General features: G+C 61.5%; 47 protein-coding genes, 2 tRNA genes and 2 pseudogenes (1 of these 51 running past the window's edge). 38 read left to right on the plus strand and 13 right to left on the minus strand.

Going from position 1 to position 57,671, the window contains the following annotated elements; translation table 11 throughout:
- Positions 1-34: 34 nt before the first annotated feature.
- The 3 genes from asd to HU749_RS03695 are packed head-to-tail and all read right to left on the minus strand — an operon-like array spanning position 35 to position 3,311.
- Positions 35-895, minus strand: coding sequence for an archaetidylserine decarboxylase (asd, locus tag HU749_RS03685; protein WP_014336289.1), 861 nt, complete (start codon positions 893-895; stop codon positions 35-37).
- A 19-nt stretch (positions 896-914) separates the two neighbouring features.
- Entirely contained in the window at positions 915-1,730 is an 816-nt protein-coding gene (locus HU749_RS03690) for a rhodanese-like domain-containing protein (protein ID WP_095963048.1), read from the minus strand.
- A gap of 42 nt (positions 1,731-1,772) precedes the next feature.
- Positions 1,773-3,311, minus strand: a complete 1,539-nt coding sequence (locus HU749_RS03695; protein WP_095963049.1) for an HDOD domain-containing protein — start codon at positions 3,309-3,311, stop codon at positions 1,773-1,775.
- 166 nt (positions 3,312-3,477) lie between these two features.
- Between HU749_RS03695 and motA the strand changes: the two genes are divergently transcribed.
- Both motA and motB read left to right on the plus strand, forming a co-directional pair.
- Positions 3,478-4,329, plus strand: coding sequence for a flagellar motor stator protein MotA (motA, locus tag HU749_RS03700; RefSeq protein WP_079301638.1), 852 nt, complete (start codon positions 3,478-3,480; stop codon positions 4,327-4,329).
- Positions 4,330-4,332: 3 nt separating this feature from the next.
- The gene (gene motB, locus HU749_RS03705; RefSeq protein WP_186651104.1) at positions 4,333-5,379 is read left to right on the plus strand and encodes a flagellar motor protein MotB; all 1,047 of its coding nucleotides are present in this window, start codon (positions 4,333-4,335) and stop codon (positions 5,377-5,379) included.
- A gap of 136 nt (positions 5,380-5,515) precedes the next feature.
- Here motB and rsgA read toward each other — a convergent pair whose 3' ends face one another.
- Positions 5,516-6,547 (minus strand): small ribosomal subunit biogenesis GTPase RsgA, encoded by a 1,032-nt coding sequence (rsgA, locus tag HU749_RS03710; RefSeq protein WP_014336294.1) that lies wholly within the window; start codon positions 6,545-6,547, stop codon positions 5,516-5,518.
- Positions 6,548-6,656: 109 nt separating this feature from the next.
- On the opposite strand from rsgA, the gene orn reads away from it, so the two are divergent.
- Positions 6,657-7,199, plus strand: coding sequence for an oligoribonuclease (gene orn / locus HU749_RS03715; RefSeq protein ID WP_024618862.1), 543 nt, complete (start codon positions 6,657-6,659; stop codon positions 7,197-7,199).
- A 236-nt stretch (positions 7,200-7,435) separates the two neighbouring features.
- Positions 7,436-8,050, plus strand: coding sequence for a trimeric intracellular cation channel family protein (locus HU749_RS03720; protein ID WP_172436093.1), 615 nt, complete (start codon positions 7,436-7,438; stop codon positions 8,048-8,050).
- Here the strand turns inward: HU749_RS03720 and queG are convergent.
- Complete coding sequence (gene queG, locus HU749_RS03725; protein WP_186651106.1) at positions 8,032-9,111, minus strand: tRNA epoxyqueuosine(34) reductase QueG; 1,080 nt, start codon at positions 9,109-9,111, stop codon at positions 8,032-8,034. The two genes, HU749_RS03720 and queG, sit on opposite strands and share 19 nt — an antisense overlap.
- Before the next feature lie 63 nt (positions 9,112-9,174).
- On the opposite strand from queG, the gene HU749_RS03730 reads away from it, so the two are divergent.
- The 13 genes and pseudogenes from HU749_RS03730 to HU749_RS29535 all read left to right on the plus strand — a co-directional run bounded on the left by HU749_RS03730 (position 9,175) and on the right by HU749_RS29535 (position 24,181).
- The gene (locus tag HU749_RS03730; protein ID WP_186651108.1) at positions 9,175-10,674 is read left to right on the plus strand and encodes an NAD(P)H-hydrate dehydratase; all 1,500 of its coding nucleotides are present in this window, start codon (positions 9,175-9,177) and stop codon (positions 10,672-10,674) included.
- Positions 10,662-11,129, plus strand: a complete 468-nt coding sequence (tsaE, locus tag HU749_RS03735) for a tRNA (adenosine(37)-N6)-threonylcarbamoyltransferase complex ATPase subunit type 1 TsaE (RefSeq protein ID WP_014336299.1) — start codon at positions 10,662-10,664, stop codon at positions 11,127-11,129. Before HU749_RS03730 ends, tsaE begins: the two co-directional genes overlap by 13 nt.
- Positions 11,130-11,132: 3 nt before the next feature.
- A complete protein-coding gene (locus HU749_RS03740) occupies positions 11,133-12,563 on the plus strand; it encodes an N-acetylmuramoyl-L-alanine amidase (protein ID WP_186651111.1) in 1,431 nt (476 codons plus the stop codon).
- Positions 12,560-14,473 carry a DNA mismatch repair endonuclease MutL gene (gene mutL, locus HU749_RS03745; RefSeq protein ID WP_046065552.1) on the plus strand — a complete coding sequence of 638 codons (1,914 nt, stop codon included), beginning with the start codon at positions 12,560-12,562 and terminating at the stop codon, positions 14,471-14,473. Before HU749_RS03740 ends, mutL begins: the two co-directional genes overlap by 4 nt.
- Complete coding sequence (gene miaA / locus HU749_RS03750; RefSeq protein WP_046065551.1) at positions 14,473-15,444, plus strand: tRNA (adenosine(37)-N6)-dimethylallyltransferase MiaA; 972 nt, start codon at positions 14,473-14,475, stop codon at positions 15,442-15,444. Before mutL ends, miaA begins: the two co-directional genes overlap by 1 nt.
- 91 nt (positions 15,445-15,535) lie before the next feature.
- The gene (gene hfq / locus HU749_RS03755; RefSeq protein ID WP_003186419.1) at positions 15,536-15,796 is read left to right on the plus strand and encodes an RNA chaperone Hfq; all 261 of its coding nucleotides are present in this window, start codon (positions 15,536-15,538) and stop codon (positions 15,794-15,796) included.
- Positions 15,797-15,808: 12 nt separating this feature from the next.
- Positions 15,809-17,110 (plus strand): ribosome rescue GTPase HflX, encoded by a 1,302-nt coding sequence (gene hflX / locus HU749_RS03760; protein WP_186651113.1) that lies wholly within the window; start codon positions 15,809-15,811, stop codon positions 17,108-17,110.
- An 85-nt stretch (positions 17,111-17,195) separates the two neighbouring features.
- Complete coding sequence (gene hflK, locus HU749_RS03765; RefSeq protein ID WP_186651114.1) at positions 17,196-18,368, plus strand: FtsH protease activity modulator HflK; 1,173 nt, start codon at positions 17,196-17,198, stop codon at positions 18,366-18,368.
- Entirely contained in the window at positions 18,368-19,237 is an 870-nt protein-coding gene (hflC, locus tag HU749_RS03770) for a protease modulator HflC (protein ID WP_018610083.1), read from the plus strand. The genes hflK and hflC overlap by 1 nt, the downstream gene beginning before the upstream one ends.
- A gap of 323 nt (positions 19,238-19,560) precedes the next feature.
- Positions 19,561-20,748 (plus strand): ATP phosphoribosyltransferase regulatory subunit, encoded by a 1,188-nt coding sequence (locus tag HU749_RS03775; protein ID WP_079301645.1) that lies wholly within the window; start codon positions 19,561-19,563, stop codon positions 20,746-20,748.
- A gap of 54 nt (positions 20,749-20,802) precedes the next feature.
- Positions 20,803-22,095 carry an adenylosuccinate synthase gene (locus HU749_RS03780; RefSeq protein WP_003186407.1) on the plus strand — a complete coding sequence of 431 codons (1,293 nt, stop codon included), beginning with the start codon at positions 20,803-20,805 and terminating at the stop codon, positions 22,093-22,095.
- A 967-nt stretch (positions 22,096-23,062) separates the two neighbouring features.
- A pseudogene (locus tag HU749_RS29530) lies at positions 23,063-23,323 on the plus strand (HAMP domain-containing protein); the annotation flags it as partial.
- Between the two features lie 108 nt (positions 23,324-23,431).
- Positions 23,432-24,181 carry a methyl-accepting chemotaxis protein gene (locus HU749_RS29535; protein WP_371103550.1) on the plus strand — a complete coding sequence of 250 codons (750 nt, stop codon included), beginning with the start codon at positions 23,432-23,434 and terminating at the stop codon, positions 24,179-24,181.
- Positions 24,182-24,737: 556 nt separating this feature from the next.
- Here HU749_RS29535 and HU749_RS03790 read toward each other — a convergent pair.
- The 3 genes and pseudogenes from HU749_RS03790 to HU749_RS03800 form a co-directional block, all read right to left on the minus strand.
- A pseudogene (locus HU749_RS03790) lies at positions 24,738-25,009 on the minus strand (iron ABC transporter permease); the annotation flags it as partial.
- Between the two features lie 47 nt (positions 25,010-25,056).
- Positions 25,057-25,143: transfer RNA gene (locus HU749_RS03795), tRNA-Leu, on the minus strand.
- Between the two features lie 176 nt (positions 25,144-25,319).
- A tRNA-Leu gene (locus HU749_RS03800) sits at positions 25,320-25,406 on the minus strand.
- A gap of 226 nt (positions 25,407-25,632) precedes the next feature.
- Between HU749_RS03800 and rnr the strand changes: the two genes are divergently transcribed.
- The 15 genes from rnr (at position 25,633) to HU749_RS03875 (ending at position 45,014) form a co-directional block, all read left to right on the plus strand.
- The gene (rnr, locus tag HU749_RS03805) at positions 25,633-28,269 is read left to right on the plus strand and encodes a ribonuclease R (protein ID WP_079301646.1); all 2,637 of its coding nucleotides are present in this window, start codon (positions 25,633-25,635) and stop codon (positions 28,267-28,269) included.
- A complete protein-coding gene (gene rlmB / locus HU749_RS03810) occupies positions 28,266-29,024 on the plus strand; it encodes a 23S rRNA (guanosine(2251)-2'-O)-methyltransferase RlmB (protein ID WP_014336310.1) in 759 nt (252 codons plus the stop codon). The genes rnr and rlmB overlap by 4 nt, the downstream gene beginning before the upstream one ends.
- A gap of 305 nt (positions 29,025-29,329) precedes the next feature.
- Positions 29,330-29,758: a 30S ribosomal protein S6 gene (gene rpsF / locus HU749_RS03815; RefSeq protein WP_003186395.1), complete on the plus strand. Its 429-nt coding sequence runs from the start codon at positions 29,330-29,332 to the stop codon at positions 29,756-29,758.
- Between the two features lie 28 nt (positions 29,759-29,786).
- Entirely contained in the window at positions 29,787-30,017 is a 231-nt protein-coding gene (gene rpsR, locus HU749_RS03820; RefSeq protein WP_002551829.1) for a 30S ribosomal protein S18, read from the plus strand.
- Positions 30,018-30,053: 36 nt separating this feature from the next.
- A complete protein-coding gene (locus HU749_RS03825; protein ID WP_079301647.1) occupies positions 30,054-30,947 on the plus strand; it encodes a YybS family protein in 894 nt (297 codons plus the stop codon).
- An 18-nt stretch (positions 30,948-30,965) separates the two neighbouring features.
- Positions 30,966-31,412 (plus strand): 50S ribosomal protein L9, encoded by a 447-nt coding sequence (gene rplI, locus HU749_RS03830; protein WP_003197251.1) that lies wholly within the window; start codon positions 30,966-30,968, stop codon positions 31,410-31,412.
- 117 nt (positions 31,413-31,529) lie between these two features.
- Complete coding sequence (gene dnaB / locus HU749_RS03835; RefSeq protein ID WP_014336312.1) at positions 31,530-32,927, plus strand: replicative DNA helicase; 1,398 nt, start codon at positions 31,530-31,532, stop codon at positions 32,925-32,927.
- Between the two features lie 100 nt (positions 32,928-33,027).
- Positions 33,028-35,328 carry a YgiQ family radical SAM protein gene (locus tag HU749_RS03840; RefSeq protein ID WP_079301648.1) on the plus strand — a complete coding sequence of 767 codons (2,301 nt, stop codon included), beginning with the start codon at positions 33,028-33,030 and terminating at the stop codon, positions 35,326-35,328.
- A gap of 200 nt (positions 35,329-35,528) precedes the next feature.
- On the plus strand, positions 35,529-36,449 hold the full coding sequence (gene ssp4, locus HU749_RS03845) for an Ssp4 family T6SS effector (RefSeq protein WP_079301649.1): 921 nt from the start codon (positions 35,529-35,531) through the stop codon (positions 36,447-36,449).
- Positions 36,446-36,895: a hypothetical protein gene (locus tag HU749_RS03850; RefSeq protein ID WP_079301650.1), complete on the plus strand. Its 450-nt coding sequence runs from the start codon at positions 36,446-36,448 to the stop codon at positions 36,893-36,895. Before ssp4 ends, HU749_RS03850 begins: the two co-directional genes overlap by 4 nt.
- 78 nt (positions 36,896-36,973) lie before the next feature.
- Complete coding sequence (locus HU749_RS03855) at positions 36,974-37,435, plus strand: hypothetical protein (RefSeq protein WP_079301651.1); 462 nt, start codon at positions 36,974-36,976, stop codon at positions 37,433-37,435.
- 174 nt (positions 37,436-37,609) lie between these two features.
- Complete coding sequence (locus HU749_RS03860) at positions 37,610-40,903, plus strand: transglutaminase family protein (RefSeq protein WP_079301652.1); 3,294 nt, start codon at positions 37,610-37,612, stop codon at positions 40,901-40,903.
- A gap of 206 nt (positions 40,904-41,109) precedes the next feature.
- Positions 41,110-43,596 carry a circularly permuted type 2 ATP-grasp protein gene (locus HU749_RS03865; RefSeq protein WP_046065544.1) on the plus strand — a complete coding sequence of 829 codons (2,487 nt, stop codon included), beginning with the start codon at positions 41,110-41,112 and terminating at the stop codon, positions 43,594-43,596.
- On the plus strand, positions 43,596-44,489 hold the full coding sequence (locus HU749_RS03870) for a transglutaminase family protein (protein WP_186651116.1): 894 nt from the start codon (positions 43,596-43,598) through the stop codon (positions 44,487-44,489). The genes HU749_RS03865 and HU749_RS03870 overlap by 1 nt, the downstream gene beginning before the upstream one ends.
- Positions 44,490-44,636: 147 nt before the next feature.
- Positions 44,637-45,014 (plus strand): NUDIX hydrolase, encoded by a 378-nt coding sequence (locus HU749_RS03875; protein ID WP_186651118.1) that lies wholly within the window; start codon positions 44,637-44,639, stop codon positions 45,012-45,014.
- Between the two features lie 73 nt (positions 45,015-45,087).
- Here the strand turns inward: HU749_RS03875 and HU749_RS03880 are convergent, their stop codons facing one another.
- Both HU749_RS03880 and HU749_RS03885 read right to left on the minus strand, forming a co-directional pair.
- Positions 45,088-45,276, minus strand: a complete 189-nt coding sequence (locus tag HU749_RS03880) for a hypothetical protein (protein ID WP_014336319.1) — start codon at positions 45,274-45,276, stop codon at positions 45,088-45,090.
- Between the two features lie 68 nt (positions 45,277-45,344).
- The gene (locus HU749_RS03885; RefSeq protein ID WP_186651120.1) at positions 45,345-45,932 is read right to left on the minus strand and encodes a cytokinin riboside 5'-monophosphate phosphoribohydrolase; all 588 of its coding nucleotides are present in this window, start codon (positions 45,930-45,932) and stop codon (positions 45,345-45,347) included.
- Positions 45,933-46,274: 342 nt separating this feature from the next.
- Between HU749_RS03885 and azu the strand changes: the two genes are divergently transcribed.
- The gene (gene azu, locus HU749_RS03890) at positions 46,275-46,721 is read left to right on the plus strand and encodes an azurin (RefSeq protein ID WP_186651122.1); all 447 of its coding nucleotides are present in this window, start codon (positions 46,275-46,277) and stop codon (positions 46,719-46,721) included.
- 1,047 nt (positions 46,722-47,768) lie between these two features.
- Here the strand turns inward: azu and nadE are convergent.
- The 3 genes from nadE to HU749_RS03905 form a co-directional block, all read right to left on the minus strand.
- Positions 47,769-48,596 (minus strand): NAD(+) synthase, encoded by an 828-nt coding sequence (gene nadE, locus HU749_RS03895; protein ID WP_095963260.1) that lies wholly within the window; start codon positions 48,594-48,596, stop codon positions 47,769-47,771.
- A gap of 4 nt (positions 48,597-48,600) precedes the next feature.
- Positions 48,601-49,827 (minus strand): nicotinate phosphoribosyltransferase, encoded by a 1,227-nt coding sequence (gene pncB, locus HU749_RS03900; protein WP_079301656.1) that lies wholly within the window; start codon positions 49,825-49,827, stop codon positions 48,601-48,603.
- Positions 49,828-50,041: 214 nt separating this feature from the next.
- Complete coding sequence (locus HU749_RS03905) at positions 50,042-50,950, minus strand: LysR family transcriptional regulator (protein WP_095963259.1); 909 nt, start codon at positions 50,948-50,950, stop codon at positions 50,042-50,044.
- Between the two features lie 178 nt (positions 50,951-51,128).
- Here HU749_RS03905 and amaB point away from each other — a divergent pair, with 178 nt between their 5' ends.
- The 5 genes from amaB to livM form a co-directional block, all read left to right on the plus strand.
- Positions 51,129-52,619: an L-piperidine-6-carboxylate dehydrogenase gene (gene amaB / locus HU749_RS03910; protein ID WP_095963258.1), complete on the plus strand. Its 1,491-nt coding sequence runs from the start codon at positions 51,129-51,131 to the stop codon at positions 52,617-52,619.
- A gap of 158 nt (positions 52,620-52,777) precedes the next feature.
- Positions 52,778-54,061, plus strand: a complete 1,284-nt coding sequence (gene amaA, locus HU749_RS03915; protein ID WP_095963257.1) for an L-pipecolate oxidase — start codon at positions 52,778-52,780, stop codon at positions 54,059-54,061.
- Positions 54,062-54,431: 370 nt separating this feature from the next.
- Entirely contained in the window at positions 54,432-55,568 is a 1,137-nt protein-coding gene (locus HU749_RS03920) for a branched-chain amino acid ABC transporter substrate-binding protein (protein WP_060739399.1), read from the plus strand.
- 164 nt (positions 55,569-55,732) lie between these two features.
- Complete coding sequence (locus tag HU749_RS03925) at positions 55,733-56,647, plus strand: ABC transporter permease subunit (RefSeq protein ID WP_079301661.1); 915 nt, start codon at positions 55,733-55,735, stop codon at positions 56,645-56,647.
- Positions 56,648-56,649: 2 nt separating this feature from the next.
- On the plus strand, positions 56,650-57,671 hold the 5' portion of the coding sequence (gene livM / locus HU749_RS03930; RefSeq protein WP_186651124.1) for a high-affinity branched-chain amino acid ABC transporter permease LivM. The gene runs 259 nt beyond the window's last position; the window shows 1,022 of its 1,281 coding nt (coding positions 1-1,022); the start codon lies at positions 56,650-56,652; the stop codon falls past the right edge of the window.

A 57,671-nucleotide genomic window follows, 5' to 3' on the forward strand; every position in this document is an offset into this window, starting at 1 on the left:
GCTTCTACAGGTCTGCTTCAAGGGCGGGCGTGAATCAGGCGTTTGGTCGTGCCAGGCCCTGGCCCATCTGCACTGGCGAACCGGCCACCAGGCCTTCGGCCCATTTCACCTGGTCCGGCCCGAACAGCACGATGGCCGTCGAACCCAGCTTGAAGCGACCCAGTTCGGCGCCTTTTTCCAGATGAATCGGCGCGCGGGCGGCTTCGTCATAACGGAAGGTTTTCAGCTCGCGCTTGGGCGGTGTCACCAGCCCGGCCCAGACGGTTTCGATGGAGGCCACGATCATCGCGCCCACCAGTACCACGGCCATCGGCCCGCGTTCGGTGTCGAAAATGCACGCCACGCGCTCGTTACGGGCGAACAGCTCCGGAACGTTTTCGGCAGTGGTCTGGTTGACCGAGAAAATCCGCCCGGGGATGTAGACCATCTCCCGCAGGGTGCCGGCCAGTGGCATGTGCACGCGGTGATAGTCCTTGGGGGACAGGTAGATGGTGGCGAAATCGCCGCCCATGAACGGCGCTGCGTTGGCCGCATCACCGCCCAGCAGTTCCAGCACGCTGAAACTGTGGCCCTTGGCCTGGAAGACCCGGCCATGCTCGATCGGGCCGAGCTGGCTGACGGCGCCGTCGGCGGGGCTGAGGATCGCGCCCGGGGCGTCGTCCAGCGGGCGTGCGCCGTCTTTCAGGGCGCGGGTGAAGAAGGCGTTGAAGTGCTCGTAGGCAGTCAGGTCTTCCACCAGGGCCTGGGACATGTCCACTTGGTAGCGCTTGGCAAACCACGCGGTGAAGGCGTTCTTGAACCAGCGCACGCGGCATTCGGCAATGCAGCCGGCCAGCCGCGACAGCAGGTGGTGGGGCAGCAGGTATTGAGTGAGGATGAACAAACGGTTTTTCATTAACTGTCCTTAAGAACCTTCAAAGCTCGATGGGGGTGTCGGGGTGGTTGCCCCATTCGCCCCAGGAACCGGCATAGCCTTTGACCCGTGGATAACCGAGCGCCTTGGCCACCAGGTAGGTGAAGCCGGAGCGGTGGTGAGTCTGGCAGTGGGTGATGATTTCTTTGTCAGGCGTGATGCCCAATTGTTCGAGGATTTGCGGCATGTCCTTGCGGATGCGCAGGTTGCGCGCCTGGTCCATGCCGGCAGTCCATTCGAAATTGACCGCGCCGGGAATGTGCCCGCCTCGGGCTGCGACAACTTTCTCGCCGGAGTATTCCAGCGGGCCGCGAGCGTCCCAGATCGCCAGGTCGGCAGCACCGAGACGGCTTTGCAGGTACTCACGGGTGGCGGTGGGCGCTTCGTGCAGTGTCAGGCTGACCGGGCCTGCGACGGGAGCAGGCACTTCGACGGACACCGGCAGGCCTTCGTCCAGCCACGAAAGCAAACCGCCGTCGAGGTAGTGGTAGTTCGAGTGGCCGATCACGTCCAGCAGCCAGATAAACCGCCCGGCCCAGCCGCCGCCTTCATCGTCATAGACCACGTAGACCGCATCCGGGTTGTGCCCGAGCTCGCCGAACAGGGTTTCCAGGTCGGCTTTGGCCGGCAGCAGGCCCGGCGCCGGCGGTTGGCCAAGCTGGGTACGCTTGGGGTCGACGAAGCGTGCGCCGGGGATATGGCCGGTGCTGTAGCGGGCGGCGCTGGTCAGGTCTACCAGAATCAGTTCGCCTGCGTCGAGGCGCGGCAGCAGCTCGCTCGGCTCGATCACCAACGGCAAGCCAGAGAAGTCAGGCATGTGAGGTCTCCAGGGGCGCAAAGGGAAAAGATTGTAGCAAGTTCAGCGGCCGCGGTTGGTAAAGGTATGCAGGGCCCTTTCGATGCATTGCACGGTTTTGCCGAAGGCTTGCACGGTCACGTCCGACAACGGCCCGCCGCCCTGGTCCACCGCCACCAGCATGATCACCCGGCCATTGCAGGTCAGGGAGCGCAGCAGCAGGTGCTCCCCCCGGAACAGGCTGCGCAGGCCCGGTGGCAGCAGCGCCGAAAACTGCGCGTTGTTGTCCGGGTTCAGGCGAACCTGGGCCTGCTGGGCCAGCAACCGCTGCAAGATTTTGCTCTGACTGATGGTAAAGCTCATGGCCGCGGCTTCTTTGGGCAGGCCGGCGGTCTGGTGTACGCGCACGCTGGTCTGGGTGCGGTCGGCCATCAGGATCATCACCCGGCGCATGCCGCAGGCCACCAACACGTCCCGTGCCGAGGTGGTCAGGTGCATGGCATTGCTGAAGGGGCTCGGTTCCACCAGCAGTGCGGAACATTGCTTGCGCCACTGGCTCAGGTCTTCGGCGCTGGGTGGGGGAGGAGGTAGCAAGCCGGGGTGGATGCGGCGGCTGTCCCAGGGCCAGAGCAACGCTACGGCTGGATGCCAGAGGTCCGGCATGGCGTCATGACGGGCGCTGGTGACGGCTTGTTGGTGCAGCTGTTGCTGGACCTCATCGATCGGCATCTGCAGATACAAACTGGTGAGGTATTGCCAGCGGGCGCTGTGGGGGCTGTCCCAGGCGTGTTGCGCTGAAAGTGCCAGGCCGTTGGCCAGCAACACGGTATTGGCCGGTTGATTGAGCCAGCGCCGCAGGGTCGGGTCATCGTCCAGGCGATTTTGCTGGCGCAGCGGGTGCTCGCTGTCCCGGGCGATGCGCAGGACCTGCACCAGCTCGCGGCGTTCATTGAGCAGCAGGCGATAACCCTGAATCACCCAGATAGGCAAGCGCCAGGTCTCCACCAGCGCCAGGCAGATTTTCAGCAGGCTGACGCCGAACAGTTCGCGTTCGACCTTGCTCGCCGGCTCGCCTTTATGGACGACACGCAATTCCCACTCCCCCAGCAACCGCGGGTGAGTCAGGGCCAGCGGCCAGAGCGGTGAGAGAAACAACAGGCTGCCCCAGTGTATGTCCTGCCATAGCCGCGCCAGGCGGCTGGCAAAAAAGCCATTGGCCTGTTGCGTGGCGTGTTGGCTGATCAATTGCAGCTGGCGCAAGGCGATGGGGATTTCGTGCCCTGGCAACGACGGCAGGCGGGCGAGCAGTTCCTCGGTGCGCTTGAGGCCGAGGCGGTTGATGGCCACTTCGAGGTTTTCCGCAGGTTCGGCGAGGCTGCCATGAGTGTGATGGTTGGCCTCGCGAATGACGCTCAGGGCCAGGGCGGGGCTGTCCTGCATCAGTTCGGCGATGTCACGCAACGAGCGGCGGCTGTCGGCAATGGCCTTGCAGACCAGGTCATGGCTGGCCTGGGGCACCGGCAGGTGCACGCCATTGAGCAACTTCACCCAGCCCTCGAGGGTGGTCGGTCGGGGTGTTGGAACCTTCGTTTCGTTAGTCATGGCTGGACGTGATCATCGTATGAATTCTCTACGCCCGGAACGGGGCAAATTGGCTTTTCGCCAGAACAGCCTATAGTCTGGCGCAGTTTTGCCGATAAGGAGAAGAAGAGATTTTTAAGCTTCCGAATATGACCTTGAACCCGACTTAAGTAAGTACTTTCTATCTATGGCTAAAATTATCGGCATCATCGTCGTGTTCGCGAGCGTGCTCGGCGGATACGTACTCTCCCATGGCAAGATTGCCGCCCTGATCCAGCCTTTCGAGGTGTTGATCATCGGTGGTGCGGCCCTTGGCGCTTTTTTGCAGGCCAACCCCGGCTACATGACGATGCATGTGCTCAAGAAGTCCTTGAGCATGTTCGGTTCGCGTTTCAGCCACACCTTCTACCTGGAGGTGCTGGGACTGATCTATGAAATCCTCAACAAGAGCCGCCGCGAAGGCATGATGGCGATTGAAGGCGATATCGAAGACGCCGCCGCCAGCCCGATTTTCGCCAAGTACCCCTCGGTGCTGAAGGACGCCCGCATGACGGCGTTCATCTGTGATTACCTGCGCATCATGTCGTCCGGCAACATGGCGCCCCATGAGCTCGAAGGCCTGTTCGACATGGAGCTGTACAGCCTCAAGGAAGACCTGGAGCACCCATCCCACGCGGTCAACGGCATCGCCGACGGCATGCCCGGTTTCGGTATCGTTGCGGCGGTATTGGGGATCGTGGTGACCATGGCATCCTTGGGAGAAGGTGATCAGGCCTCCATCGGTCTGCACGTGGGTGCGGCATTGGTGGGTACTTTCTTCGGTATTCTGGCCGCGTACGGTTTCTTCGGCCCGCTGGCCCATTCCCTGGCCCATGATGCCAAGGAAGAACTCAATGTCTATGAATCCATCAAGGCGTCCCTGGTGGCCTCGGCCTCGGGCATGCCGCCATCGCTGGCGGTGGAGTTCGGTCGCAAGGTCCTGTACCCGGCGCACCGTCCTAGCTTCGCCGAGCTGGAACAAGCGGTTCGCGGTCGTTAAGTTATGGAAAATAACCAGCCGATCATCGTCAAGCGCGTCAAGCGCATTGCCGGCGGGCACCATGGGGGCGCCTGGAAAATTGCCTTCGCCGACTTCGCAACGGCGATGATGGCGTTCTTCCTGGTGCTGTGGCTGCTGTCCACGGCCACCCCGGAACAGAAGATCGCCATCGCCGGTTACTTCAAGGACCCGGTCGGTTTCTCTGAAAGTGGCACGCCCTACATCATCGACCTGGGTGGTTCGCCGACCCTGGCGCCGGAAAACACCCTCAACCCCGAGGTCAAGTCCCAGCCCCAGCCGGACAAGGTGACGGTGGATTCCGAGCAGGTCGAAGGCATGGCCGAGCAGGTCGAGCGCGAGCGCCTGGAGTTGCTGCTGCAGGAATTGCAGAACAAGGTCGAAGAGAATCCTGAACTGCAGAAGTTCAAGGATCAGATTCTGTTCGAGATTACGCCGAACGGCTTGCGCATCCAGATCATGGACGCCGAGAACCGGCCGATGTTCGACTCTGGCAGCGCGCGCCTGAAGCCTTATTTCGAGGACATCCTGCTGGCCATGGCCGACACCATCAAGGCGGTGCCGAACAAGATCAGCATCAGCGGTCATACCGATGCCAAACCCTTCATTGGCAAAGGCGATTTCGGTAACTGGGAACTGTCCGCCAACCGCGCCAACGCGGCCCGTCGCGCCCTGGTGGCCGGCAGTTACCCGGATGAGCAGGTGGCACGGGTGGTCGGTTATGCGTCGTCGGCGTTGTTCGACCGCAAGGATCCGTTCAACCCGGTCAACCGGCGTATCGATATCGTGGTGTTGACCAAGAAGGCCCAGCAGGCCATCGAAGGTTCGCAAACTGACGATCCGGCGCCCGATCCGGCCCAGGGCGAGGGTGCGCCGGGGGAAACTCCTGCTTCGCCCGTCACACCTGGCGCGGCGGTCGATCCGAACGCGTTGCCGGCGGACCAGCAACCCGTACCGGCCCATGAGTTGCGCGAGCGCTTGAACCTGTTCGACGACGTGGCGCCGAAACCGGCTGAACCGCCGGCGCAGTGACCTAAGAGCCGATACAGACCTGTGGGAGCAAGGCTTGCCCGCGATGAAGGCGATACGGTCTTTCAACGACCGAGGTGCCTATTTCGCGAGCAAGCTTTGCTCCCACAGATTCTCTCGACTCACATTTCTTTTAGAATCAGTAACTGCTTTCCGGCAGGCTGGCGATGATCGAGCGGTAGCTGTTCATCCGTTGCTGATGCACGCGGCCTTCTTCCAGGGCCTTGAGCAAGGCGCAACCAGGCTCGCGGTCGTGCTTGCAGTCGCGGAAGCGGCAGGTGCCGATCAGCTCGTTGAACTCGATGAACCCGGCTTCGACATCGGCCCGGCTGACGTGGCCCAGACCGAACTCGCGGATGCCCGGCGAGTCGATCAATTCACCGCCGCCAGGGAAGTGGAACAGCCGCGCCGTTGTGGTGGTGTGAGTGCCCTGGCCGGAGAGCTCGGACAACGGCCCGACGCGCGTCTCGACTTCCGGCAGCAGGCTGTTGACCAGCGACGACTTGCCGACGCCGGACTGGCCGACGAACACGCTGATGCGCCCGTCCAGTTGCTGTTGCAATTGCTCCATGCCGTTGCCGTGATGGGCCGAGACTTCCAGCACCGGGTAACCCAAATCCCGATAGACCGACAGCAGGGCGTTCAGCGCCGGGGCGTTGTGCTCGTCGATCAGGTCGAATTTGTTGAGCAGCAACAACGGGCGGATACCGGCGTGCTCGGCGGCTACCAGGTAGCGGTCGATCAGGTTGGCGTGGGGCTCGGGCAACGGGGCGAACACGATGACGATCATGTCGACGTTGGCGGCCACGGGCTTGAGCTGGCCCCGGCTGTCCGGACGGCACAGCTCGGTGTGGCGCGGCAATTGCGCGACGATCACGCCGATGCCCTGATTGCCGGCACGCCAGACCACCTGGTCGCCCGTCACCAGCGCTGGCAGGTTGGCGCGCAAGTGGCAGCGGAACACTTGGCCGGCCAGTTCGCCTTCCCGGGCCTCGACCTCGACCTGCACGCCGAAGTGGGCGATCACCAGGCCGGTCTGTTCGGGGCCCAGGTCGCCTCCCTCCAGGGCTTCGACAGCACTGGATTCGCGTTTGGCGGCGCGAGCTGCGCGCTCGCCCTGGATCTTTTCGATGCGCCAGTTTTGACGACGATTGAGTTGGCGTTTGGCCATGGGTGTTCCGTATGAAGAAATGCAGCGAATAGGGTAAAACGGCCGCGAGTTTAGCACGCCCAAAGGCCGGCCTAGGCTAAACTGCGTGGCTACGCCGAGGAGCTTCCCTATGCAAAACCCGCAGAACCTGATCTGGATCGACCTGGAAATGACCGGTCTGAACCCAGACACCGACGTCATCATCGAAATGGCCACCATTGTCACCGACAGCGACCTCAACACCCTGGCCGAAGGCCCGGTGATCGCGATCCATCACAGCGACGAGATCCTGGCCGGCATGGACGAGTGGAACACTCGCCAGCACGGCGGCTCGGGCCTGACCCAGCGGGTGCGCGAGAGCAAGATCAGCATGGCCGAGGCCGAGGCCCAGACCCTCGCCTTCCTGGAGCAATGGGTGCCCAAGGGCAAGTCGCCGATCTGCGGCAACAGCATCTGCCAGGACCGTCGCTTCCTGTACACCCACATGAAGTCCCTGGAAAGCTACTTCCACTACCGCAACCTGGACGTCTCCACCCTCAAGGAGCTGGCCGCGCGCTGGGCGCCAGAAGTGCGCGACAGCTTCCAGAAGGGCGGTAGCCACCTGGCCCTGGACGATATTCGCGAGTCCATTGCCGAGTTGCAGCATTACCGTAAGCACTTCATCAAGTTCTGATTCCAGCGTGCGGCGCTCTTGTGCCGCGGGGATTTGTGGGGGCAAAGCTTGTGGGAGCAAAGCTTGCTCGCGAAACAGGCGACTCGGTCCCTGAAAGACCGCATCGCCTTCATCGCGGGCAAGCCTTGCTCCCACAAACCTTCTCGCCACGGGTTCTGTGTTGGACATGTTGGAGCTGCCCTCTTTTGGTGCCTGCCCAAACTGGCTAGACTGCGCGCCTTCTCGTAAGGACCGCCATCATGTTGCTGATGCTCTATCTGATCGCCATCACCGCTGAAGCCATGACTGGCGCCTTGTCTGCCGGGCGTCGGGGCATGGACTGGTTCGGCGTGGTGCTGATCGCCTGTGTCACGGCGCTGGGTGGCGGTTCGGTGCGTGACGTGCTGCTCGGTCATTACCCGCTTACGTGGGTCAAGCACCCGGAATACCTGGTGCTGACCACGGCGGCGGCGATGCTGACGGTGTTCCTGGCGCGCTGGATGCGTCATTTGCGCTCGTTGTTCCTGGTGCTCGACGCCGTGGGTTTGGTGGCGTTCACCCTGATCGGCTGCATGACGGCCCTGGAAATGGGCCATGGCATGCTGGTGGCGTCGGTCAGCGGGGTCATCACTGGGGTGTTCGGCGGTATCCTGCGGGACATTTTCTGCAACGATATTCCGCTGATCTTTCGTCGCGAACTCTATGCCAGCGTCTCGTTTGCTGCGGCGTGGTGCTATCTACTCTGTGTCTACCTGCAATTGCCGAACGAACAGGCGATCCTCATCACCTTGTTCGGCGGTTTCCTGCTGCGGCTCTTGGCGATTCGCTTTCACTGGGAAATGCCGAAGTTCGTCTACAACGACGAGGTTTGACGCTTGGCATGTTGACGCAGGGCCCACTCCACGTGCTCGCGCACCAGCTCTGACGGATAGTTGCGCCGTGCCTCCAGCGCTTGCATCACGGGGATCGTTGACGGCGCATTACCCAGGCCCACCGCCAGGTTGCGCAGCCAGCGTTCGTAACCGGCGCGACGCAGGGGGGAACCTTCGGTGCTGCTCAGGAACGTCGCCTCGTCCCACATGAACAGCTCGGCCAGCCCGGCATTGTCCAGGTTGTGCCGCGGCTTGAAGTCGCTTTCCCCGGACGGTCGGGCGAAGCGGTTCCATGGACAGACGATCTGGCAGTCATCGCAGCCGAACACCCGGTTGCCGATCAGCGGCCGCAGTTCCTCGGGGATGGCGCTTTTCAGCTCGATGGTCAGGTAGGAAATGCAGCGGCGGGCATCGAGCACGTAGGGCCCGACGAAGGCATTCGTAGGACAGATGTCCAGGCACGCGGTGCATTTTCCGCAATGTTCGCTGGCATGGGGCGGGTCGACGGGCAGCGGCAGGTCGACAAACAGCTCGCTCAGGAAGAAATAGCTGCCGGCCTTGCGGTTCAATACCAGGGTGTTTTTACCGATCCAGCCCAGGCCGGCCTGTTCGGCGATGGCTTTTTCCAGGACTGGCGCGCTGTCGACGAAAGCGCGATAACCGAAGGGGCCGATGACCGCCTGGATTTTTTCTGCCAATTGCTGCACACGTTTACGGATCAATTTGTGGTAATCGCGGCCCAACGCATAACGCGAGACGTAGGCTTTCTCCGGTTGGCCGAGCATTTGCGCCATGTGCGTATCGCCCGACAGGTAGTCCATGCGCAGGGACACCACCCGCAGCGTACCTGGCACCAGTTCCTCGGGGTGCGAGCGTTTACTGCCATGGGCGCCCATGTAGTCCATTTCGCCGTGGTAACCGGCATCGAGCCAGCGTTGCAGGTGTTGCTCATGCTCGACAAGGTCCAGGCCGCTGATGCCGACCTGCTGGAAGCCCAGCTCGCGGCCCCACTCCTTGATGGATTGGGCGAGGGCGGGGAGGTCTGTGGGAATGGCAGGCATGAGGCGAGAGAAACCAGAGCTGAGATGCGTATAATTCTGCCAGACATCGGAGCCCGAAGACGCATGCCGCACACTAAAGATGATTTTCCCGACGCGCTGTACAGCGCCGCGCAGGTCCGGGCCCTCGACGCACAACTGATCGCGGCCGGCACCGCCGGTTTCGAATTGATGCAGCGCGCCGCCCGCGCCACCTGGCGAGCGATGGTCCGGCGCTGGCCTGACGCCCGCGAGCTGACGGTACTGGCCGGTCATGGCAATAATGCTGGCGATGGCTATCTGGTCGCGACCCTGGCCCGGCGCGCCGGCTGGTCGGTGCGGGTGCTGACGGTGGGCGAACCCCGGCGATTGCAGGGCGACGCCGCCATTGCCCACGCCGAGGCTGTAGCGGTGGGCGTGCCAATGGAGCCGTGGTCGGATGCAGCAGAGTTGCGTGGCGTGTTGCTGGATGCGCTGCTCGGAACGGGGCTGAGTGGCGATGTGCGCGAGCCTTATGTGCAAGCGATCGATACGATCAATGTCAGCGGCCTGCCGGTCGCGGCGGTGGATATCCCCTCGGGGTTGTGTGCTGACACCGGTCGGGTGCTGGGCACGGCGGTAGCGGCCGACCTGACCGTGACCTTCATTGGTCTGAAACTGGGCCTGTTTACCGGCGAAGCGGCGGACCGGGTCGGTGAGCTGGTATTCAACGACCTGCACGCCGATCCAGATATTGTTGAAGCGGCACCGGCCAGTGCCCGACTGCTCTTACCCCATAATCTGCCATGCCTGACGCCTCGCGCGGCCACTGCCCACAAAGGCAAGTTCGGTCACGTGCTGTTGATCGGTGGCGACCGGGGCTTTGGCGGCGCGATCCAGATGAGCACCGAAAGTGCCCTGCGCTGCGGTGCGGGCATGGTTTCGATGGCGACCCGCAGCGAGCATGTATCCGCCGCGCTGACGCGTTTGCCGGAAGTCATGGTGCAGGGCACCCATTCGGCGAACCAGTTGATGGGCTTGCTCCACCAAGCCAGCGTGGTGGTGGTCGGGCCAGGCCTGGGCCAGGCCGCCTGGGGGCGTAGCCTGTTGTCGGCGGCGGCTAACGCGTCACTGCCGCAAGTGTGGGATGCCGATGCGTTGAACCTGCTGAGTCGCGGCGATGTTGGTTTGCCTGAGCGGTGTGTCATCACCCCGCACCCGGGCGAGGCGGCGCGATTGTTGGATATATCCACAGCCCAGGTGCAGGCCGATCGCCCAGCGGCGGCCCATGCATTGAGCCAGAAATACACCGCCACGGTGATCCTCAAGGGCGCCGGTAGCCTGATTGCCAGCCCGGACGGTCGCCTGGCGGTTTGCAGCCAGGGCCATCCGGCCATGGCCACGGCGGGCCTGGGGGATGTGCTGGCCGGCGTGGTCGGCGCCTTGCTGGCCCAGGGCATGGAGGGGTTCGAGGCCGCCTGCCTGGCGGTCTGGCTGCATGCCAGTGCCGGTGCCCAGGCCGGTCGCTCGGGCCGGGGATTGGCAGCGACCGATCTGATCCCGGCCATTCGTCAGTTGTTGGAGGAGCATTCACCGTGTCTGAAGTAACCCTGTACGTGGCGGACGAACAAGCCATGACACAATTTGGCGCTCGCATCGCGCAGGTCACCGCCGGCCACGGCCTGATTTTTCTCGAAGGCGATCTCGGCGCGGGGAAAACCACCTTGTCGCGTGGCATCATTCGCGGCCTCGGGCACGTCGGCTCCGTCAAGAGCCCCACGTTCACCCTGGTCGAACCCTATGAGATTGGCGACATTCGCGCCTTCCATTTCGACCTGTATCGACTGGTGGATCCTGAAGAGCTGGAGTTCCTCGGTATCCGCGATTATTTCGAAGATGACGCCTTGTGCCTGATCGAATGGCCCCAGAAGGGTGCAGGCTTTTTGCCAAAGCCCGACCTGACCATTACCATTGGCGCGCAGAACGGCGGGCGTTCGTTGAAACTGACGCCGCAAGGCTCGCGTGGCGAGTCGTGGTGTGCCGCTTTGGCATTGGAAAACTAATTGATGATGGGGTTTGGTATGCGCTTTCGCGCGGTGGTTGCTGTCGTAGGACTGTTGCTTACGGCACTGGCCGTCGATGCTGTGGCCGAGACAAAGGTCAACAGCGTTCGCCTCTGGCGGGCGCCGGACAACACACGGCTGGTGTTTGACCTGACGGGCCCGGTGCAGCACAGCGTATTCACCCTGACCGCCCCGGATCGCCTGGTGATCGACATCAATGGGGCGTCCCTGGGCGCGCCGTTGAACGTAGCGACCGCCAACACGCCGATTACCGCGATGCGCTCGGCCCAGCGTACGCCGACCGACCTGCGGGTGGTCATCGACCTGAAAAAAGCCGTGACCCCGAAAAGCTTCACCCTGGCCCCCAACGCCCAGTACGGCAATCGGCTGGTGGTGGACCTGTTCGACAACCCGGCCGATGCGGCGCCACCTGCGCCGCCGCCGACCAATGTCGCCACGCTGCCAGCGGTGCCGGTGACCCCGTCCGAGCCTGCACTCAAGCTGCCACCGGCTCCGGCCGGCAAGCGCGACATCATCGTGGTGATCGACGCCGGTCACGGCGGCGAAGACCCGGGAGCCTCGGGCTCGCGCGGGCAGCGTGAAAAAGACGTGGTGCTGTCCATCGCCCGTGAATTGCAGCGCCAGGTCAACGGCATGAAAGGCTTCCGCGCCGAACTGACCCGTACCGGCGACTACTTCATCCCCTTGCGCGGGCGTACCGAAATCGCCCGCAAGAAAGGCGCCGACCTGTTCGTCTCCATCCACGCCGATGCCGCGCCTTCGAAGGCAGCGTTCGGGGCCTCGGTTTTTGCCCTGTCCGACCGCGGCGCCACGTCCGAAACCGCCCGTTGGCTGGCCGACAGCGAAAACCGTTCCGACCTGATCGGCGGTGCCGGCAACGTCAGCCTCGACGACAAGGACCGCATGCTTGCCGGTGTATTGCTCGATTTGTCGATGACCGCCTCGTTGACCTCCAGCCTGAACGTCGGCCAGAAAGTCCTGAGCAACATCGGTCGCGTCACGCCGCTGCACAAGCAGCGCGTCGAGCAGGCCGGGTTCATGGTGCTCAAATCGCCAGATATCCCGTCGATCCTGGTGGAAACCGGCTTCATCTCCAACGCCAACGAGGCGTCCAAGCTGTCGTCCTCCAGTCATCAGCAGGCCCTGGCCCGTTCCATCAGCAGTGGCGTGCGGCAGTTCTTCCAGCAGAATCCACCGCCAGGCACCTACATCGCCTGGCTGCGCGACTCCGGCAAGATCGCCCAGGGCCCAAGGGACCATCGGGTCAATCCCGGCGAAACCCTGGCGATGATCGCCGTGCGTTACCAGGTGTCGCCCGCCACCTTGCGCAGCGCCAACAATCTCAAGAGCGATGAGCTCAAGATTGGCCAGACCTTGACCATTCCGGGCAATGAAGTGGCGGCCAAGCAATGAGTGACGAAGTGATCGGCAGCACCGCCCGCATCGAACTGCTCAGCCCCCGGCTGGCGAACCAGATCGCCGCCGGTGAAGTGGTCGAGCGGCCAGCATCGGTCATCAAGGAACTGCTGGAAAACAGCCTTGATTCCGGGGCCAAGCGCATTGATGTGGATGTCGAGCAGGGCGGCGTCAAGCTACTGCGGGTGCGCGATGACGGCGGCGGTATTTCTTCCGACGACCTGCCGCTGGCCCTGGCGCGTCACGCCACCAGCAAGATCCGCGACCTGGAAGACCTCGAGCGGGTCATGAGCCTGGGGTTTCGGGGCGAGGCGCTGGCGTCCATCAGTTCGGTGTCGCGCCTGACCCTCACCTCCCGCACCCGCGACGCCGAGCAGGCCTGGCAGGTCGAGACCGAGGGCCGTGACATGGCGTCTCGCGTGCAGCCTGCGGCCCATCCGGTGGGCACCTCGGTGGAGGTGCGTGACCTGTTCTTCAACACCCCGGCCCGGCGCAAGTTCCTCAAGGCCGAGAAGACTGAATTCGATCATCTGCAAGAAGTCATCAAGCGCCTGGCCCTGGCGCGTTTTGACGTGGCGTTCCATTTGCGCCACAACGGCAAGACCATTCTCAGCCTGCACGAGGCCCACGATGATGCGGCCCGCGCCCGACGTGTCGGCGCGGTGTGCGGCGCGGGTTTCCTGGAGCAGGCCTTGCCCATCGAGGTGGAGCGCAATGGCCTGCACCTGTGGGGTTGGGTCGGGTTGCCGACCTTCTCGCGCAGCCAGGCGGACTTGCAGTATTTCTACGTGAACGGCCGGGCGGTGCGCGACAAGCTGGTGGCCCACGCGGTGCGCCAGGCGTATCGCGATGTGCTGTTCAATGGCCGGCATCCGACCTTCGTGCTGTTTTTTGAAGTCGATCCGGCGGTGGTGGACGTCAACGTGCACCCTACCAAGCACGAGGTGCGCTTCCGTGACGGGCGCATGGTCCACGACTTCCTCTACGGCACCCTGCACCGCGCCTTGGGCGATGTGCGCCCGGAAGATCAACTGGCGGCGCCGGCGGCGGTGGGCGGCATGGTCCGGCCAACGGGGTTGGACGCTGGCGAATTCGGGCCCCAGGGGGAAATGCGCCTGGCGGCCAACGCACTGCTGGAGCAACCCCAGCCTCAGCCGAGCTATAACACGGCCGGGAGTGGTGCTGGCAGCGGCTATCAATATCAATACAGCCCGCGCCCGCAATCCAGCGTGCCGGCAGCCGAGGCCCAGGCGGCCTATCGCGAGTTCTTCAAACCCTTGCCGGAAGCCGGAGCGGCGGCGATGCCCGACGGCCAAGGCGATATCCCGCCTCTGGGCTATGCCCTGGCGCAACTCAAAGGCATCTATATCCTCTCGGAAAATGCCCAGGGCCTGGTCCTGGTGGACATGCACGCCGCCCATGAGCGGATCATGTACGAGCGGCTGAAAATCGCCATGGCCAGCGAAGGCTTGAGCGGCCAGCCATTGTTGGTACCCGAGTCCCTGGCCGTCAGCCAGCGCGAAGCCGATTGCGCCGAGGAACATGTGGCCTGGTTCCAGCGCCTGGGCTTCGAATTGCAGCGCCTGGGCCCGGAAACCCTGGCGATCCGCCAGATCCCGGCCTTGTTGAAACAGGCCGAGGCCAATCGCCTGGTCAGCGACGTGCTGGCGGACTTGATGGAGTACGGCACCAGCGACCGCATCCAGGCGCACCTGAACGAACTGCTCGGCACCATGGCCTGCCACGGCGCGATCCGCGCCAACCGGCGCCTGGCCCTGCCGGAAATGAACGGCCTGCTGCGGGACATGGAAAACACCGAACGCAGCGGCCAATGCAACCATGGCCGGCCGACCTGGACCCAATTGGGCCTGGACGACCTGGACAAACTGTTCCTGCGCGGTCGTTGATGAGCCAGTTGCCCCCCGCGATTTTCCTGATGGGACCGACCGCCGCCGGCAAGACCGACCTGGCCATCGAATTGACCAAAGTCCTGCCCTGCGAGTTGATCAGCGTCGATTCGGCCCTGGTCTACCGGGGCATGGACATCGGCACCGCCAAGCCGTCGAAAGCGCTGCTGGCCGAATTTCCCCATCGCCTGATCGACATCCTCGACCCGGCCGAGGCTTATTCGGCGGCCGATTTTCGTCGTGACGCCCTCCAGGCCATGGCCGAGATCACCGCGCGGGGCAAGATTCCGCTGCTGGTGGGTGGCACGATGCTGTACTACAAGGCCTTGGTCGAGGGGTTGGCGGACATGCCGGCGGCCGATCCAGAGGTGCGCGCGAAGATCGAAGAAGAGGCCGCGCGCCTTGGCTGGCAAGCCCTGCACGAGCAATTGGCAGTTATCGACCCGGAATCGGCGGCGCGTATTCACCCCAATGACCCACAGCGTCTCAGTCGGGCCCTGGAGGTTTATCGGGTCAGCGGCCAGAGCATGACCGCCCTGCGCCAGCGACAATCTGCGCAAAGTACTGAAGCAGCCGCTTCGGGACTGCAACAATTGCCCTATACTGTCGCGAATCTGGCCATCGCTCCGGCGAACCGGCAAGTGCTGCATCGGCGAATTGAACAAAGATTCACATTAATGTTGGAACAGGGGTTCATAGACGAGGTCGTAGCCCTGCGTGAGCGAAGTGACCTGCATGCCGGGTTGCCGTCTATACGTGCGGTAGGTTATCGACAAGTCTGGGATTACCTGGACGGCAAGCTGACGTCAGCCGAGATGCAGGAGCGTGGGATCATTGCCACGCGCCAATTGGCGAAACGCCAGTTCACCTGGCTGCGCAGCTGGACTGACTTGCATTGGCTCGACAGTCTCGATTGCGACAATCTGCCACGCGCCTTGAAATACCTTGGGACCATCTCCATATTGAGCTGAGTCCTTGCAATTGCCGTCTATCCTTGGGGGTGTGACGGCCCAAGCCATCTGATTCCGATTTTTATTATTGATCCTTAAAGGAGTGCGGCACATGTCAAAAGGGCATTCGCTACAAGACCCTTACTTGAACACTTTACGTAAAGAGAAAGTTGGGGTGTCCATCTATCTGGTCAACGGGATCAAACTGCAAGGCACGATCGAGTCTTTCGACCAGTTCGTCATCCTTCTGAAAAACACCGTCAGCCAAATGGTCTACAAGCACGCGATCTCGACAGTCGTGCCAGTTCGTCCAATTCGTCTGCCTAGCGCAACCGAATCCGAAGGCGGTGACGCTGAACCGGGTAACGCCTGATAGGAGCCTCCTTTGTTCTTTGAGCGCCACGGTGGTGGTGAACGGGCCATTCTCGTTCACTTGGATGGACAGGACCCTGAGGCGCGCGAAGATCCGCAGGAGTTTCAGGAATTGGCACTTTCGGCCGGCGCCGAGACCGTCGCGTTTTTCAACGTGCCGCGTCATCGGCCAACCGCCAAGTTCCTGATCGGCAGTGGCAAGGTCGAGGAGTTGCGCGACCTGGTCAAGGCCGAACAGGTCGATCTGGTGATTTTCAATCACATCCTCACACCCAGTCAGGAACGTAACCTCGAACGTGTCTTCGAGTGTCGCGTGATCGACCGTACGGGGCTGATCCTCGATATTTTCGCCCAGCGCGCCCGCACCCATGAAGGCAAGCTCCAGGTCGAACTGGCCCAGCTTGAGCACATGAGTACGCGCCTGGTTCGCGGCTGGACTCACCTTGAGCGGCAAAAAGGTGGTATTGGCCTGCGCGGCCCGGGTGAAACCCAGCTGGAAACCGACCGGCGCCTGTTGCGGGTGCGCCTGCGCCAGATCAAGGGGCGGCTGGAAAAGGTCCGCAGCCAGCGCGAGCAGTCGCGGCGCGGCCGCAAACGGGCAGATATCCCGACGGTTTCACTGGTGGGCTATACCAACGCCGGCAAATCGACCCTGTTCAATAATGTCACCCAATCCGACGTCTACGCCGCCGACCAGTTGTTTGCCACGCTCGACCCGACCCTGCGCCGGCTCGACCTGGACGACCTCGGGCCGATCGTGCTGGCCGACACTGTGGGCTTCATCCGTCACCTGCCGCACAAGCTGGTCGAGGCTTTCCGGGCTACGCTCGAAGAGTCGAGCAACTCCGACCTGCTGCTGCACGTGATCGATGCCGCCGAACCGGACCGGATGCTGCAGATCGAGCAGGTGATGGTGGTGCTGGGCGAGATCGGAGCCCAGGACTTGCCGATCCTGGAGGTATACAACAAACTCGATTTGCTCGAAGGTGTGGAGCCGCAGATCCAGCGCGATGCCGACGGCAAGCCGCAACGGGTCTGGTTATCGGCCCGTGATGGCAGCGGCCTGGAACTGCTCAAGCAGGCCGTCGCCGAGCTGTTGGGCAACGATCTGTTTGTCGGCACCCTGAAGTTGCCGCAACGTTTCGCCCGGCTGCGAGCCCAGTTCTTTGAGCTGGGGGCTGTGCAAAAAGAAGAACACGACGACGAAGGCGTCTGCCTGCTGGCTGTTCGCCTGCCTCGGGCGGAGCTCAACCGGCTGGTCAGCCGCGAAGGGCTGCAACCGATGGAATTCATCGAGCAACACACTTTGCAATAAAAGCCTGAGAAAGCTGTGTCAGGCATTCTGTAGCATTGGTCGGCGCGCCGTGGGTGCGTCTTTGCTTTATCAGATGGAGAGCGCTATGGCTTGGAATGAGCCGGGTGGCAACTCGAATAATCAGGATCCTTGGGGTGGCAAACGTCGTAACAACGGCGACCGCAAGGGGCCGCCGGATCTCGACGAGGCCTTCCGAAAGCTGCAGGAAAGCCTGAACGGTTTGTTCGGTGGTGGTAAAAAACGCGGTGACGAGGGTGGCGGTCGTCCGGGCAAGGGCGGCGGTTTTGGCCTGCTCGGCATCGGTCTGGTCGTGCTGGCGGCTGTCTGGCTGTACAGCGCGGTCTATGTCGTGGACGAGCAGGAGCAGGCGGTAGTGCTGCGCTTCGGCAAGTACTACGAGACGGTTGGCCCGGGTCTGAACATCTATTTCCCGCCGATCGACCAGAAGTACATGGAAAACGTCACGCGTGAGCGGGCGTACACCAAGCAGGGCCAGATGCTGACCGAAGACGAGAACATCGTCGAAGTGCCGCTGACCGTGCAATACAAGATCACCAACCTGCAGGACTTCGTGCTGAACGTCGACCAGCCGGAGATCAGCCTGCAGCACGCGACCGAGAGTGCCTTGCGCCATGTGGTGGGTTCCACCGCCATGGACCAGGTGCTGACTGAAGGTCGTGAATTGATGGCCAGCGAAATCAAGGAGCGCCTGCAGCGGTTCCTCGATACCTATCGCACCGGTATCACCGTCACCCAGGTCAACGTCCAGAGCGCGGCAGCCCCGCGTGAGGTCCAGGAAGCCTTCGACGACGTGATCCGTGCCCGTGAAGACGAGCAGCGTTCGCGCAACCAGGCCGAAACCTATGCCAACGGCGTCGTGCCGGAAGCCCGTGGTCAGGCCCAGCGCATCATCGAGGATGCCAACGGTTACCGTGATGAAGTGGTCTCCCGTGCCAAGGGTGAGGGTGATCGTTTCACCAAGCTGGTGGCCGAGTATCGCAAGGCCCCTGAAGTGACCCGCCAACGTCTGTACCTGGACACCATGCAGGAAGTCTTCAGCAACACCAGCAAGGTCCTCGTGACTGGCAACAAGAACGGCCAGAGCAATCTGCTGTACCTGCCGCTGGACAAGATGGTCGAGAGCGGTCGCAACACCAGCACGCCACCGACCAGCTCGGCGGCGGCCAGCAATGAGGCCGGCACCCGTGCGGCGGCGGACCTGCAACAACAGCAAGCACGTACCAGGGAGAGTCGCTGATGAGCAATAAATCGCTGATCGCCCTTATTGTCGGTGTCGTCGTGGCGATCGCTGCCTGGAACTGCTTCTACATCGTGGCTCAGACCGAGCGCGCGGTGTTGCTGCAATTCGGTCGCGTGGTCCAGGCTGATGTCCAGCCAGGGCTGCATGTGAAGGTGCCGTACGTCAACAAGGTGCGCAAGTTCGACGCTCGCCTGATGACGCTGGATGCGCCGACGCAACGCTTCCTGACGCTGGAAAAGAAAGCCGTGATGGTAGATGCCTATGCCAAGTGGCGTGTGAAGGATGCCGAGCGCTTCTACACCGCGACCTCTGGTCTGAAGCAGATCGCCGACGAGCGTCTGTCCCGTCGTCTGGAGTCGGGCCTGCGTGACCAGTTCGGTAAGCGCACGCTGCATGAAGTGGTTTCCGGTGAGCGCGATGCGCTCATGGCCGACATCACCCGTTCGCTGAATGCGATGGCGGAAAAAGAGCTGGGTATCGAAGTGGTCGATGTCCGGGTCAAGGCCATCGACCTGCCGAAGGAAGTGAACCGCAGCGTGTTCGAGCGGATGAGCACCGAGCGTGAGCGTGAAGCCCGCGAGCACCGCGCCAAGGGTAACGAGCTGGCCGAAGGCATCCGTGCCGACGCCGATCGCCAACGCCGTGTGCTGCTGGCCGAAGCCTATCGTGAATCGGAAGAGGTCCGTGGTGATGGTGATGCCCAGGCCGCTTCGATCTACTCCAAGGCCTACGGTCAGGATCAGGAGTTCTACGCGTTCTACCGTAGCCTGCGTGCCTACCGTGAAAGCTTCGCGAACAAATCCGACGTCCTGGTCCTGGACCCAAGCAGCGACTTCTTCCACTACCTGGAAAAGTCCAAGCCTTGATGCGACGTTGACCTGAGACACCCCGCCCGGCGGCTAAAGCGTCGGGCGGGGTGATCCTTTGGGAAAACGTGTGTATGATGCGGCAGCCGGGAAATTCCCGGCTTTTTTGCGTCTGCACGTTCGATTGCGGTTTATAGGTGCAGGCGTCGGGTTGAACGACCCGACAGGTTTTTCGAGGGAAGTGCCGGGCGAGGCCGATTGTGGGCCATTCGTCACGTCGCTCTTGCGCGTTTTTTGCCCAGGATGCGCCTGGCGCAGGCATTTTCTGCTTCACTCAAGGCCAGCCCGAAAGCTGGCCGCCCGGACCATAGGGGAATGGCGTAATGGCAACGGTAGACCGCTGGCTGCTGCCAGATGGCATCGAAGAAGTACTGCCACCGGAAGCTGCGCGTATCGAAGTAGCGCGTCGGCAGGTGTTGGATCTGTTCCAGAGTTGGGGTTACGAGTTCGTCGTCACCCCGCATATCGAGTACCTGGAATCCCTGCTCACCGGCGCGGGCCAGGACCTGGACCTGCGCACCTTCAAGGTTATCGACCCGCAGTCGGGGCGGCAGATGGGCTTTCGTGCCGACATCACGCCGCAAGTGGCGCGCATCGATGCCCACACCCTGCGCCGTGAAGGTCCGAGCCGCCTGTGCTACGCCGGCAGTGTGCTGCATGCCCAGCCGCGTGCCTTGTCGTCTTCGCGCAGCCCGATCCAGCTGGGCGCCGAGTTGTATGGCGATGCCAGCCCGAGCAGCGACGTAGAAGTCATCAGCCTGATGTTGGCCATGCTGCAACTGGCTGACGTGCCGGATGTCCACATGGACCTGGGGCATGTTGGCATCTATCGCGGCCTGGCCCGTGCGGCCGGTTTGTCCGGCGAAGTGGAGCAACAGCTGTTCGATGCCCTGCAACGCAAGGCTATCGACGAAGTCATCAGCCTGACCGAGGGCCTGCCGGCCGATCTGTCGGGCATGCTGCGGGCGCTGGTGGGCCTGTGTGGCGGACGTGAAGTATTGGCCGCTGCCCGTGAGCGCCTGGCCCACGCGCCGGCGCCTGTGTTGGCGGCGCTGGACGACTTGCTGGCGATTGCCGAGCGTCTGTCGGTGCGCTTCCCTGAGTTGCCGCTGTATTTCGACTTGGGTGAGTTGCGTGGCTATCACTACCACACCGGTGTGGTGTTCGCTGTGTTCGTACCGGGCGTGGGTCAATCCATCGCCCAGGGCGGCCGTTATGACGACATTGGTGCCGACTTTGGTCGTGCCCGTCCGGCGACCGGTTTCTCTACCGATTTGAAAACCCTGGTGACCCTGGGGCGTGCTGAAGTCGAGCTACCGTCTGGCGGTATCTGGATGCCTGACAGTACGGATGCGGCACTCTGGCAAGCAGTCTGCCAGTTGCGCAGTGAGGGTCAGCGTGTCGTCCAGGCCTTGCCTGGGCAACCTTTGGCCGCCGCCCGTGAAGCGGACTGCGACCGGCAATTGATTCAGCAGAACGGGCTTTGGCAAGTATTGCCGCTGGCTTCTTGAGTTTTCCTGTCGGCTGCGGCCGGCACCAAGTTTGCGCGAATGAGGACAAGTGTTATGGGTAAGAATGTCGTAGTCCTGGGCACCCAGTGGGGTGATGAGGGCAAAGGCAAGATCGTTGATCTGCTGACCGAACATGCTGCCGCCGTAGTGCGCTACCAGGGTGGCCACAACGCAGGTCACACCTTGGTGATCGACGGTGAAAAAACCGTCCTGCACCTGATTCCGTCGGGCGTGCTGCGCGAAGGCGTACAGTGCCTGATCGGCAACGGTGTGGTGGTTGCGCCCGACGCCTTGCTGCGGGAAATCATCAAGCTGGAAGAAAAAGGCGTACCGGTGCGCGAGCGCCTGCGTATCAGCCCGTCCTGCCCGCTGATCCTGTCCTATCACGTCGCGCTGGACCAGGCCCGTGAAAAGGCCCGTGGCGAGCTGAAGATCGGCACCACCGGTCGCGGCATCGGCCCGGCCTACGAAGACAAGGTGGCTCGTCGTGGCCTGCGCATCGGTGATCTGTTTCACCGTGAGCGTTTCGCCGCCAAGCTGGGCGAGTTGCTGGACTACCACAACTTCGTCCTGGTCAATTACTACAAAGAACCGGCCATCGACTTCCAGAAAACCCTGGACGAGTGCATGGAGTACGCCGAGCTGCTCAAGCCGATGATGCTCGACGTCACTGCCGAGCTGCACGAGCTGCGTCGCGCCGGCAAGGACATCATGTTCGAAGGTGCCCAGGGTTCGCTGCTGGACATCGATCACGGGACCTACCCGTACGTCACCAGCTCCAACACCACCGCCGGCGGCATCGCCACGGGTTCGGGTTTCGGTCCGATGTACCTGGACTACATCCTGGGTATCACCAAGGCCTACACCACTCGCGTGGGTTCGGGTCCGTTCCCGACTGAGCTGTTCGACGACGTCGGCGCCTTCCTGGCCAAGCGTGGCCACGAGTTCGGTGCTACCACCGGCCGTGCCCGTCGTTGTGGCTGGTTCGATGCCGTCATCCTGCGTCGCGCCATCGACGTCAACAGCATTTCGGGCCTGTGCCTGACCAAGCTGGACGTGCTGGACGGCCTGGAAACCATCAACATCTGCGTGGGCTACAAGAACCAGGACGGCGCCGTCATCGATGCACCGACCGACGCCGACAGCTACATCGGCCTGGAGCCTGTGTACGAGCAGATGCCAGGCTGGACTGAATCGACCGTGGGCGCCAAGACCCTGGAAGAGCTGCCAGTAGCGGCCCGCAACTACATCAAGCGCGTCGAAGAGTTGGTCGGTGCGCCGATCGACATTATTTCGACGGGGCCGGACCGCAACGAAACCATCGTTCTGCGTCACCCGTTTGCCTGATAAGTCGTTGATGTAAAACACAAAGGCCCCTCGTTTGGGGCCTTTGTCGTCTCTGTCGGTCGAACGGCACGACCTTTGCTATGCATCGTTAATAATAAGTACTTCTTTGAAGTGCCATCAATTTAATGGCGTTTAGTAGAGGGATTCCCCTGTGTCGGCCGTTCTCTCACTGTTACAAAGCCGTCTGTTGCGGCCTGTGTTCGTTACCCTGGGTATCGCCCTTTTGGTGCAAGTGCTGGTGGCCGTCGCGCTGACTCGAAGCACGGTCACCGCGTTGGAGGCCGAACTAGGGGCCCGGCTGGGGGTTGATAGTCAGAAATTGTCTGGCGAGCTGGAGCAGGCCGGGCGCGAGGTCACCTCGAGCCTGGACAGTTTGTCTGCCAGTACTCGTCAGCGCCTCACCGTCGGTTTGTCGACGCGGCTGAAGGACGAACAGGCGCAGTTGCGCAGGACGCTCGAGCAATCGCTCAAGGATTCCGCCAACGATATGGCGCAACTCCTGGCCTCGGTCGCGCCCCGCGCCATGTGGGACAGCGACATACCGACCCTTTCCGAATTCGCCCGTCGGGCCCAGCGCAATCCCAATGTGCTGTTCGTTATCTATGATGACGCCAATGGTGAGCACCTGACCCGCTACCTGAACCGGGAAAACCCGATCAACAAGGCGCTGCTGGAAAAAGGCAAGGGCGAGCGGGCGTTGGACAAAGTGCTGGATGCGGCGAAGAGCGACCCCTCGGTGTATTACCTCGAAGCCTCGATCAGCCCCAACGGCGTAGAGATCGGCAAGGTATTGATGGGGGTTTCCACGGCTTCCGTTGAAGCTGACCTGAAGGCGCTGGACCAACGCTTTTTGGCCTTGATCGCCAGCGGTGACCAGTTGGTCGGTGACAGCCTCAAGGGGGCGGCGGCCGACAGCGCCACTGCCATGCGCGGTCGCCTGGAGTCGGCCCAGGCCACCGCCACACAGATGCAGACCAACACCGCCAGCACCGTGCAGGAAGCGGCAGGCACCTTGCGCTGGCGCATCGGTCTGGGACTGGCGCTGGTGGGCTTTGGTGTGCTGGCCTTGCTGGCCGTGGTGCTGGGGCGTCGGGTGGTCAATCGCCTGAAGTTGCTGATCGCGGCCATGAACGACCTGGCGGCAGGCGAGGGTGACCTGACCAAGCGCGTGCAAATCAACAGCAAGGACGAAATCGGCGACATGGCCTCGGCGGTCAATCGTTTTGTGGATAAGTTGCAACCCATCGTGCGCGAAGCGGGCGATGTGGCCCAGCGTACCGGTGTGGAAATCGGTGCGATGACCTTGCGCAACTCCGGTGCCGATGCGGCGGCCGGGATGCAGCGTGATGAAGTCGCCGAGAGCCTGCGTGCGCTGTCGCAAATGGCTGATGAAGCTCAATCGGAAAGCCAGGCGATGCAGGCGGCCTTGCAGCAGGTGGTGGAGATCCGCCAGGCCACCGATGAAAACACCCGCACTTCGGCCAAGGTCGGCAGCTTGATCGAGGCCCTGGCTGGTCAGGTGGATACCGGGGCGAAAGTGATCGAGCGGCTTGCGCAGCAGAGCGAACAGATCGAAGTGGTGCTGACCGTGATTCACGGCATCGCCGAGCAGACCAACTTGCTGGCCTTGAATGCGGCCATCGAGGCGGCACGTGCCGGGGAAACCGGGCGCGGGTTTGCTGTGGTGGCAGATGAGGTGCGGGCGTTGGCGAGCAAGACCCAAAGCTCAACGGGCGATATCCAGGCGCATATCGTGGCCTTGCAGCAGGGCGCTCGCGAGGCGGTGGCCGCCATCGGCCAGGCCGGGCGCCAGGCCAGCGAAGGCTTGTTGGTGCTGCGAGACAGTGCGCGGTTGCAGCAGTCGGTTCAGGCGTCCGTCGAGCAGGTGCATGCGGCCATCGGCCTGGCGACTCAGGCCGCGGCCCATCAGGCCCAGGGTGCGCAAGCGGTGCGCGGACGGGTGGAAACCATCCATGCCCAGGCCGAGAAAGCGGCCCAGGCTGTGGTCGAGACCACGGCCAGCGGTAAGGTCCTGGATGGGTTGGCGGCTCAGTTGAAGGCGAGTCTGGGGCAGTTCCGGGCCTGATCTGGCGGCTGGTACCTCTGTGGGAGCGAGCTTGCTCGCGATGGCGGCTTGACTGAGTACATATCCATTGCTGTGGTAACGGCCGCTTATGGTTCCGCTCTTACAGCGGGTCACTTTTGAGGCGCAAAAGTAACCAAAACGCTCATGCCCCACCACTCGGTGCCTCGCTTAGGCTCGGCATGCCCGAACGCAGGCATTGCTCCGTGGGCCCGCCGCGAAGGGCCATCCATGGCCCAGCGCGGCTATCCCGGCATCCATGCCGGGATGCCCACTCCACAATGCCTGCGTTCGGCCATCGTGGTTAACGGGGCGCCGAGATCAACGTCCACCACGAGGCGGCCTAGTAGCCGACCTGGCTCTCCCGGTTGTACACCCGTCAGATCTGTGGGAGCAAAGCTTGCTCGCGAGGCGGCCTGATAGCCGACCTAGCTCTCCGGTCATACCCTGATCCAATTGTGGGAGTGGGCTTGCCCGCGAAGGCGGCCTAACAGCCAATCAGTCTCTCCGGCAGTGCCCCGATCCAATTGTGGGAGCGAGCTTGCTCGCGATGGCGGTCTCAGCGGCTCAGGTACATCCGCGTCGTCAGCAAATAAACCGGCAACCCCGATACCAGAATCAACAGCGCCGCATAAGGCGCCGCCGCGAACTCCACATTCGAGGTATGGGCCCAAACGGCGTTGCCAATGTATTGAGCCCGGTCGGGCTCAGCAGCGCGGTGGTCAGTTCCTCCATTGCATCCAGGAGCACCAGCGCATAGGCGGGCGCCACAGCAAGCTCCCTCGCCACAGGTGGGGCAATTTTAGGCGTGCAGAAACGCAAAAACCCGCTTTCGCGGGTTTCTGTGAGGTTCAAGGCTGTAACCTTGAAGCTTGAATTGGTGCCCAGAAGAAGACTCGAACTTCCACGACCTTGCGGTCACCAGCACCTGAAGCTGGCGTGTCTACCAATTTCACCATCTGGGCAGCATCTTCAGCGTTGCCGCTGTTGATGTGGCGCACTATACGGAGCGCATTTTGATCTGTAAACCCCTGTTTTTGTTTTAGTAATTGCCAAACGCAATTGCAGGGGGCAAAAATGCAAAAACCCGCTTTCGCGGGTTTTTGTTGAGCCAGCAGGCCATTGACCTGTTGCTCGAAATTGGTGCCCAGAAGAAGACTCGAACTTCCACGACCTTGCGGTCACCAGCACCTGAAGCTGGCGTGTCTACCAATTTCACCATCTGGGCAATATCGACATCGTGTGTACGTCGTCGATGGCGCGCACTATACGGAGCGTCTTTTTAACTGTAAACCCCTCCTGAGAAAAAAACCGCTAAATTTCACGAGCGGCGCTTTTCCGGGCTTCCAAGGCAGGCCAAATGACTTTAGAAAAGCGATCGGATGCTTGAAATTTCCCGTTTCATTAAGCCTATGCCAAACTAACCCGCATATAGACAAGGTGAAAACTCTCTAATGGCCGATTGGCAGTCCCTCGATCCCGAGGCCGCTCGTGAAGCGGAAAAATATGAAAACCCTATTCCTAGCCGCGAACTGATCCTGGCGCATCTCGCCGATCGGGGTTCGCCTGCTAGCCGCGAGCAGTTGGTCGAAGAGTTCGGTCTGACCACCGAGGACCAACTCGAAGCCCTGCGCCGCCGTCTGCGCGCCATGGAGCGCGACGCTCAACTGATCTACACCCGGCGCGGCACCTATGCGCCGGTGGACAAGCTTGACTTGATCCTGGGTCGCATCGCCGGCCACCGTGATGGCTTCGGTTTCCTGATCCCGGACGACGGCAGCGACGACCTGTTCATGAGCCCGGCGCAAATGCGCCTGGTGTTCGATGGCGACCGGGCGCTGGCCCGCGTGTCTGGCCTGGACCGCCGCGGTCGTCGCGAAGGCGTGATCGTCGAAGTGGTGTCCCGTGCCCACGAATCCATCGTCGGCCGTTACTTCGAAGAAGGCGGTATCGGTTTTGTTGTGCCGGATAACCCGAAGGTCCAGCAGGAAGTGCTGATTACCCCGGGCCGTAATGGCGCCGCCAAGGTGGGTCAGTTCGTCGAGGTGAAAATCACCCACTGGCCAACTGCGCGCTTCCAGCCGCAGGGCGATATCGTTGAAGTGGTCGGCAACTACATGGCGCCGGGAATGGAAATCGACGTTGCGCTGCGCACCTACGACATTCCTCACGTCTGGCCCGAGGCTGTGCTCAAGGAAGCCGCCAAGCTCAAGCCGGAAGTTGAAGAGAAAGATAAAGAAAAACGCATCGACCTGCGCCATCTGCCGTTCGTCACCATCGACGGTGAAGACGCCCGCGACTTCGACGATGCGGTCTACTGCGAAGCCAAGCCTGGCAAGCTGCGCCTGTTCTCCGGCGGCTGGAAGTTGTTCGTCGCGATTGCCGACGTGTCCAGCTACGTGAAGATCGGTTCGGCCCTGGATAACGAAGCCCAGGTGCGCGGCAACTCCGTGTATTTCCCTGAGCGCGTGATCCCGATGCTGCCTGAGCAGCTGTCCAACGGCCTGTGCTCGCTGAACCCGAAAGTCGACCGTTTGGCCATGGTGTGCGAGATGACCATCTCCAAAACCGGCGAAATGACCGACTACCAGTTCTACGAAGCGGTGATCCACTCCCAGGCGCGCCTGACCTACAACAAGGTCAGCACCATCCTGGAAACGCCGAAGACCAGTGAAGCCAAGGCCCTGCGTACCGAATACGCTGGCGTGGTGCCGCACCTCAAGCAGCTGTACTCGCTGTACAAGGTGTTGCTGGGGGCCCGTCACGTGCGTGGCGCGATCGATTTCGAGACCCAGGAAACCCGGATTGTCTTCGGTTCCGAGCGCAAGATCGCCGCAATCACCCCGACGACCCGTAACGATGCGCACAAGCTGATCGAAGAGTGCATGCTGGCGGCCAACGTGGCCACCGCGGAATTCCTCAAGAAGCACGAGATTCCTGCGTTGTACCGCGTGCACGACGGCCCGCCGCCGGAGCGTCTGGAAAAACTGCGCGCCTTCCTCGGCGAGCTCGGCCTGTCCCTGCACAAAGGCAAGGACGGCCCGACGCCGAAGGACTACCAGGCACTGCTGGCCAGCATCAAGGACCGTCCGGATTACCATGTGATCCAGACCGTGATGCTGCGCTCCCTGAGCCAGGCGGTGTACAGCGCCGACAACCAGGGCCACTTTGGCCTGAATTACGAGGCGTACACCCACTTCACCTCGCCGATTCGCCGTTATCCGGACCTGCTCACGCACCGCGCGATCCGCAGCGTGATCCATTCCAAGCAGAACACCCCGCACGTCAAGCGCGCCGGTGCCATGACTATTCCGAAGGCACGGATCTATCCGTACGACGAGGCGGGCCTGGAACAGTTGGGCGAGCAGTGCTCCATGAGCGAGCGCCGCGCCGACGAAGCTACCCGCGACGTGGTGAACTGGCTCAAGTGCGAGTTCATGAAAGACCGCGTGGGCGAGTCGTTCCCTGGCGTGATCACTGCGGTGACCGGCTTTGGTTTGTTTGTCGAACTGACCGACATTTACGTCGAGGGCTTGGTGCACGTCACCGCCTTGCCGGGTGATTACTACCACTTTGATCCTGTGCACCACCGCCTGGCGGGCGAACGCACCGGTCGCAGCTTCCGTCTGGGCGACACCGTGGAAGTGCAGGTCATGCGCGTCGATCTCGATGAGCGCAAGATCGACTTCGGAATGTCTGACAAGCCCGCCGAAGCACCGACTGGTCGTAAAAAGCGTGGCAACGAGACCGCAGCGCCTGCGACCAAAGGTAAAGGTAAAGGTGCTCCTGCAAAAACCGCAGAGCCTGAGCCAGCCAGGGCTGGTCGCCGTTCGTCTGCCAAGGACAAGGCTCCCGAAGCCTACCGCCCCAGCGACGCAGCGGCGAAAAACGCCGAACTGCGCAAGAGCCGCGAGTTGAAGCAGCAGTTGCTCAACGAAGCCAAAAGCGGTGGTAAAGCGGCGTCTGGGGGAAAGTCCCACGGGGCGGAAAAGCCGTCGAGCAAGCCAAGTAAACACCGTAAAGGCCCGCCCAAAGCGGGCTCGGCCCCCGCCAAAAGCGGCGGGTCGCGCAAACCTAAGGCCAAGTCATGAGTCTGGAAAAAATCTACGGCGTGCACGCCGTAGAAGCACTGCTGCGTCACCACCCTAAACGCGTCAAGCAAGTGTGGTTGGCAGAAGGTCGCAGCGAGCCGCGTGTGCAAGCGCTGGTCGAACTGGCCACCCAAAACAAGGTTGCCATCGGCCAGGCCGAGCGTCGTGAAATGGACGTGTGGGTCGAAGGCGTTCACCAGGGTGTGGTTGCGGACGTAAGCCCGAGTCAGGTCTGGGGCGAGGCGATGCTCGACGAACTGCTCGATCGCACCGAAGGCGCGCCGCTGTTGCTGGTGCTGGACGGCGTGACCGATCCGCACAACCTGGGCGCTTGCCTGCGTTCGGCAGATGCGGCCGGTGCATTGGCGGTGATCGTGCCTAAAGACAAGTCGGCAACCTTGACGCCGGTGGTGCGCAAGGTGGCCTGCGGCGCGGCGGAAGTGATTCCGCTGGTGGCGGTGACCAACTTGGCGCGCACCCTGGAAAAGCTCCAGCAGCGCGGCTTGTGGGTGGTCGGCACGGCGGGAGAGGCCGAGGTCAGCATCTATGACCAGGACCTGACGGGCCCGACGATCCTGATCATGGGGGCCGAAGGCAAGGGCATGCGCCGCCTGACTCGCGAGCATTGCGACTACCTGGTCAAGCTGCCGATGGCCGGTAGTGTCAGCAGCCTCAACGTTTCGGTGGCGACCGGCGTGTGTCTGTTCGAAGCGCTGCGCCAGCGCAGCGTCAAGGCTTCCGCCAAAAAAGCCTGAGCCAGACGTGTATCAAATGTGGGAGCGAGCTTGCTCGCGATGACGGTGTATCAGTGCCAGAAATGTCGACTGGCACGCCGCTATCGCGAGCAAGCTCGCTCCCACAGTGCTTTGTGCAGGGCAAGGATCGGCGGTTGTTCAAATAATCGCCAATTGCCTTGCGCCGCCCTCGGCCCTTCTCTACAATTGCGCCCCTTGCTGTGATGGCAGGCACTTATGTGTCTAGCGTCCACAAGTCCATAAGTGTCATTCACTCCTTGTCTGACCGTTTTTGAGCGGCAGGCTACAACCCGTAAGGAGCATTCATGCGTCATTACGAAATCATCTTTTTGGTCCACCCGGATCAAAGCGAGCAAGTCGGCGGCATGGTTGAGCGTTACACCAAGCTGATCGAAGAAGACGGCGGCAAAATCCACCGTCTGGAAGATTGGGGCCGTCGTCAACTGGCCTACGCAATCAACAATGTTCACAAGGCTCACTACGTGATGCTGAACGTTGAGTGCACTGGCAAGGCCCTGGCCGAGCTGGAAGACAACTTCCGCTACAACGATGCAGTGATCCGTAACCTGGTCATCCGTCGCGAAGAAGCCGTCACCGGCCAATCCGAGATGCTCAAGGCTGAAGAAAACCGCAGTGAGCGCCGTGAGCGTCGCGACCGTCCTGAGCACTCTGACAGCGCCGATGGCGATGACAGCGATAGCGACAGCGACAACAGCGATAACGCTGACGAGTAATCCACGGACCTTTTAAGGAGCCAATCACATGGCACGTTTCTTCCGTCGTCGTAAATTCTGCCGCTTCACCGCTGAAGACGTGAAAGAGATCGATTACAAAGATCTCAACACTCTGAAAGCCTACGTATCCGAGACCGGCAAAATCGTTCCAAGCCGTATCACCGGTACCAAAGCTCGTTATCAGCGTCAGCTGGCCACCGCTATCAAGCGCGCCCGCTTCCTGGCCCTGCTGGCCTACACCGACAGCCACGGCCGCTGAGACCGGGCAGTCGACGAGTAGTAAGGGATTGAATGCATGCGCGCCTTAGCTGAGTTCATCATGCGCGGTCGTATGCAGGCCACTCTGGTAGTGGCTGGATGCGCGGCATTGCCGTTGTTGTATTGGTTGGGTGCTGCCGCCGGGAGTCTTGTACTCCTGCGGCGCGGATTGAGGGACGCCTTGGGCGTTCTTGCTCTAGGACTGCTGCCGGCCTTGCTCTGGTGGCTGTATTCCGCGGACCCGCGTGCAGTCATGGTACTGCTGGGGACTTCGGCGCTAGCGTTGGTGTTGCGCGCTAGCGAATCCTGGAACCGCGTGCTGCTGGTCAGCATAGCGATAGGCGTGGTGTTTTCAGTGGTGCTCGGGGTGGCTTTCGCACCCCAGATCGAGATGCTGTCGCAGGCTTTGATAAAAATCCTGCCCGAGGCGCTCGGTGATCTCTACCAGCAGATGTCGGTAGAAGAGCAGGCGCGTTTCGCGTCCCTGATCGCCCCCGTCCTGACCGGACTGATTGCGGCCTTGTTGCAAATCGTCAGTGTGCTGAGCCTGGTTATCGGGCGCTACTGGCAGGCGTTGTTGTACAACCCGGGTGGTTTTGGTCGCGAGTTTCGCGCCATCCGTTTCCCGCTTGGGCTGGCGATTTTGCTGCTGGCGGGCATGCTTCTGGGACCGAACTTCGGTCCGCAGATGGCGATGCTCACGCCGTTGTGCAGTGTACCGCTGGTGTTTGCCGCCCTGGCCCTGATTCACGGGCTGGTGGCGCAAAAGCGACTGGCCAGGTTCTGGCTGGTGGGGTTGTACGTCACGTTGTTGCTGTTCATGCAACTGATCTATCCGTTGCTGGTGGTCTTGGCCATCGTCGACAGCCTGATTGATTTTCGCGGTCGTATGGCGCCGAAAGACGCCGACAACGCGAACGGTGAAGGTTAAAAGTTAGAGGATTTTCACATGCAACTGATCCTTCTGGAAAAAGTCACCAACCTGGGCAACCTGGGTGACAAAGTAAACGTTAAGGCCGGCTACGGTCGTAACTACCTGCTGCCTTACGGCAAAGCTACCGCTGCGACCGCTGCCAACCTGGCTGCGTTCGAAGAGCGTCGTGCTGAGCTGGAAAAAGCTGCCGCAGACCGTAAAACCTCGGCTGAAAGCCGTGCTGCCCAACTGGCCGAGCTGGAAGTGACCATCACTGCCACCGCTGGCGACGAAGGCAAGCTGTTCGGTTCGATCGGTACTCACGACATCGCTGACGCACTGACCGCCTCCGGCGTTGAAGTTGCGAAAAGCGAAGTTCGTCTGCCGAACGGCACCATCCGCAACGTAGGCGAATTCGACGTAGCCGTGCACCTGCACGCCGAAGTTGAAGCCACCGTACGCGTTGTCGTGGTAGCAGCTTAAGCAATACCTGTCGGTTGGCACCCTCGGGTGCTTGCCGGTAACATCGGGCACGATCCTGTTTACAGGTCGTGCCCTTTGTCTTTCTGCAATTCCTGATTTTCATAACCAGAAGTGGCCATGAACGAAATCACCGCTCCCGAGCAATACGATCTGCAAACCGCTGCCCTTAAGGTGCCTCCGCATTCCATCGAGGCCGAACAGGCCGTGCTCGGTGGCCTGATGCTGGACAACAACGCCTGGGAACGCGTGCTTGATCAAGTCTCCGATGGCGATTTCTACCGGCATGACCACCGGCTGATTTTCCGTGCGATCGCCAAGTTGGCCGATCAGAACATGCCGATCGACGTCGTGACCCTGGCCGAGCAATTGGACAAGGAAGGCCAGACGTCCCAGGTCGGCGGCCTCGGCTACCTGGGCGAACTGGCGAAAAACACGCCGTCGGTCGCCAACATCAAGGCCTATGCCCAGATCGTGCGCGAGCGGGCGACCTTGCGCCAATTGATCGGTATCAGCACCGAAATCGCCGACAGCGCCTTCAACCCGGAAGGCCGCACCGCCGCCGAGATCCTTGACGAAGCCGAACGGCAGATCTTCCAGATCGCCGAGGCCCGGCCGAAAACCGGTGGCCCGGTCAGCGTCAACGACCTGCTGACCAAGGCCATCGACCGCATCGACACCTTGTTCAACACCGACAACGCCATTACCGGCCTGTCCACCGGCTACACCGACCTCGACGAGAAGACCAGCGGCCTGCAGCCGTCCGACCTGATCATCGTCGCCGGCCGTCCGTCCATGGGGAAAACCACCTTTGCGATGAACCTGGTGGAAAACGCCGTGCTGCGCAGCGAAAAGGCGGTGTTGGTGTACTCCCTCGAGATGCCAGGTGAATCGCTGATCATGCGTATGCTCTCGTCCCTGGGGCGTATCGACCAGACCAAGGTTCGTTCCGGCCAACTGGAAGACGACGACTGGCCGCGCCTCACCTCGGCGGTCAACCTGCTCAACGACCGCAAGCTGTTCATCGACGATACGGCCGGTATCAGCCCATCGGAAATGCGCGCTCGGACCCGTCGCCTGGTGCGTGAGCACGGTGAGGTCGGGTTGATCATGATCGACTACCTGCAACTGATGCAGATCCCCGGTTCCAGCGGCGACAACCGGACCAACGAGATTTCCGAAATCTCCCGTTCCCTCAAGGCCCTGGCCAAGGAATTCAACTGCCCGGTGGTGGCTCTTTCCCAGTTGAACCGTTCCCTGGAACAGCGTCCCAACAAGCGTCCGGTGAACTCCGACTTGCGGGAATCCGGAGCGATCGAGCAGGACGCCGACGTCATCATGTTCGTGTACCGCGACGAGGTGTATCACCCCGAGACGGAGCACAAGGGCATCGCCGAAATCATCATCGGCAAACAGCGGAACGGCCCGATCGGCTTTATCCGCCTGGCGTTCATCGGTAAGTACACCCGGTTCGAGAACCTGGCGCCGGGTAGCTACAATTTTGACGACGACGAATAATAGGGGTGCCACCAATTTCCGACCATAGTCGTCGGAATTGGTTATTTTTTGTGCTATATTCCGCGCCCGCGATTTTTCATCTTTTATACCGGTCATCGACATGCAAGCAGCCAAGCCGTTATTTGACTATCCCAAGTACTGGGCCGAATGTTTCGGCCCGGCGCCGTTCCTGCCCATGAGCAGGGAGGAGATGGATCAGCTCGGCTGGGATTCGTGCGACATCATCATCGTGACCGGTGATGCCTACGTCGATCACCCGTCGTTCGGCATGGCGATCATTGGCCGTTTGCTGGAAGCCCAGGGCTTTCGTGTCGGGATCATTGCCCAGCCGAACTGGCAGTCCAAAGACGACTTCATGAAGCTTGGCGAGCCCAACCTGTTTTTCGGCGTCGCGGCCGGCAACATGGATTCGATGATCAACCGCTACACCGCCGACAAGAAAATTCGCTCCGATGACGCCTACACCCCGGGCGGCATGGCGGGCAAGCGGCCGGACCGTGCGAGCCTGGTCTACAGCCAGCGCTGCAAGGAAGCCTACAAGCATGTCCCGATCGTGCTCGGCGGCATCGAAGCGTCGCTGCGCCGTATCGCTCACTACGATTACTGGCAGGACCGGGTGCGCAACTCGATCCTGATCGACGCCTGCGCCGACATCCTGCTCTACGGCAATGCCGAGCGGGCGATTGTCGAAGTCGCCCAGCGCCTGTCCTACGGCCACAAGATCGAAGACATTACCGATGTACGCGGTACGGCCTTCATCCGTCGTGATACGCCGAAAGACTGGTACGAAGTCGATTCCACGCGCATCGACCGCCCGGGCAAGATCGACAAGATCATCAACCCGTACGTCAATACCCAGGACACTCAAGCCTGCGCCATCGAGCAGGAGAAGGGGCCGGTCGAAGACCCGAGCGAAGCCAAGGTCGTACAGATCCTGGCGAGCCCGAAAATGACCCGCGACAAGACCGTGATCCGTCTGCCATCGGTGGAAAAGGTTCGTGGCGACGCGGTGCTCTACGCTCACGCCAACCGCGTGCTTCACCTGGAAACCAACCCAGGCAATGCCCGTGCCCTGGTGCAGAAGCACGGCGAAGTCGATGTCTGGTTCAACCCGCCGCCCATTCCGATGACCACCGAAGAAATGGACTACGTGTTTGGCATGCCTTACGCACGTGTTCCCCATCCGGCGTACGGCAAGGAGAAGATCCCGGCCTACGAGATGATCCGTTTCTCGGTGAACATCATGCGTGGCTGCTTTGGCGGCTGCACGTTCTGCTCGATCACCGAGCACGAAGGCCGGATCATCCAGAACCGTTCCGAAGAGTCGATCATTCGCGAGATCGAAGAGATCCGCGACAAGGTCCCGGGCTTCACCGGAGTCATTTCCGACCTCGGCGGCCCGACCGCGAACATGTATCGCATTGCCTGCAAGAGCTCGGAAATCGAATCCGCGTGCCGCAAGCCGTCGTGCGTGTTCCCCGGCATCTGCCCGAACCTGAACACCGACCATTCTTCGCTGATCCAGCTGTACCGCAGCGCCCGGGCCTTGCCTGGGGTGAAGAAGATCCTGATTGCCTCCGGCCTGCGTTACGACCTGGCGGTCGAGTCGCCGGAGTACGTCAAGGAACTGGTGACCCACCACGTCGGCGGTTACCTGAAGATCGCTCCGGAGCATACCGAGGAAGGCCCGCTCAACCAGATGATGAAGCCGGGCATCGGCAGCTATGACAAATTCAAGCGGATGTTCGAGAAGTACACCAAGGAAGCCGGGAAAGAGCAGTACCTGATTCCGTACTTCATCGCCGCCCACCCGGGCACCACCGACGAAGACATGATGAACCTGGCGCTGTGGCTCAAGGGCAACGGTTTCCGTGCCGACCAGGTGCAGGCGTTCTATCCGTCGCCGATGGCCACGGCGACCGCCATGTACCACTCGGGCAAGAACCCGCTGCGCAAGGTCACCTACAAGAGCGACGCGGTGACCATCGTCAAGAGCGAGGAGCAGCGCCGCCTGCACAAGGCCTTCCTGCGTTATCACGACCCCAAGGGTTGGCCGATGCTACGCGAAGCGCTGACCCGCATGGGCCGCGCCGACCTGATCGGGCCGGGCAAGAACCAATTGATTCCGTTGCACCAGCCGGCCACCGACAGCTACCAGAGCGCCCGTCGCAAGAACTCGACGCCAGCCGGCAGCCACAAGGTGGGCAAGGAAACCACCAAGATCCTGACCCAGCACACCGGCCTGCCACCGCGCGCCAGCGATGGTGGCAACGCATGGGACAAGCGCGAGCAAGCCAAGGCCGCGGCATTCGCCCGCAACCAGCAGGCTGCCAAGGAACGCAAGGACGCCGCCAAGGGCAAAGGCCCGAAACCGGCGCGCAAGCCTGTCGTGCCACGCTGATCACCCTGCCACCTCGTAAAACGCCAGCCATAAGTGCTGGCGTTTTGCTTTCTAGCGGCGGTGCTGGCCGTTTGTTATCGTGGCGCCCGCCTTATCGCGCAATGGCGGACGCGTAGCTTTTGTGGCGCGGGGATAAATCCCCTCGCCACAGGGTTCAGTGCGGATAAAGATTCACCCTCCGATTCTCAAGGACGATTCATATGAGCACTCCGTTACCCGGCATCGGCATGGACAACAGCATCTCCCAGATGATGGCCCGCCGCCGCATTGAAAGCCAAATCAACCTGCCACGCCTGTTTGCCTCCATTGACGCCGATCCGAGTATCGTCGGTGCAGGCGTGGTGTATATCGACGCCGAGTTCAATGTAGTGACCCTGCGTGAGTTCAAGCCGATCTGCAGCATCAAGCCCAAGCGGATCATTTTGCGCGAGGCACAGAAATACATCGCGCCGGCTCAGTTTGCTCAGCAGGTTCAGGACAATCCACGGGAATCGCGATTGGTCGGCGAAGCGATCAATACGTCCTTGTCGTGCGCGGGGGCCGTTATCGGTTGGGTCGTGGTACTCAGCGGCTCCGTAGCTATCCCATTTTCAGCAGGGGCAAGCACTGCGATCGCTGTGTTGGGTTATACCGCCGCCGCGGCCAGCACTGCGCAATGTTTTGCGAGCGGTTATCGCATGCGCAATGAAATCAGTAACCCAGCCCGAAACGATCAGCTCGACAGTGAGGAGTGGTACCAGAACACCATGATTGTGCTGGATGCCGCGGCGTTGGTTGGGGTCGGGGCATCGTCGCTGACGACTCTCAAACTGGTCAGATTGAATAAAGCTGCCACGGGCAAAAGTGTGAGGGAGGTGCTCCGGGGCCTGAACCGACAGGAGCGAGCAAAACTGACCAAAGAATTGCTGAGTATCAATGACCCTCGCCTGACCTCCAAACTGCTCAAACTCAAGCAACTGTCTGGCGAGCTACCCAAGCGCTTCACGCCCACTCAAATCAGACATGCCACAGTCACACAGATTCGGGATGCCCTGGGAGCCGCCATCGGCTTCACTGGAAGCGCGATTTCCGGGAATGTCCGGACCATTGCAGTGGGGTTGTACGAGGAGATCGAAGAATGAATGGACAGCCCAGTGTTCGCGTTTTTCTCATCCGATATTTTCCGGTCTTCATGGGCGCGATATTTGCGTCGGTCTTCGCTCTGGTTTTTGCTGTTCCACTTTTTTTTGAAAGCTATTTTCGCGACCTTTCCTTGGCCGACAGCACGAAGTGGTCGTTCTTGGGGGGAATCGCGCTTACCGTTGTCATGGTGCATTGCAACTTTATGATTGCGCGTGGGCGGCCACATTGGGTGTGGCCGTTGGCGGTGGTGTTGGGACTTTGTTTTTTATGTGTGCTGCCCACAATCGAATATCGGCCTAATAAGATCATTTATAGTTTGAGTTTGCTTTTTCCATTGCTTGCTCTGCTGCTGCTCAATAGCAAGCGTCATCGCGAAATGCGCCAGAAGCTATTGGAAGTTCGTTATCTGCGCCAAGCGGCTATCGCCAAGCACAAAGCCCGATAGGCATCACCCGGTAACAGGTAGCAGTTTCTCGGGGAATCTGCGGACAATCGCCGCGGGTCTATATGAGGAAGTTGGATAATGGATCGCAGTTCTTCCTTGGGCGCTTTCCTCGCCCGTTATTTTCCGGTGTTCATGGCGACGATCCTGCTGGGCTGCTTTTGCGGATCCACGCTGCTTGTGTTGGCTGGGACCACGTATTGGCGTGCCCTGGAGCCGTCAGCCAGGACCGATTATGTCGGGCTCGGCACCTTGGCCCTGGTGATCGTCCTGGTCCTGGGCAACCTCTTGATCGTTCGCGGGCGCGCCTGGGCGGTCTGGTGGGTGGCGGGGTATTTCCTGGCCTGTCTGGCGGCGGTGCTGCCGACGTTCGCTTATGGACCGCATCAGGGCGTGTACCTCTTCGCGGTGCTGTTGCCACTGCTGGGGCTGTTGTTGCTCAACAGCAAACGCCATCGGGAAATGCGCGGCAAACTCGTCGACATCCGCCGCCAACGGGGGCTGATCATCCAGGCTGCCAAGGCCTCGCGCCGGCGTCGCTGAATCGACTTGCGCCAGCCGCGCCGCATTTATGTGCATTCCTTTACAGATGAATACGGGCATCGCGCGTTTTTAGTGCTCTACTGGCTTGAGTAGACAAAGAAAGTGTCCGGCCTGCCTGCATGGCATAAGTCTTGCGCCGCTTTCGATAACGCCCAGGCTCGCAGGAGGCACGTCGTGTCGATCCATGTCGCATTGCATCACGTCACGCATTACCGCTACGACCGCGCCGTCGAACTCGGCCCGCAGATCGTTCGCCTGCGCCCGGCGGCCCACAGCCGCACGCGCATTCTTTCCTATGCGCTGAAGGTTTCGCCCGAGCAGCATTTCATCAACTGGCAGCAAGACCCCCAGGGCAATTACCTGGCGCGGTTGGTGTTTCCCGAGAAAACCCGGGAGATGCGGATCGAGGTCGATCTGTTGGCGGAAATGGCGGTGTTCAATCCGTTCGACTTCTTCCTCGAGCCCTACGCCGAAAAGATTCCGTTCGCCTACGCGGCCGACGAGCGCAAGGAGTTGGCGCCTTACCTGGAAACCCTGCCGCTGACGCCGAGGTTCCAGGCCTATCTGGACGGCATCGACCGGACGCCGTTGCCCGCGGTGGATTTTTTGGTGGCGCTCAACCAGCGCCTGAGCGAAGACATCAACTACCTGATCCGCATGGAACCCGGCGTGCAGACCCCGGAGCATACCCTGGAGCACGCGTCCGGTTCCTGTCGCGACTCGGCCTGGTTGTTGGTGCAGATGTTGCGCAACCTCGGCTTGGCCGCGCGTTTCGTTTCCGGTTACCTGATCCAGTTGACCGCCGATGTGAAAAGCCTCGATGGCCCGTCCGGCACTGACGTGGATTTCACCGATTTGCATGCCTGGTGCGAGGTCTACCTGCCCGGTGCGGGCTGGATCGGCCTGGATGCAACGTCCGGGTTGTTCGCCGGTGAAGGCCACATCCCGTTGGCGTGCAGTCCCGATCCGTCCTCGGCGGCACCGATCAGTGGTTTGGTGGAGCCTTGCGAGTGTGAGTTCAGCCACGAAATGTCCGTCGAGCGGGTCTGGGAAGCGCCGCGGGTGACCAAGCCTTACACCGACGCACAGTGGCTGGCGATCCAGGCGCTGGGGCGCCAGATCGATGCCGACCTGTTGGAGGGCGACGTGCGCCTGACCATGGGTGGCGAACCGACCTTTGTCTCCATCGATGACCCGGACGGTGCCGAGTGGAACACCGCGGCACTCGGGCCTGATAAACGCAGGCTCTCCGCCGAGCTGTTCCAGCGCATGCGCAATCACTATGCGCCCAAGGGGCTGGTGCATTTCGGCCAGGGCAAGTGGTACCCCGGCGAACAATTGCCGCGCTGGTCGCTCAACTGCTATTGGCGGCGCGACGGGGTGCCGATCTGGCACAACAGCGCGTTGATCGCCGACGAGCAGGAGGACTACGGCGCCGATGGCGAACTGGCTGGGCGTTTCCTGGCGAGCGTTGCCGAGCGTTTGAAGATTCCTGCGCGGTTTGTGTTTCCGGCCTACGAAGACAACTTCTATTACCTCTGGCGCGAAGGTGCATTGCCTTCGAATGTCACGGCCGAGGACCCACGCCTGGAGGACGCCCTGGAGCGTGCACGGCTGCGCAAGGTCTTCAACCAGGGCCTGGACAAGGTCATCGGCCAGGTCCTGCCGCTGGCCCGTACCGCCAAGGGCGATCAATGGCAAAGCGGTCGCTGGTACCTGCGCGACAACCACTGCCGCCTGGTGCCGGGGGATTCGCCCCTGGGTTATCGCTTGCCACTGGCGTCGCAGCCTTGGGTGACGGCGGCCGAATACCCGTTCATCCACCCCACCGACCCGAACCAGGACTTGCCCGAGCTGCCCGGCACCGAGCAACTGGCGCGTCACGGCGAGCCGGCGGCCGAGCAGGAGCGTGTCCCGGAGATCGATAAATCCGCCGACTGGCTGACCCGCACCGCCTTCTGTGCCGAGGCCCGTGAAGGCCGGCTGTACCTGTTCATGCCGCCACTGGAGCGGGTCGAGGATTACCTGGAACTGGTCAGCGCCATCGAGGCGACGGCTGAGGAGCTGCACTGTCCGGTGCTGTTGGAGGGCTACGAGCCGCCGAGCGACCCGCGCCTGGGCAATTTCCGCATCACTCCCGACCCGGGTGTGATCGAGGTCAACGTGCAACCTTCGGCGACCTGGGATGAGTTGGTCGAGCGCACTGAATTTCTATACGAAGAAGCGCGACAGACCCGACTGACCACCGAGAAATTCATGATCGATGGCCGGCATACGGGCACCGGCGGCGGTAACCATTTCGTACTGGGTGGCGCGACACCGGCTGACTCACCGTTTCTGCGGCGTCCCGACCTGCTGCGCAGCCTGATCAGTTACTGGCATAACCACCCGTCGTTGTCCTACCTGTTTTCCGGATTGTTCATCGGCCCGACCTCCCAGGCGCCTCGTGTGGACGAGGCGCGCAATGACGCGTTGTACGAACTGGAAATCGCTTTCGCGCAAATGCCGCAACCCGGCGAGGAGTGCCCGCCGTGGTTGGTCGATCGCCTGTTGCGTAACCTGTTGATCGACGTGACCGGCAATACGCACCGTGCCGAATTCTGCATCGACAAGCTCTATTCGCCAGACGGCGCCACGGGGCGTCTCGGTCTGTTGGAGTTGCGTGCTTTCGAGATGCCACCCCACGCCCGCATGAGCCTGGCCCAGCAATTACTGCTGCGGGCGCTGGTGGCGCGGTTCTGGCGCGAGCCTTATGCGCCGGCGAAACTGGCGCGCTGGGGCACCGAGCTGCATGACCGTTTCCTGTTGCCGCACTTTATCGAGCAGGATTTTGCCGACGTCATCCATGAGCTGAACGCCGCCGGCTACCCGCTGCGGGCCGAGTGGTTCGCCGCGCACCTGGAGTTCCGCTTCCCCAAGGTGGGCGATTACGCGGTCAGCGGTATCGAACTGCAATTGCGCCAAGCCCTCGAGCCTTGGCATGTGCTGGGGGAAGAGGGCGCGGTGGGTGGTACCGTGCGTTATGTGGATTCTTCCCTGGAGCGCTTGCAGGTCAAGCTCAGCGGCCTGGCGCCGCAACGCTACCTGCTGACCTGCAATGGTGTGCCGGTGCCGTTGCAACCCACTGGTCGGGTCGGCGAGTTCGTCGCCGGGGTGCGTTTCCGCGCCTGGCAACCGGCCAACTGCCTGCAACCGACCATCCCGGTGCATGCGCCGTTGGTCTTCGATTTGCTCGACACCTGGATGCAACGTTCCGTGGGCGGCTGCCAGTATCACGTGGCCCATCCGGGCGGGCGTAACTACGACAGCCTGCCGGTGAATGCCAACGAGGCCGAAAGTCGGCGGATGGCGCGTTTCTTCCGGCTCGGACACACGCCGGGGAAACTTCCGATACCCTGCCTGGCCATGGATGACGAGTTTCCGCTCACGCTCGATCTGCGACGTTTTCAGGATGCGTCAAAAAAATAAAAAAACCGTGGCGAGGGAGCTTGCTCCCGCTGGGTTGCGCAGCAGCCCCAAGATTTTGCGGTCGCTGCGCAACCGAGCGGGAGCAAGCTCCCTCGCCACGATGAGTGCAGTCTGAAGACCCAGGCCGGATCCAACACAAACACACCTATCCGGGCGTCATGCGCTTGCGCTAGTCTCACCTTTTATTGCCGTCTGCCGAGCTTTCCATGCCTGACCTGCTTGACCGTTACCCGCTGACGACGGGCACCTATCACGAACTGTTGGACGACAACGGTGCGGTGCGTCCGCACTGGCGGCGGTTGTTCGATCAGTTGCAGCGCAGCACGCCGGCTCACCTGATCCAGCGACAGGCGCTGCTGGCTCGGCAGATCCAGGAAAACGGTGTCACCTATAACGTCTACGCCGATCCGAAGGGCGCCGACCGGCCGTGGGAGCTGGACTTGCTGCCCCACGTGATCGACCCGCAGGAATGGAAGCACCTGTCGGCCGGGATCGCCCAGCGTGCGCGGCTGCTCAATGCGGTGCTGGCCGACCTGTATGGGCCACAGCGGCTGATCAGCGAAGGGCTGTTGCCGGCAGAACTGGTGTTCGGGCACAACAATTTCCTTTGGCCCTGCCAGGGCATCGCGCCGCCTGACGGCAGCTTCCTGCACTTGTATGCGGTGGATCTGGCGCGCACGCCCGATGGTCGTTGGTGGGTCACGGCGGATCGGACCCAGGCGCCTTCGGGGGCCGGTTATGCGCTGGAAAATCGCATGATCGTTTCCCGCGCCTTTCCCGATTTGTATCGCGACTTGAAGGTGCGGCACTTGTCCGGGTTCTTCCGCACCTTGCAGGAAACCCTGGCACGACAGGCCCCCAGCGACGGTGAGTCGCCGCTGGTGGTGCTGTTGACGCCGGGGCGGTTCAACGAAAGTTATTTCGAACATCTTTATCTGGCGCGCCAGCTCGGCTATCCGCTGGTAGAGGGAGGCGACCTGACCGTGCGGGACGCCACGGTCTACCTCAAGACCCTCAGTGGCCTGCGCCGGGTCCACGCCATCATGCGCCGGCTCGACGACGATTTCTGCGACCCCCTGGAGCTGCGTACCGATTCGGCCCTCGGCGTGCCGGGGTTGTTGGAAGCGGTGCGCCAGGGCCGGGTGCTGGTGGCCAATGCCCTGGGCAGCGGCGTGTTGGAGTCACCGGGCCTGTTGGGGTTCCTGCCGAAGATCAACCAGTATCTGTTCGGTGAGGAATTGATACTGCCGTCCATCGCCACCTGGTGGTGCGGTGAGCCGCCGGTGCTGGCCCAGGCCCTGGAAAAACTTCCGCAACTGTTGATCAAGCCGGCGTTTCCTTCCCAAAGCTTCACACCGGTGTTCGGCCGTGACCTGAACGAGGCGCAGCGTGGCCAACTGGCGGCGCGCATGCAGGCTCGGCCCTATGCCTATGTCGCCCAGGAGTTGGCGCAACTGTCCCAGGCCCCGGTCTGGCAGGCCGAAGACGGGCACATCCAGCCTCGGGCCATCGGCATGCGCGTGTATGCCGTGTCCGGGAAGGATGATTATCGGGTGCTGTCGGGTGGCCTGACCCGCGTGGCCGCCGAGGCCGACGCCGAAGTGGTGTCGATGCAACGTGGTGGCGCCAGCAAGGACACCTGGGTGCTGGGCGAGCAGGCGCCCGGCGGTGAACAATGGAAGGCCCAGCGAACAGTGGGGGTCCACGACCTGGTTCGACGCGATCCGTACCTGCCTTCGCGGGTGGTGGAAAACCTGTTCTGGTTCGGCCGCTACTGCGAGCGTTGCGACGACAGCGCGCGGCTGCTGCGGATCATGCTGGGGCGTTATGTCGATGGCGATGATCCGCAGGCCCTGCAGTCGGCGGTGTCCCTGGGTGAAAGCCTGATGCTGCTGCCTGAAGAGGGCGAGTTGCATGAGCGTTTGCTGGCGGCGCTGTTGGGGGACGACTGGTCGTTCAGCCTGCGCTCCAACCTGCAGCGCTTGCAGTGGGCGGCCTCGCAGGTTCGTGGCAAGCTGTCCCGGGAGAACTGGCAGGCGCTGGTGGAGTTGCAGCGCGAAGCGATGGAGCTGGAAACCGAGGAGCCGGATTTCGGTGAGTTGCTGGATTTTCTCAATCGGCTAGTGATGTCCCTGGCGGCGTTGTCTGGTTTTGCCTTGGACGACATGACCCGCGACGAGGGCTGGCGCTTCTTGATGATTGGCCGACGCCTGGAACGCTTGCAGTTCCTCAGCAGCAGCCTGGCGGCGTTTTTGCGCAGCGATGCAGTGTTCGACCAGGCCGGGTTGGAGTGGCTGCTGGAACTGGGCAACAGCAGCATCACCTACCGTTCGCGCTACCTGGCAGTGGCGCAACTGATCCCGGTGCTGGACCTGTTGTTGCTGGACGAACAGAACCCCCACGCGGTGCTTTTCCAGTTAAAGCTGGTGGCCCGCACGCTTAAACGGCTGAACGACGATTTTGGCGCACCGAAGGAAACGGCCTTGCCAGAATTGGTGACGCGTCTTTCTCGCTTTGACTTGCGTTGCCTGGAAAATCCCCTGTTTGGCGAAGCCAGCCTGCGCGCAGCACTTGATGGGCTGGCCGACCTGTTGCAGGAAGTGGCCGATGTCGGTGGCCAGGTGTCCGATCGCCTGGCCTTGCGTCATTTCGCCCACGTCGATGACGTCAGCCAACGCACGGTGTCTGTCTGATGAGCGCTCGTTACCAGATTCTCCACGACACCCATTACCACTACGACAGCCCGGTGTCCCTGGCCCAGCAGCTTGCCCATCTGTGGCCGCGCGCCTGTGACTGGCAGCGTTGCACCGAACAGCAGTTGCTGATCAGCCCGGAGCCGACGACCCGTCGCGATGAGCTGGATGTGTTCGGCAACCCGCTGACCCGCCTGGCCTTCGAACGGCCCCATGACGAGCTGCTGGTCAATGCTCGCTTGAGCGTCGAAGTGCTGGCGCGCCCCGCGCTGGATTTCGGCCTGTCCCCGGCCTGGGAATCGACCTGCAACGCGCTGAGCTACAGTGGCCGGCCACTGGCGGCACCTTTGCTGGAGGCGTGCCGTTATCGTTTCGAGTCGCCGTATGTGCACCTCAAGCGCAGCTTCGTCGAGTTTTCCGAAAGTTGCTTCCCGCCGGGGCGACCGCTGATGGTTGGCGTTCGAGTGCTGATGGAGAAGATCTTCGAAGAGTTCACCTTCGATGCCGAGGCGACTCAGGTGGCGACGCCGCTGGTGGAGGTGCTGGAGCGGCGGCGGGGCGTATGCCAGGACTTTGCCCATCTGATGCTGGCCTGCGTGCGCTCGCGCGGTCTGGCGGCGCGTTACGTCAGCGGCTACCTGCTGACCCAGCCGCCACCCGGCCAGCCACGGCTGATTGGCGCCGATGCGTCCCATGCCTGGGTCTCGGTGTATTGCCCGGTGTTGGGTTGGGTGGACTTCGACCCGACCAACAACGTACAGCCGGCCCTGGAACACATCACCCTGGCCTGGGGGCGGGACTTTTCCGATGTGTCGCCGCTGCGGGGGGTGATCCTGGGGGGCGGCAATCATGATCCTGAGGTGCGGGTGACGGTGATGCCGCTGGAGTCATGACCCAGCTGTCCAGTGAAAATACCTGTGGCGAGGGAGCTTGCTCCCGCTGGGGCGCGCAGCGGCCCCCAGGTTCTTGGCGGTTGCTGCGCAACCGAGCGGGAGCAAGCTCCCTCGCCACAGGTAAAACATTAACCACGAGGCCTCTTCATGTTCCCGGTTTCCATCAAAGGCGTGCTGCAATCTCCCGAGGGCCTGGTCGTGCTGATGCTCAACGAACGGGACGAATGGGAACTGCCCGGCGGACGGATCGAGCTGGGCGAAACGGCGCCGCAATGCCTGGCACGGGAGATCGATGAGGAACTGGCGGTTGAGGTGCGCGTGGGGGAGCCGCTGGATTCGTACTTGTTCGAGGTCATTCCCGGCAAGCACGTCTTCATTTCCACGTACCGCTGCCAGTTGCTGGGCGGTTTCGTGCCGGTGATCAGCCATGAGCACAAGCAGATCGGGTTGTTCGAGCCGGACCAATTACCGGTGAACCTGCCTACAGGCTATCGCCTGTCGATTATCAAAGCGCTGGGATTGTGAGGGCCGGCAGTGGGACTGCCGGCCCTGGACACAAAACCGGGGGGCCGGATCGGATCATCGGGCCCAGGGGGTATCAGGCCTCGGGTGCCTGATCTTTCGGTGCATCAACATCATTTTCTGCTGCTACTTCGCCTTCGGTATCCGGGGTCAGTGCGGCTTCTTCTTCAGCTGTGGCTTTCTTGCGCTGCAGCTTTTCCTCTTTCTTCTGCTCCTTGGCCAAGTCTCTCTGACGTTTGGCGAAGGAATAATTGGGTTTGGCCATGGGCGATCCTCTGGGGTCGAAGGTGAGGTTGAGCGGCGCATATTCTGCCCTGTATCGGGGCCGAGCCGTTAGCTGGGTTTTTGTTCGGCCCACTTTGGCTGCACTGACGGTTGCCATTCGTCCAGCGCATCGAGCAGGTCCTGCGCTGATTCGCTCACTTGCAGCATGTCACGATGGGGCGCGCGGACGAAGCCTTCGCCGACGATATGATCGAGAAAAGCGGTGAGCTTGCTGTAGAAGCCGTTCACTTCCAGCAGCCCCAGCGGTTTGCCGTGGTAGCCGAGCTGGCCCCAGGTCCAGACCTCGAACAACTCCTCCAGCGTGCCGAGGCCGCCGGGCAGGGCGATGAAGGCATCGCTGAGTTCGGCCATGCGCGCCTTGCGGGCGTGCATGCCGTCCACCACTTCCAGACGGGTCAGGCCGCTGTGGCCGATTTCCTTGTCCTTGAGGCTTTGCGGGATGATGCCGATGACCTCGCCGCCGGCCGCCAGGGCCGCATCGGCGACGATCCCCATCAGGCCGACGGCGCCACCGCCGTAGACCAGGGTCAATTTTCGTTCCGCCAATGCTCGACCCAGGGCCTGCGCCGCTTCACGATACGCTGGATCGGTGCCGGTGCTGGCGCCGCAAAATACACAAACAGACTCGATGGACATGCTTTACTCCATGATCAGTAACCGACCCAGAGTAAAGCCTGGCCTTGGTGGCGCAAAGCGATTAAACCTCGCGTTGGGGTTTTTCGTAGGTGCCACTGGCGCCGCAGGCGTAGGCGGCGAGCAAGCTGCATAACAGGCTGTTGACGTTCATGATGGGCGCTCCCGAGAGGTGGTGAGGCTGATCATAGAGCGGTGTCATCCCTCTGGCTGGTTGATTGTGTCCATCAGGCTGATAGCCTTAAGTTGTATACAATCTTTGATTCAGGTCATAGGAACTTGTCTGAAATTCAGGCAGTCTTCCCCTTTGACGGATTTTTGTTAACCATGCCTTGGAGATTCACGATGTTTGCCAAACTTGTTGCAGTATCCCTGTTGACGCTGGCCAGCAGCCAACTGATGGCAGCGGAGTGCAAGACCACCATCGACTCGACCGACCAGATGTCCTTCAACACCAAGGCCATCGAGATCGACAAGAGCTGCAAGACGTTCACCGTTGAGCTGACTCACTCGGGCAACTTGCCGAAAAACGTCATGGGCCATAACTGGGTACTGAGCAAAGAGGCTGACATGCAGCCGATTGCCACGGCTGGTTTGGCAGCAGGCATCGACAAGAACTACCTGCCGGAAGGTGATGCACGCATCATCGCCCACACCAAGCTCATTGGTGCCAAGGAAACCGACTCAGTGACCTTCGATGTGTCGAGGCTCAATGCCTCCGAGAAGTACGGCTTCTTCTGCTCGTTCCCGGGCCACATTTCGATGATGAAAGGCACCGTTACCCTGAAGTAATCCATTTCAGGCACAAAAAAAGCGGCGCTTCTTTCAGAAATGGGAAGCGCCGTTTTTTGTCTTTTTAGAAAGCTCGGTGTTTAGTTGCTTTGGGGTGTATATCCGTTTTTTGCGTAATGGCGGCTTATGGTTCCGCTCTTACAGCGGGTCACTTTCGAAAAGCGCGAAAGTAACCAAAGCGCTCCTGCCCCACCACTTGGTGCCTCGCCTAGGCTCGGCATGCCTGAACGAAGGCATTGCTCCGTGGGCCGCCGCGAAGGGCCATCCATGGCCCAGCGCGGCTAACCCGGCATCCATGCCGGGTTGCCCACTGCGCAACACCTTCGTTCAGCCAGCGTGGTTAACGGGGCGCCCGAGATCAACGTCCACCGCGAGGCGGCCTAGTAGCCGACCTGGCTCTTGCGGTCGTACACCCATTAGATCTGTGGGAGCAAAGCTTGCTCGCGATGACGGTGTCCCAGTCAATGAAGATGTTGGATGTGCCGGCCTCTTCGCGAGCAGGCTCGCTCCCACAGGGGGCTCTGGATGCACATAAATATTGTGTCTACGGAAGATCCAATGTGGGAGCGAGCTTGCTCGCGATAGCGGTGGCTCAGCCACATAGATGCCGGCATGCCCCGCTCTTGCTCTTGCTCTTGCTCTTGCTCTTGCTCTTGCTCTTGCTCTTGCTCTTGCCTTGCTTTGCTTTGGATCTTGATCTGGACGCCCCGTTAAACCACGCTGGCCGAACGCAGGCATTGCGCAGTGGGCATCCCGGCATGGATGCCGGGATAGCCGCGCTGGGCCATGGATGGCCCTTCGCGGCGGGCCCACGGAGCAATGCCTTCGTTCGGGCACACCGAGCCTAGGCGAGGTGCCGAGTGGTGGGGCAGAAGCGCTTTGGTTACTTTCGCGCTTTTCGAAAGTGACTCGCCGTAAGGGCGAAACCGCCAGCCGTCGTTACGCAGCAACGGATATACACACCAACCCACGCCTCTCTACATTCAACATCAATGCAAGCTGACACACCGCTATCGCGAGCAAGCTCGCTCCCACAGTGATTACTCGTTATGGGGCGTAAGGCATCACCCGCTTGTGCTCAGTCTTGCGATAGGTCTCGCAGATGATCCTGAACGCCTCGTCCCGCACAGGCTCGCCATGCAGGAAAGCATCGATCTCGGCATAGGTCACGCCATGGGAGGCTTCATCCGGTTTGCCTGGGGACAGGTCCTCAAGGTCGGCGGTGGGGATTTTTTCCACCAGCGACTCCGGCGCGCCAAAGTCTCGGGCGATGGCCCGGACCTGGTTTTTCACCAGGCCACTCAACGGCGCCAGGTCACAAGCGCCATCACCGAACTTGGTGAAGAAACCCATCACCGCTTCGGCGGCATGGTCGGTGCCGATCACCAGGCCGTGCTCGGTGCCCGCGATGGTGTATTGCGCCACCATGCGCATCCGCGCCTTGGTATTGCCCAGCACGAAGTCCCGCGAGACCGCTGCCTTGCCTTCGAACGCCGCGACTTGATCGGCCAGGGCCTTGACCGCCGGGCCGATGTTGACGGTATGGCGCTCGTCCGGGTCGATGAAGTCCACGCAGGCTTGCGCTTCATGTTCGTCGAACTGGGTTTCGTACGGCAGGCGCACGGCGATGAACTTGTAGGCGGCGTTACCGGTTTTCTCCCGCAGTTCGCGCATGGCGCGTTGGGCCAGCAGCCCGGCGGTCAACGAATCGACGCCACCGCTGATGCCCAGTACGAGGGACTTGAGGCCGGAGTTGACCAGGCAATCCTGGATAAAGCTCACCCGCCGGGCGATTTCGGCCTTGAGGGCGGCGTCATCGGCGAACGGTGGCTGGACCTTGAGCTGTTCAGCAATCTCACGCTGTACGGCTTGCATGAATTCACTCCTTGCTTGATGTGTCTGAAAGGGCGGCAGGTACTTGGAAAACGTGTCGCATGTAGGCGACGAAATTCGGGTCCTTGCAGTGGGTCTTGCCGGGCTCATCTGAAATCTTGGCCACGGGTTGCCCGCCACAGCTGATCATTTTAAGCACGATGCTCATGGGCTCTACACCCGGAATGTCACACGTCAGGTTGGTGCCAATACCGAAGCTGACATTAATGCGACCACGTAATGCCCGAAAAATCTCCAGGCATTTGGGTAGTGTCAGGCTATCGGAAAACACCAGGGTCTTGCTCATCGGGTCGATGCCGAGCTTGTGGTAGTGGGCAATGGCTTTTTCAGCCCAGATCACCGGGTCGCCCGAGTCGTGGCGCAAACCGTCGAACAGCTTGGCGAAGAACAGATCGAAATCCTTGAGGAAGGCGTCCATGGTGATGCAATCGGTCAGGGCGATCCCCAGCAGGCCTCGGTACTCGCGCACCCAGCAATCGAGAGCGGCGATCTGGCTGTCGATCAGCCGCGGGCCCAATTGCTGGTGGGCCATGATCCACTCATGGGCCATGGTGCCCAGGGGCTTCATGTCCAACTCCCGGGACAGGTGCACGTTACTGGTGCCGACGAAACGCCCGGGGAAGTCATGCTTGAGCACGTTGACCACTTCTTCCTGGACGCGGAAGGAAAAGCGGCGGCGGGTGCCGAAGTCTGCGACTTGCAGTTCGGACAGTTCTTCGGCGCTGGCGTTGGCGCTCAGCCAGTCGAACTTGCGATACAACTGCTCCCGAGCCTGTTCCAGGACGATTTCACGGTAGCGATAACGATTGCGCACCTCGCTGACAATGGCCAGCAGCGGCACTTCGAACAGAATGACGTGCAGCCACGGCCCGCGCAGGCGGATGAACAACTCGCCGTTTTCGATACCAGTGTGCACGTAGCGCAGGTTGAAGCGAAACAGCCCCAGGAAACGCAGGAAGTCCGGCTTCAGAAAACTGATGCGCTCCAGGAAACCCAACTGGTCGGCGCTCAGGCTCAGCTCGGCCAGGCGCTCGATCTGAAAGCGGATCTCCGCCAGGTACGGGCGCAGGTCTTCGCTGTTGCGGCAGCGGAATTCCCATTCGACTTCGACGTTGGGGTAGTTGTGCAGCACCGCCTGCATCATCGTCAGTTTGTAGAAGTCGGTGTCGAGCAGGTTCTGCACGATACGATCGGCAAATACGCTCTCGCTCATAGGGTTCTCCAGACAGGCCGCGCAGTGGGCAACGAGGTTCGGCGGTTTGTAGTGAAAGGGCTAGTGGCGCATAACCGTGGTGGGTATTGCCAGTGTTTTCTGTGGCGAGGGAGCTTGCTCCCGCTGGGGCGCGAAGCGGCTCTCTTTCCATGCGGGCGCTGCGCACCCGAGCGGGAGCAAGCTCCCTCGCCACAAGGCTTTGTGTTGGCTGCCCCTATTGCGGTGCATCCGGGCTGTCGATCTGCTCCAGCATCCACTCCACAAAAAGCCGCACCTTGGGTACTTCCGCCGAATGTTCCGGATAGGCCAGGTAATAGGCGTTGGTGCTGGGCATCGCATGCGGCCAAGGGATGACCAGTTTGCCGTCGGCCAGTTCTTCTTCCACCAGAAACCGCGGCAGCAGGGCGACGCCGCAGCCTACCTGGGCGGCGCGGATGCACATGTAGAAGGTTTCGAAACGCGGCCCGTGGTAGCTGTGTTCGGTGTGGTAGCCCTGGTTGTCGAACCAGTCGTGCCAGGCCTGGGGCCGCGAGGCGTTTTGCAGCAGCACCAGCTCGGCCAGTTGGGTCGGGTCGGTGAAGGGCTGCTCAGGCAGGCTGCCGGGCGCACAGACCGGCACCAGTTCTTCACCAAACAGCTTCAGGGATTCGGTGCCGGGGCGCGAGCCTTGGCCGAAATAGAACGCCAGGTCGCTGCGCCCTTGCAGCAAGTCATCGGCTTCCTGCTCGCTGCACAGGTCCAGGTGAATGGTCGGATGCCGCAATCGCCAGCCCTTCAAGCGTGGGACCAACCAACGGGCGCCGAAGGTCGGGGGCGTGGAAACGCGTAGGACTTCAGTATCGCCACCGTAGGAACGCAGGTAATGGGTAGACATCTCCACCTGCGTGAGGATTTTTCGCACTTCCCCCAGGTACAAGTCTCCAGCTGGCGTCAGTTGCAAGCGTCGGCGCACGCGTCGGAACAGCAAGTGCTGCAGCAACTCCTCCAGTTGCGCGACCTGTTTGCTGACGGCGCTCTGGGTCAGGTTCAGCTCTTCGGCGGCACGGGTGAAGCTCAAGTGGCGGGTCACCGCTTCGAAGCATTGCAGCGCCGTGATCGACGGCAAATAGCGTTTATTGAGCATGATGAGGCCTTATTTCTTGTGGCTCTGCTTATCCGGTCATGGCCAGCATGAATAAACGGAATGATATCTCGCTTAAAGGTCGTTTGTTGGCAAGACTCAGGCCAGCTACAACTACAGGTCTGATCAGTCGCATTCGTCCGGCTGCCAATCCTTTGTTTTTCGTGTGAGGAAATTTTCCATGGTTGCTGCATTGCTTGATCGCTTGGGCGTCGACTCGGCCTTGTACCAGAACGGCACACAACCGGTGCATTCGCCCATTGATGGCAGCCGTATCGGCGCCGTGAACTGGGAAGGCGCGGCTGAAGTCGAGCAGCAGGTCAGCCGTGCCGAACACGCCTTCGACCTGTGGCGCCAGGTGCCGGCCCCGCGTCGCGGCGAGCTGGTGCGTCAATTTGGCGACCTGTTGCGTGAATACAAGGCCGACCTCGGCGAGCTGGTGTCGTGGGAAGCTGGCAAGATCACCCAGGAAGGTCTGGGTGAAGTGCAAGAAATGATCGATATCTGCGACTTTGCCGTCGGCCTGTCCCGCCAGCTGTACGGCCTGACCATCGCTTCCGAGCGTCCGGGTCACCACATGCGTGAGTCCTGGCATCCGCTGGGTGTGGTTGGGGTGATCAGTGCCTTCAACTTCCCGGTGGCGGTCTGGGCCTGGAACACCACGCTGGCCCTGGTGTGTGGTAACGCGGTGATCTGGAAGCCATCGGAAAAGACCCCGCTCACCGCCCTGGCGTGCCAGGCGTTGTTCGAGCGCGTGCTGAAGAATTTCAGTGACGCACCGCCGTACCTGAGCCAGGTGATCATTGGCGGCCGTGATGCCGGTGAAGCACTGGTGGATGACCCGCGCGTGGCGTTGATCAGCGCCACGGGCAGCACTCGCATGGGTCGTGAAGTGGCACCGAAAGTCGCTGCGCGTTTTGCCCGCAGCATTCTGGAACTGGGCGGCAACAACGCCATGATCCTGGCGCCGAGCGCCGACCTGGACATGGCCGTGCGTGCCATCCTGTTCAGCGCCGTCGGCACCGCCGGCCAGCGTTGCACCACCCTGCGCCGGCTGATTGCCCATGAATCGGTGAAGGAAGAAATCGTCACCCGCCTCAAGGCCGCCTATTCGAAAGTGCGTATCGGCCATCCGTTGGAAGGCAACCTGGTCGGGCCGCTGATCGACAAGCACAGCTTCGACAGCATGCAGGATGCGCTGGAGCAGGCCTTGAGCGAAGGTGGGCGAGTCTTTGGTGGCAAGCGTCAGCTTGAAGACCAGTTCCCGAATGCCTATTACGTCTCGCCAGCCATCGTCGAGATGCCCGAGCAGAGCGATGTGGTGCGCCACGAAACGTTCGCACCGATCCTGTACGTGGTCGGCTACAAGGACTTTGCCGAGGCCTTGCACCTGAACAATTCCGTGCCCCAGGGCCTGTCGTCCTGCATCTTCACCACCGACGTGCGTGAAGCCGAGCAATTCATGTCGGCCGTGGGCAGCGACTGCGGCATCGCCAACGTCAACATTGGCCCGAGCGGCGCGGAGATCGGCGGCGCATTCGGTGGCGAAAAAGAAACCGGCGGCGGTCGCGAATCCGGCTCCGACGCGTGGCGCGGCTACATGCGCCGCCAGACCAACACCGTGAACTACTCGCTGGAGTTGCCGTTGGCGCAGGGGATTACCTTTGATTAAGGCTTGAGCCAAGCGGTGATCCCGTGTGGGAGCGAGCTTGCTCGCGATAGCGTCGAATCAGCCGACATCAATATCGGTAGATAAACCGTCATCGCGAGCAAGCTCGCTCCCACAAATGAAATGGTGTGGTGGTTGGGTTTCTTTTTCGGAGTCTGGCAATGCCGTTACGCGAAGAATGTCTGTGGGAAAAACTGACGCCGCAAAGGCCTGAAAACAGCGCGCTCACCGGTGAAGTCACGGCCGACGTCTGCGTGATCGGCGCGGGTTTTACCGGGTTGTCGGCGGCGGTGCATTTGCTCGAACAAGGCAAGCGCGTGGTTGTGGTGGAGGCCCATCGGGCCGGGCACGGCGGATCGGGGCGTAACGTCGGCCTGGTCAACGCCGGCCTGTGGATCCCGCCGGATGACATCGAGGCCGGGTTCGGCGAGGCGGTGGGCAGCCAGCTCAACCGCATGCTGGGGGCCGCGCCGGCCCTGGTGTTCAGCCTCATCGATAAATACAACATCGATTGCCAACTGCGCCGCGAAGGCACCTTGCACATGGCCCATAACGCCCGGGGCGAGGCCGACCTGCGCAGCCGTGAAGCACAATGGAAGCGCCGCGGTGCCCCGGTGGAATTGCTCACCGGCCAGGCCTGTGTCGATGCCACCGGCACGTCGAAAATCGCCGCGGCACTGCTCGACCGTCGCGCCGGCACGCTCAACCCGATGGCCTACACCAGCGGGTTGGCCAAGGCGGCCACAGACCTTGGCGGCCAGTTGTTCGACCATTCACCTGTGACGCGCCTGGAACGCCAAGGCCAGCGCTGGTCGGTGCAGACTGCCCAGGGTTCCGTGCTGGCCGAGCAGGTGGTGATCGCCTCCAACGCCTATACCGAGGGCGACTGGACCGAACTGCGGCGAAATTTCTTCCCCGGTTATTACTATCAGGTCGCTTCGGCCCCACTGACTGACGAGGCCGCCCGACGCATTCTGCCGGGCGGGCAGGGCTCGTGGGATACCCGCCAGGTGTTGAGCAGCATCCGCCGGGACAAGGATGGCCGTTTGCTGCTGGGCAGCCTGGGCAATGGCAACCGCAAGCCGACCTGGTTCCTCAAGGCTTGGGCCGATCGGGTGCAGCAGCACTATTTTCCTTACCTCAAATCGGTGGAGTGGGAGTGCACCTGGACCGGTTGCATTGCCTTCACCCCCGATCACTTGATGCGCCTGTTCGAACCGGCCCCCGGGCTGGTGGCCGTGACCGGCTACAACGGCCGGGGCGTGACCACCGGTACTGTGGTCGGCAAGGCGTTCGCCGACTACCTGTGCCACGGCGATGCCCAGGCCCTGCCGATCCCGTTCGCCCCCATGCAGCCGATGGCCGGGGTGGGGTTGCGCAGTTGCTTGTATGAGGCAGGCTTCTCGCTGTATCACGCGGGCCAGTGCCTGCGGATCGTCATTTGAGTGTTGAAAATTGTTGCTGGAGCCCGCTTTTTCCGGCGTAGCGTCTAGCCTGTTATGGTGCGGGTTGTAGCAATCGCGCACCGACAGTGTGCAGTTCGGTGACGCGGGTTGTTACACAGTGGTTGCACGCCGTTTCGTGCGATGGTTGCAATGATGGCTCACGGAGGGTTTCACCCATTTAAATAAAAGGTTGCACCTCGTGCGGTTTAGACGGTTGCACGCCCTATGAAAAAGGGCTCGAAACAGTCGAAATAACAATAAAGCAGCGACTTTTTTCAGAATAAAAAACCGATGGCACGGCCCTTGCTCTGAGCTTTTCAGTGAAATGAAGTCGCAGTGCCAACTAAAAAAAACCTTGGAGCACCACCTCATGTCCCAGACGTTTTACAAGAAAGGTTTCCTGGCCCTCGCAGTGGCAGCTGCGTTGGGTGTTTCTGCGTTTGCTCAAGCTGATGTGAAATTTGGTGTGGCGGGGCCGATGACCGGTGCCAACGCTGCATTTGGCGAGCAGTACATGAAAGGTGCCCAGGCGGCAGCCGATGCCATCAACAAGGCCGGTGGCGTCAATGGTGAGAAGATCGTACTGGTCGCCGGCGACGACGCCTGCGAACCCAAGCAGGCCGTGGCCGTGGCCAACCGCCTGGTCGACCAGGACAAGGTGATCGGCGTGGTCGGGCACTTCTGCTCGTCCAACACCATCCCGGCCTCCGAGGTCTACGACGAAGCCGGCATCATCGCCATCACCCCGGGTTCCACCAACCCACAGGTTACCGAGCGCGGCCTGAGCGCCATGTTCCGCATGTGCGGTCGTGACGACCAGCAGGGCATCGTGGCAGGCGACTACATCGTTGACGTGCTCAAGGGCAAGAAAGTGGCCGTGCTGCACGACAAGGACACCTACGGCCAAGGCCTGGCGGATGCCACCAAGGCACAACTGGCCAAGCGTGGCGTGAAGGAGGTGCTGTACGAAGGCCTGACCCGCGGCGAGAAAGACTTCAGCGCCGTGGTCACCAAGATCCGTTCGGTCGGTGCCGACGTGGTTTATTTCGGGGGCCTGCACCCGGAAGCCGGTCCGCTGGTTCGCCAACTGCGTGAGCAAGGTCTCAAGGACGTGAAGTTCATGTCCGACGACGGCATCGTGACTGACGAACTGGTCACCACCGCCGGCGGCGCGCAATACGTCGATGGCGTGTACATGACCTTCGGCGCCGACCCGCGCCTGCTGCCAGACAGCAAGGCCGTGGTTGAAGAGTTCCGCAAGAATGGCACCGAGCCTGAAGGCTACACCCTGTACGCCTACGCTTCGGTCCAGGCCCTGGCCGCCGGTTTCAATGGCGCCAAGTCCAACAAAGGCGAAGACGCGGCCAAGTGGCTCAAGGCCAACCCCGTCCAGACCGTGATGGGCAAGAAGGAGTGGGACACCAAGGGCGACTTGAAAGTCTCCGACTACGTGGTCTACCAGTGGGACAAGGACGGCAAATACCACCAGTTGGAAAAACAGAAGTAAGGGCTGAAGCGACCGTCCACGCCTCCTTTGGCAGCCGGGCAAGCCCCGATTTCCAAGGTGCGCACATCGGTCGCGCCTGACATTGCTCCGACGTAAATCTGTATTTTCCTTAGAAGAACCGCACACTCAAGGGTGTGCAGGTTCTCACTGCGTGAGATTGCGTTATGGATGGTATTTTCCTGCAGCAACTGATCAATGGCCTGACCCTAGGGTCGGTCTATGGTCTGATCGCCATCGGCTACACAATGGTCTACGGCATCATCGGCATGATCAACTTCGCCCACGGCGAGGTTTACATGATCTCCGCTTACCTCGCGGCAATCAGTCTGGCTCTGCTGGCTTACTTCGGTATTGAATCCTTTCCGCTTATGATCCTCGGCACCCTCGTGTTCACGGTCGTGGTCACCGGGGTCTATGGCTGGGTCATCGAACGCGTCGCCTACAAACCCCTGCGCAACTCGACCCGCCTGGCACCGCTGATCAGTGCCATCGGCATCTCGCTGATCCTGCAGAACTACGCACAGATCAGCCAGGGCGCCCGCCAACAGGGTATCCCGACGCTGCTTGAAGGCGCCATGCGCGTCGACATCGGCAGCGGTTTCGTCCAGCTCACCTACACCAAGATTTTCATCCTGATCGCCGCATTCGCCGGGATGGCCTTGCTGACCTACATCATCAAGTACACCAAGCTCGGACGCATGTGCCGCGCGACCCAGCAAGACCGCAAGATGGCCTCGATCCTGGGGATCAACACTGACCGGGTCATTTCCTACGTATTCATCATCGGCGCGGCCATGGCGGCCTTGGCCGGTGTACTGATCACCATGAACTACGGCACGTTCGACTTCTATGCCGGCTTCATCATCGGCATCAAGGCGTTCACCGCGGCGGTACTCGGCGGCATCGGTTCCCTGCCTGGGGCGATGCTCGGCGGGATCATCCTCGGCATTTCCGAGTCGCTGTTCGCCGGTCTGATCAACTCTGACTACAAAGACGTGTTCAGTTTCTCTCTTCTGGTGCTGATTCTGATTTTCCGTCCCCAAGGCCTGCTGGGTCGCCCACTCGTGGCGAAGGTATAAGTATGTCTGCTGCCAATAAACCGCTTGATATCAAACAGAGCGTCATCGACGCGATCCTGGCCGGCCTGATCTCGCTGATCGTGTTCGGGCCGATCGTCGGCGTGGTGCTCGACGGCTACAGCTTCAACCTGCAACCGGCCCGCGTCGGCTGGCTGGTGGCGATCGTGATGATCGGGCGCTTTGCCTTGAGCCTGTTCCTGCAAACCCCCAAGGGACTGAAGATTCTCCAGGGGTTCGAGAGCACCGGTTCCGACGTGCATGTGCTGCCACCCGACTACAAGTCGCGGCTGCGCTGGATCATCCCGGCGCTGATCGTGATTGCCATCGTGTTTCCGTTCTTCGCCAACAAATACGTGCTCACCGTGGTCATCCTCGGGTTGATCTATGTGCTATTGGGCCTGGGCCTGAACATCGTGGTCGGCCTGGCGGGGCTGCTCGACCTGGGTTACGTGGCGTTCTACGCCATCGGCGCCTATGGCCTGGCGCTGGGCTACCAATACCTGGGGCTGGGGTTCTGGACCGTACTGCCACTGGCGGCCATCGCGGCTGCGATGGCGGGGTGCATATTGGGATTCCCGGTGTTACGAATGCACGGTGACTACCTGGCCATCGTGACCCTGGGTTTTGGCGAGATCATTCGCCTGGTACTCAACAACTGGCTGTCGTTCACCGGCGGGCCGAATGGCATGCCCGTGCCGTCGCCGACCTTTTTCGGCCTGGAGTTCAGCCGACGAGCGAAAGATGGCGGGGTGCCGTTCCATGAGTTCTTCGGCCTCGACTACAACCCCAATATCAAATTCCTGTTCATCTACATCGTGCTGTTCATCACGGTGCTGCTGGTGCTCTACGTCAAGCATCGCCTGACCCGCATGCCGGTCGGGCGTGCCTGGGAGGCCTTGCGCGAGGATGAAATCGCCTGTCGCTCCATGGGCCTGAACCATGTGCTGGTCAAGCTCTCGGCCTTCACCATCGGCGCGTCCACGGCTGGCCTGGCGGGGGTGTTCTTCGCCAGTTACCAGGGTTT

This window comes from Pseudomonas ogarae, from assembly GCF_014268695.2.
GTDB classification, from domain to species: domain Bacteria; phylum Pseudomonadota; class Gammaproteobacteria; order Pseudomonadales; family Pseudomonadaceae; genus Aquipseudomonas; species Aquipseudomonas kilonensis.

Coding starts and splice junctions, on each gene's coding strand:
- miaA (WP_046065551.1), top strand. CDS start 14,473: ATGAGCCAGTTGCCCCCCGCGATTTTCCTGATGGGACCGACCGCCGCC.
- HU749_RS03855 (WP_079301651.1), top strand. CDS start 36,974: ATGGATCGCAGTTCTTCCTTGGGCGCTTTCCTCGCCCGTTATTTTCCG.
- HU749_RS03875 (WP_186651118.1), top strand. CDS start 44,637: ATGTTCCCGGTTTCCATCAAAGGCGTGCTGCAATCTCCCGAGGGCCTG.
- amaA (WP_095963257.1), top strand. CDS start 52,778: ATGCCGTTACGCGAAGAATGTCTGTGGGAAAAACTGACGCCGCAAAGG.
- HU749_RS03730 (WP_186651108.1), top strand. CDS start 9,175: ATGCCGCACACTAAAGATGATTTTCCCGACGCGCTGTACAGCGCCGCG.
- mutL (WP_046065552.1), top strand. CDS start 12,560: ATGAGTGACGAAGTGATCGGCAGCACCGCCCGCATCGAACTGCTCAGC.
- HU749_RS03850 (WP_079301650.1), top strand. CDS start 36,446: ATGAATGGACAGCCCAGTGTTCGCGTTTTTCTCATCCGATATTTTCCG.
- orn (WP_024618862.1), top strand. CDS start 6,657: ATGCAAAACCCGCAGAACCTGATCTGGATCGACCTGGAAATGACCGGT.
- hflK (WP_186651114.1), top strand. CDS start 17,196: ATGGCTTGGAATGAGCCGGGTGGCAACTCGAATAATCAGGATCCTTGG.
- hflC (WP_018610083.1), top strand. CDS start 18,368: ATGAGCAATAAATCGCTGATCGCCCTTATTGTCGGTGTCGTCGTGGCG.
- HU749_RS03865 (WP_046065544.1), top strand. CDS start 41,110: ATGCCTGACCTGCTTGACCGTTACCCGCTGACGACGGGCACCTATCAC.
- motB (WP_186651104.1), top strand. CDS start 4,333: ATGGAAAATAACCAGCCGATCATCGTCAAGCGCGTCAAGCGCATTGCC.
- rpsR (WP_002551829.1), top strand. CDS start 29,787: ATGGCACGTTTCTTCCGTCGTCGTAAATTCTGCCGCTTCACCGCTGAA.
- rplI (WP_003197251.1), top strand. CDS start 30,966: ATGCAACTGATCCTTCTGGAAAAAGTCACCAACCTGGGCAACCTGGGT.
- dnaB (WP_014336312.1), top strand. CDS start 31,530: ATGAACGAAATCACCGCTCCCGAGCAATACGATCTGCAAACCGCTGCC.
- rsgA (WP_014336294.1), bottom strand. CDS start 6,547: ATGGCCAAACGCCAACTCAATCGTCGTCAAAACTGGCGCATCGAAAAG.
- HU749_RS03885 (WP_186651120.1), bottom strand. CDS start 45,932: ATGTCCATCGAGTCTGTTTGTGTATTTTGCGGCGCCAGCACCGGCACC.
- nadE (WP_095963260.1), bottom strand. CDS start 48,596: ATGCAAGCCGTACAGCGTGAGATTGCTGAACAGCTCAAGGTCCAGCCA.
- HU749_RS03880 (WP_014336319.1), bottom strand. CDS start 45,276: ATGGCCAAACCCAATTATTCCTTCGCCAAACGTCAGAGAGACTTGGCC.
- hfq (WP_003186419.1), top strand. CDS start 15,536: ATGTCAAAAGGGCATTCGCTACAAGACCCTTACTTGAACACTTTACGT.
- asd (WP_014336289.1), bottom strand. CDS start 895: ATGAAAAACCGTTTGTTCATCCTCACTCAATACCTGCTGCCCCACCAC.
- azu (WP_186651122.1), top strand. CDS start 46,275: ATGTTTGCCAAACTTGTTGCAGTATCCCTGTTGACGCTGGCCAGCAGC.
- HU749_RS03780 (WP_003186407.1), top strand. CDS start 20,803: ATGGGTAAGAATGTCGTAGTCCTGGGCACCCAGTGGGGTGATGAGGGC.
- rnr (WP_079301646.1), top strand. CDS start 25,633: ATGGCCGATTGGCAGTCCCTCGATCCCGAGGCCGCTCGTGAAGCGGAA.
- motA (WP_079301638.1), top strand. CDS start 3,478: ATGGCTAAAATTATCGGCATCATCGTCGTGTTCGCGAGCGTGCTCGGC.
- rpsF (WP_003186395.1), top strand. CDS start 29,330: ATGCGTCATTACGAAATCATCTTTTTGGTCCACCCGGATCAAAGCGAG.
- HU749_RS03840 (WP_079301648.1), top strand. CDS start 33,028: ATGCAAGCAGCCAAGCCGTTATTTGACTATCCCAAGTACTGGGCCGAA.
- HU749_RS03825 (WP_079301647.1), top strand. CDS start 30,054: ATGCGCGCCTTAGCTGAGTTCATCATGCGCGGTCGTATGCAGGCCACT.
- HU749_RS03775 (WP_079301645.1), top strand. CDS start 19,561: ATGGCAACGGTAGACCGCTGGCTGCTGCCAGATGGCATCGAAGAAGTA.
- queG (WP_186651106.1), bottom strand. CDS start 9,111: ATGCCTGCCATTCCCACAGACCTCCCCGCCCTCGCCCAATCCATCAAG.
- HU749_RS03690 (WP_095963048.1), bottom strand. CDS start 1,730: ATGCCTGACTTCTCTGGCTTGCCGTTGGTGATCGAGCCGAGCGAGCTG.
- pncB (WP_079301656.1), bottom strand. CDS start 49,827: ATGAGCGAGAGCGTATTTGCCGATCGTATCGTGCAGAACCTGCTCGAC.
- HU749_RS03925 (WP_079301661.1), top strand. CDS start 55,733: ATGGATGGTATTTTCCTGCAGCAACTGATCAATGGCCTGACCCTAGGG.
- ssp4 (WP_079301649.1), top strand. CDS start 35,529: ATGAGCACTCCGTTACCCGGCATCGGCATGGACAACAGCATCTCCCAG.
- amaB (WP_095963258.1), top strand. CDS start 51,129: ATGGTTGCTGCATTGCTTGATCGCTTGGGCGTCGACTCGGCCTTGTAC.
- HU749_RS03920 (WP_060739399.1), top strand. CDS start 54,432: ATGTCCCAGACGTTTTACAAGAAAGGTTTCCTGGCCCTCGCAGTGGCA.
- rlmB (WP_014336310.1), top strand. CDS start 28,266: ATGAGTCTGGAAAAAATCTACGGCGTGCACGCCGTAGAAGCACTGCTG.
- HU749_RS29535 (WP_371103550.1), top strand. CDS start 23,432: ATGCAGCGTGATGAAGTCGCCGAGAGCCTGCGTGCGCTGTCGCAAATG.
- HU749_RS03905 (WP_095963259.1), bottom strand. CDS start 50,950: ATGCTCAATAAACGCTATTTGCCGTCGATCACGGCGCTGCAATGCTTC.
- HU749_RS03695 (WP_095963049.1), bottom strand. CDS start 3,311: ATGACTAACGAAACGAAGGTTCCAACACCCCGACCGACCACCCTCGAG.
- HU749_RS03870 (WP_186651116.1), top strand. CDS start 43,596: ATGAGCGCTCGTTACCAGATTCTCCACGACACCCATTACCACTACGAC.
- HU749_RS03740 (WP_186651111.1), top strand. CDS start 11,133: ATGATGGGGTTTGGTATGCGCTTTCGCGCGGTGGTTGCTGTCGTAGGA.